The 55,034-nt window shown below is 58.4% G+C and carries 60 protein-coding genes and 1 tRNA gene (2 of these 61 running past the window's edge); 31 read left to right on the top strand and 30 right to left on the bottom strand.

Annotation, left to right across the window (positions count from 1 at the left end):
- On the bottom strand, window positions 1-85 hold the 5' end (the start) of the coding sequence (locus GF108_RS09145; protein ID WP_153667714.1) for a DMT family transporter. 839 nt of this gene lie to the left of the window's left edge; only the first 85 of its 924 coding nucleotides appear in the window; it begins with the start codon at window positions 83-85; its stop codon lies off the left edge, out of view.
- An 87-nt stretch (window positions 86-172) separates the two neighbouring features.
- Entirely contained in the window at window positions 173-1,333 is a 1,161-nt protein-coding gene (gene rnd / locus GF108_RS09140; RefSeq protein ID WP_027232374.1) for a ribonuclease D, read from the bottom strand.
- A 150-nt stretch (window positions 1,334-1,483) separates the two neighbouring features.
- On the opposite strand from rnd, the gene aspS reads away from it, so the two are divergent.
- Window positions 1,484-3,274 (top strand): aspartate--tRNA ligase, encoded by a 1,791-nt coding sequence (gene aspS / locus GF108_RS09135; protein ID WP_153667713.1) that lies wholly within the window; start codon window positions 1,484-1,486, stop codon window positions 3,272-3,274.
- 162 nt (window positions 3,275-3,436) lie between these two features.
- On the opposite strand, the gene GF108_RS09130 is transcribed toward aspS, so the two are convergent.
- On the bottom strand, window positions 3,437-4,633 hold the full coding sequence (locus GF108_RS09130) for a hypothetical protein (protein ID WP_153667712.1): 1,197 nt from the start codon (window positions 4,631-4,633) through the stop codon (window positions 3,437-3,439).
- 202 nt (window positions 4,634-4,835) lie between these two features.
- On the opposite strand from GF108_RS09130, the gene parC reads away from it, so the two are divergent.
- The 6 genes from parC to GF108_RS09100 all read left to right on the top strand — a co-directional run bounded on the left by parC (window position 4,836) and on the right by GF108_RS09100 (window position 12,959).
- Window positions 4,836-7,124 carry a DNA topoisomerase IV subunit A gene (gene parC, locus GF108_RS09125; protein ID WP_153667711.1) on the top strand — a complete coding sequence of 763 codons (2,289 nt, stop codon included), beginning with the start codon at window positions 4,836-4,838 and terminating at the stop codon, window positions 7,122-7,124.
- A 73-nt stretch (window positions 7,125-7,197) separates the two neighbouring features.
- On the top strand, window positions 7,198-7,476 hold the full coding sequence (locus GF108_RS09120; RefSeq protein ID WP_153667710.1) for a type II toxin-antitoxin system RelE/ParE family toxin: 279 nt from the start codon (window positions 7,198-7,200) through the stop codon (window positions 7,474-7,476).
- Window positions 7,477-7,485: 9 nt separating this feature from the next.
- Window positions 7,486-7,779 (top strand): HigA family addiction module antitoxin, encoded by a 294-nt coding sequence (locus GF108_RS09115; protein ID WP_153667709.1) that lies wholly within the window; start codon window positions 7,486-7,488, stop codon window positions 7,777-7,779.
- Between the two features lie 91 nt (window positions 7,780-7,870).
- Window positions 7,871-8,584: a TetR/AcrR family transcriptional regulator gene (locus GF108_RS09110; protein WP_153667708.1), complete on the top strand. Its 714-nt coding sequence runs from the start codon at window positions 7,871-7,873 to the stop codon at window positions 8,582-8,584.
- Between the two features lie 26 nt (window positions 8,585-8,610).
- Window positions 8,611-9,819 (top strand): efflux RND transporter periplasmic adaptor subunit, encoded by a 1,209-nt coding sequence (locus GF108_RS09105; protein WP_153667707.1) that lies wholly within the window; start codon window positions 8,611-8,613, stop codon window positions 9,817-9,819.
- Window positions 9,816-12,959: an efflux RND transporter permease subunit gene (locus tag GF108_RS09100; RefSeq protein WP_153667706.1), complete on the top strand. Its 3,144-nt coding sequence runs from the start codon at window positions 9,816-9,818 to the stop codon at window positions 12,957-12,959. Before GF108_RS09105 ends, GF108_RS09100 begins: the two co-directional genes overlap by 4 nt.
- A gap of 75 nt (window positions 12,960-13,034) precedes the next feature.
- Here GF108_RS09100 and GF108_RS09095 read toward each other — a convergent pair whose 3' ends face one another.
- The 7 genes from GF108_RS09095 to GF108_RS09065 all read right to left on the bottom strand — a co-directional run bounded on the left by GF108_RS09095 (window position 13,035) and on the right by GF108_RS09065 (window position 17,615).
- Window positions 13,035-13,934 carry a DMT family transporter gene (locus tag GF108_RS09095; RefSeq protein WP_153667705.1) on the bottom strand — a complete coding sequence of 300 codons (900 nt, stop codon included), beginning with the start codon at window positions 13,932-13,934 and terminating at the stop codon, window positions 13,035-13,037.
- A gap of 63 nt (window positions 13,935-13,997) precedes the next feature.
- Window positions 13,998-14,744, bottom strand: a complete 747-nt coding sequence (locus GF108_RS09090) for an arginyltransferase (RefSeq protein WP_091918948.1) — start codon at window positions 14,742-14,744, stop codon at window positions 13,998-14,000.
- A gap of 111 nt (window positions 14,745-14,855) precedes the next feature.
- Window positions 14,856-15,269: a hypothetical protein gene (locus GF108_RS09085; protein WP_153667704.1), complete on the bottom strand. Its 414-nt coding sequence runs from the start codon at window positions 15,267-15,269 to the stop codon at window positions 14,856-14,858.
- A gap of 71 nt (window positions 15,270-15,340) precedes the next feature.
- Window positions 15,341-15,811 (bottom strand): RDD family protein, encoded by a 471-nt coding sequence (locus tag GF108_RS09080; RefSeq protein ID WP_091949106.1) that lies wholly within the window; start codon window positions 15,809-15,811, stop codon window positions 15,341-15,343.
- Between the two features lie 79 nt (window positions 15,812-15,890).
- Entirely contained in the window at window positions 15,891-16,928 is a 1,038-nt protein-coding gene (hemB, locus tag GF108_RS09075) for a porphobilinogen synthase (protein ID WP_153667703.1), read from the bottom strand.
- 93 nt (window positions 16,929-17,021) lie between these two features.
- Window positions 17,022-17,423, bottom strand: a complete 402-nt coding sequence (locus GF108_RS09070) for a type II toxin-antitoxin system HicB family antitoxin (RefSeq protein ID WP_153667702.1) — start codon at window positions 17,421-17,423, stop codon at window positions 17,022-17,024.
- Between the two features lie 3 nt (window positions 17,424-17,426).
- Entirely contained in the window at window positions 17,427-17,615 is a 189-nt protein-coding gene (locus tag GF108_RS09065) for a type II toxin-antitoxin system HicA family toxin (RefSeq protein WP_153667701.1), read from the bottom strand.
- A 107-nt stretch (window positions 17,616-17,722) separates the two neighbouring features.
- Here GF108_RS09065 and GF108_RS09060 point away from each other — a divergent pair, with 107 nt between their 5' ends.
- From GF108_RS09060 to GF108_RS09010, 11 genes are all read left to right on the top strand, one after another.
- Complete coding sequence (locus GF108_RS09060; protein ID WP_153667700.1) at window positions 17,723-18,778, top strand: enoyl-CoA hydratase/isomerase family protein; 1,056 nt, start codon at window positions 17,723-17,725, stop codon at window positions 18,776-18,778.
- Window positions 18,775-19,203 carry a DUF6163 family protein gene (locus tag GF108_RS09055; RefSeq protein ID WP_027232385.1) on the top strand — a complete coding sequence of 143 codons (429 nt, stop codon included), beginning with the start codon at window positions 18,775-18,777 and terminating at the stop codon, window positions 19,201-19,203. The genes GF108_RS09060 and GF108_RS09055 overlap by 4 nt, the downstream gene beginning before the upstream one ends.
- Before the next feature lie 162 nt (window positions 19,204-19,365).
- Window positions 19,366-19,881, top strand: a complete 516-nt coding sequence (gene ldtR / locus GF108_RS09050) for a transcriptional regulator LdtR (protein ID WP_027232386.1) — start codon at window positions 19,366-19,368, stop codon at window positions 19,879-19,881.
- Between the two features lie 329 nt (window positions 19,882-20,210).
- Window positions 20,211-21,488, top strand: a complete 1,278-nt coding sequence (locus GF108_RS09045; protein WP_027232387.1) for a murein L,D-transpeptidase — start codon at window positions 20,211-20,213, stop codon at window positions 21,486-21,488.
- 281 nt (window positions 21,489-21,769) lie between these two features.
- Window positions 21,770-23,062, top strand: coding sequence for a serine hydroxymethyltransferase (glyA, locus tag GF108_RS09040; RefSeq protein ID WP_153667699.1), 1,293 nt, complete (start codon window positions 21,770-21,772; stop codon window positions 23,060-23,062).
- Window positions 23,063-23,219: 157 nt separating this feature from the next.
- Complete coding sequence (gene nrdR, locus GF108_RS09035; RefSeq protein ID WP_027232389.1) at window positions 23,220-23,702, top strand: transcriptional regulator NrdR; 483 nt, start codon at window positions 23,220-23,222, stop codon at window positions 23,700-23,702.
- Window positions 23,703-23,706: 4 nt separating this feature from the next.
- Window positions 23,707-24,804: a bifunctional diaminohydroxyphosphoribosylaminopyrimidine deaminase/5-amino-6-(5-phosphoribosylamino)uracil reductase RibD gene (gene ribD, locus GF108_RS09030; protein WP_153667698.1), complete on the top strand. Its 1,098-nt coding sequence runs from the start codon at window positions 23,707-23,709 to the stop codon at window positions 24,802-24,804.
- Window positions 24,805-24,814: 10 nt separating this feature from the next.
- Window positions 24,815-25,429, top strand: a complete 615-nt coding sequence (locus GF108_RS09025; protein WP_153667697.1) for a riboflavin synthase — start codon at window positions 24,815-24,817, stop codon at window positions 25,427-25,429.
- 33 nt (window positions 25,430-25,462) lie between these two features.
- On the top strand, window positions 25,463-25,924 hold the full coding sequence (gene ribH, locus GF108_RS09020) for a 6,7-dimethyl-8-ribityllumazine synthase (protein WP_027232392.1): 462 nt from the start codon (window positions 25,463-25,465) through the stop codon (window positions 25,922-25,924).
- A 2-nt stretch (window positions 25,925-25,926) separates the two neighbouring features.
- On the top strand, window positions 25,927-26,433 hold the full coding sequence (nusB, locus tag GF108_RS09015; RefSeq protein WP_153667696.1) for a transcription antitermination factor NusB: 507 nt from the start codon (window positions 25,927-25,929) through the stop codon (window positions 26,431-26,433).
- A 579-nt stretch (window positions 26,434-27,012) separates the two neighbouring features.
- Window positions 27,013-29,166, top strand: a complete 2,154-nt coding sequence (locus tag GF108_RS09010; RefSeq protein WP_153667695.1) for a sodium-translocating pyrophosphatase — start codon at window positions 27,013-27,015, stop codon at window positions 29,164-29,166.
- Between the two features lie 81 nt (window positions 29,167-29,247).
- Here GF108_RS09010 and GF108_RS09005 read toward each other — a convergent pair whose 3' ends face one another.
- Window positions 29,248-29,775, bottom strand: a complete 528-nt coding sequence (locus GF108_RS09005; RefSeq protein ID WP_153667694.1) for an outer membrane protein assembly factor BamE — start codon at window positions 29,773-29,775, stop codon at window positions 29,248-29,250.
- Window positions 29,776-29,900: 125 nt separating this feature from the next.
- On the opposite strand from GF108_RS09005, the gene GF108_RS09000 reads away from it, so the two are divergent.
- The 6 genes from GF108_RS09000 (at window position 29,901) to GF108_RS08975 (ending at window position 34,432) form a co-directional block, all read left to right on the top strand.
- Window positions 29,901-30,455 carry a ubiquinol-cytochrome C chaperone family protein gene (locus tag GF108_RS09000; RefSeq protein ID WP_153667693.1) on the top strand — a complete coding sequence of 185 codons (555 nt, stop codon included), beginning with the start codon at window positions 29,901-29,903 and terminating at the stop codon, window positions 30,453-30,455.
- Window positions 30,456-30,469: 14 nt separating this feature from the next.
- Complete coding sequence (locus GF108_RS08995; protein WP_153667692.1) at window positions 30,470-31,039, top strand: DUF177 domain-containing protein; 570 nt, start codon at window positions 30,470-30,472, stop codon at window positions 31,037-31,039.
- A 200-nt stretch (window positions 31,040-31,239) separates the two neighbouring features.
- A complete protein-coding gene (plsX, locus tag GF108_RS08990) occupies window positions 31,240-32,325 on the top strand; it encodes a phosphate acyltransferase PlsX (protein WP_370462113.1) in 1,086 nt (361 codons plus the stop codon).
- Window positions 32,322-33,293 carry a beta-ketoacyl-ACP synthase III gene (locus tag GF108_RS08985; RefSeq protein WP_153667691.1) on the top strand — a complete coding sequence of 324 codons (972 nt, stop codon included), beginning with the start codon at window positions 32,322-32,324 and terminating at the stop codon, window positions 33,291-33,293. Before plsX ends, GF108_RS08985 begins: the two co-directional genes overlap by 4 nt.
- 123 nt (window positions 33,294-33,416) lie before the next feature.
- Window positions 33,417-33,737, top strand: coding sequence for an integration host factor subunit alpha (locus GF108_RS08980; RefSeq protein ID WP_008128366.1), 321 nt, complete (start codon window positions 33,417-33,419; stop codon window positions 33,735-33,737).
- 137 nt (window positions 33,738-33,874) lie between these two features.
- Window positions 33,875-34,432, top strand: coding sequence for a MerR family transcriptional regulator (locus GF108_RS08975; protein ID WP_153667690.1), 558 nt, complete (start codon window positions 33,875-33,877; stop codon window positions 34,430-34,432).
- A gap of 142 nt (window positions 34,433-34,574) precedes the next feature.
- On the opposite strand, the gene GF108_RS08970 is transcribed toward GF108_RS08975, so the two are convergent.
- The 4 genes from GF108_RS08970 to GF108_RS08955 all read right to left on the bottom strand — a co-directional run bounded on the left by GF108_RS08970 (window position 34,575) and on the right by GF108_RS08955 (window position 38,178).
- Window positions 34,575-34,889, bottom strand: a complete 315-nt coding sequence (locus GF108_RS08970; RefSeq protein WP_153667689.1) for a hypothetical protein — start codon at window positions 34,887-34,889, stop codon at window positions 34,575-34,577.
- 15 nt (window positions 34,890-34,904) lie between these two features.
- Window positions 34,905-35,150: a hypothetical protein gene (locus tag GF108_RS08965; RefSeq protein WP_153667688.1), complete on the bottom strand. Its 246-nt coding sequence runs from the start codon at window positions 35,148-35,150 to the stop codon at window positions 34,905-34,907.
- Window positions 35,151-35,284: 134 nt separating this feature from the next.
- Complete coding sequence (locus GF108_RS08960) at window positions 35,285-37,357, bottom strand: ATP-dependent helicase (RefSeq protein WP_153667687.1); 2,073 nt, start codon at window positions 37,355-37,357, stop codon at window positions 35,285-35,287.
- 155 nt (window positions 37,358-37,512) lie between these two features.
- Window positions 37,513-38,178 carry a nitroreductase gene (locus GF108_RS08955; protein ID WP_153667686.1) on the bottom strand — a complete coding sequence of 222 codons (666 nt, stop codon included), beginning with the start codon at window positions 38,176-38,178 and terminating at the stop codon, window positions 37,513-37,515.
- Between the two features lie 658 nt (window positions 38,179-38,836).
- Here GF108_RS08955 and GF108_RS08950 point away from each other — a divergent pair.
- Window positions 38,837-38,913, top strand: a tRNA-Pro gene (locus GF108_RS08950).
- 267 nt (window positions 38,914-39,180) lie between these two features.
- Here the strand turns inward: GF108_RS08950 and GF108_RS08945 are convergent.
- On the bottom strand, window positions 39,181-39,396 hold the full coding sequence (locus GF108_RS08945) for a hypothetical protein (RefSeq protein WP_153667685.1): 216 nt from the start codon (window positions 39,394-39,396) through the stop codon (window positions 39,181-39,183).
- Window positions 39,397-39,940: 544 nt separating this feature from the next.
- Window positions 39,941-40,720: a hypothetical protein gene (locus GF108_RS08940; RefSeq protein WP_153667684.1), complete on the bottom strand. Its 780-nt coding sequence runs from the start codon at window positions 40,718-40,720 to the stop codon at window positions 39,941-39,943.
- A gap of 319 nt (window positions 40,721-41,039) precedes the next feature.
- Between GF108_RS08940 and GF108_RS08935 the strand changes: the two genes are divergently transcribed.
- Together GF108_RS08935 and GF108_RS08930 are read left to right on the top strand one after the other, a co-directional pair.
- Window positions 41,040-42,374 carry a hypothetical protein gene (locus tag GF108_RS08935; RefSeq protein WP_153667683.1) on the top strand — a complete coding sequence of 445 codons (1,335 nt, stop codon included), beginning with the start codon at window positions 41,040-41,042 and terminating at the stop codon, window positions 42,372-42,374.
- 2 nt (window positions 42,375-42,376) lie between these two features.
- The gene (locus GF108_RS08930) at window positions 42,377-42,952 is read left to right on the top strand and encodes a hypothetical protein (RefSeq protein WP_153667682.1); all 576 of its coding nucleotides are present in this window, start codon (window positions 42,377-42,379) and stop codon (window positions 42,950-42,952) included.
- A gap of 28 nt (window positions 42,953-42,980) precedes the next feature.
- Here GF108_RS08930 and GF108_RS08925 read toward each other — a convergent pair whose 3' ends face one another.
- The 3 genes from GF108_RS08925 to GF108_RS08915 all read right to left on the bottom strand — a co-directional run bounded on the left by GF108_RS08925 (window position 42,981) and on the right by GF108_RS08915 (window position 44,774).
- Window positions 42,981-43,340, bottom strand: coding sequence for a hypothetical protein (locus GF108_RS08925; protein WP_153667681.1), 360 nt, complete (start codon window positions 43,338-43,340; stop codon window positions 42,981-42,983).
- A complete protein-coding gene (locus GF108_RS08920; RefSeq protein WP_153667680.1) occupies window positions 43,337-43,495 on the bottom strand; it encodes a hypothetical protein in 159 nt (52 codons plus the stop codon). The genes GF108_RS08925 and GF108_RS08920 overlap by 4 nt, the downstream gene beginning before the upstream one ends.
- A gap of 139 nt (window positions 43,496-43,634) precedes the next feature.
- On the bottom strand, window positions 43,635-44,774 hold the full coding sequence (locus GF108_RS08915; RefSeq protein WP_172982601.1) for a phage major capsid protein: 1,140 nt from the start codon (window positions 44,772-44,774) through the stop codon (window positions 43,635-43,637).
- A gap of 30 nt (window positions 44,775-44,804) precedes the next feature.
- On the opposite strand from GF108_RS08915, the gene GF108_RS22190 reads away from it, so the two are divergent.
- The 3 genes from GF108_RS22190 to GF108_RS08905 are packed head-to-tail and all read left to right on the top strand — an operon-like array spanning window position 44,805 to window position 45,792.
- Window positions 44,805-45,101 carry a helix-turn-helix domain-containing protein gene (locus GF108_RS22190; RefSeq protein ID WP_172982600.1) on the top strand — a complete coding sequence of 99 codons (297 nt, stop codon included), beginning with the start codon at window positions 44,805-44,807 and terminating at the stop codon, window positions 45,099-45,101.
- A complete protein-coding gene (locus tag GF108_RS08910; protein WP_153667678.1) occupies window positions 45,098-45,301 on the top strand; it encodes a helix-turn-helix transcriptional regulator in 204 nt (67 codons plus the stop codon). Before GF108_RS22190 ends, GF108_RS08910 begins: the two co-directional genes overlap by 4 nt.
- Window positions 45,301-45,792 (top strand): phage terminase small subunit P27 family, encoded by a 492-nt coding sequence (locus GF108_RS08905; RefSeq protein ID WP_153667677.1) that lies wholly within the window; start codon window positions 45,301-45,303, stop codon window positions 45,790-45,792. The genes GF108_RS08910 and GF108_RS08905 overlap by 1 nt, the downstream gene beginning before the upstream one ends.
- A 330-nt stretch (window positions 45,793-46,122) precedes the next feature.
- Here the strand turns inward: GF108_RS08905 and GF108_RS08900 are convergent, their stop codons facing one another.
- The 8 genes from GF108_RS08900 to GF108_RS08865 form a co-directional block, all read right to left on the bottom strand.
- Entirely contained in the window at window positions 46,123-46,497 is a 375-nt protein-coding gene (locus GF108_RS08900; RefSeq protein ID WP_153667676.1) for a hypothetical protein, read from the bottom strand.
- 175 nt (window positions 46,498-46,672) lie between these two features.
- Entirely contained in the window at window positions 46,673-47,875 is a 1,203-nt protein-coding gene (locus GF108_RS08895; RefSeq protein WP_153667675.1) for an AAA family ATPase, read from the bottom strand.
- Complete coding sequence (locus tag GF108_RS08890) at window positions 47,872-48,096, bottom strand: hypothetical protein (protein ID WP_153667674.1); 225 nt, start codon at window positions 48,094-48,096, stop codon at window positions 47,872-47,874. Before GF108_RS08890 ends, GF108_RS08895 begins: the two co-directional genes overlap by 4 nt.
- A 123-nt stretch (window positions 48,097-48,219) precedes the next feature.
- On the bottom strand, window positions 48,220-48,495 hold the full coding sequence (locus GF108_RS08885) for an AlpA family transcriptional regulator (RefSeq protein WP_153667673.1): 276 nt from the start codon (window positions 48,493-48,495) through the stop codon (window positions 48,220-48,222).
- Between the two features lie 97 nt (window positions 48,496-48,592).
- Window positions 48,593-48,979, bottom strand: coding sequence for a hypothetical protein (locus GF108_RS08880; protein ID WP_153667672.1), 387 nt, complete (start codon window positions 48,977-48,979; stop codon window positions 48,593-48,595).
- Window positions 48,980-48,987: 8 nt separating this feature from the next.
- On the bottom strand, window positions 48,988-50,310 hold the full coding sequence (locus GF108_RS08875) for a tyrosine-type recombinase/integrase (RefSeq protein ID WP_153667671.1): 1,323 nt from the start codon (window positions 50,308-50,310) through the stop codon (window positions 48,988-48,990).
- Window positions 50,311-50,645: 335 nt separating this feature from the next.
- Window positions 50,646-51,323 (bottom strand): DUF1194 domain-containing protein, encoded by a 678-nt coding sequence (locus tag GF108_RS08870; protein ID WP_153667670.1) that lies wholly within the window; start codon window positions 51,321-51,323, stop codon window positions 50,646-50,648.
- A 351-nt stretch (window positions 51,324-51,674) separates the two neighbouring features.
- Window positions 51,675-51,956: a hypothetical protein gene (locus GF108_RS08865; protein WP_153667669.1), complete on the bottom strand. Its 282-nt coding sequence runs from the start codon at window positions 51,954-51,956 to the stop codon at window positions 51,675-51,677.
- Between the two features lie 348 nt (window positions 51,957-52,304).
- On the opposite strand from GF108_RS08865, the gene GF108_RS08860 reads away from it, so the two are divergent.
- On the top strand, window positions 52,305-54,461 hold the full coding sequence (locus tag GF108_RS08860; RefSeq protein ID WP_153667668.1) for a mechanosensitive ion channel family protein: 2,157 nt from the start codon (window positions 52,305-52,307) through the stop codon (window positions 54,459-54,461).
- A gap of 13 nt (window positions 54,462-54,474) precedes the next feature.
- Here GF108_RS08860 and GF108_RS08855 read toward each other — a convergent pair whose 3' ends face one another.
- Complete coding sequence (locus tag GF108_RS08855; protein ID WP_153667667.1) at window positions 54,475-54,726, bottom strand: hypothetical protein; 252 nt, start codon at window positions 54,724-54,726, stop codon at window positions 54,475-54,477.
- 89 nt (window positions 54,727-54,815) lie between these two features.
- Window positions 54,816-55,034, bottom strand: the 3' end of a protein-coding gene (locus GF108_RS08850; RefSeq protein ID WP_153667666.1) for an O-antigen ligase. The gene runs 1,035 nt beyond the window's last position; 219 of the gene's 1,254 nt are visible here — the last part of the coding sequence; its start codon lies beyond the right edge, outside the window; it ends in the stop codon at window positions 54,816-54,818.

Here is a 55,034-nt window from a genome sequence, read left to right as displayed (position 1 = left end):
AAGCCCCCCACAGCGTGGCGAGCACCGCGAGAAGGGCAATCTCTCTGGCAAGCGGCGGGGTGGTCGAAACGGCGGGACTGGACATGCGTGGTTGCCTAATGTGTGACGTGATCATGCCGGGACGTTAGCTGCACCGTCAAAGCGATGCTACGATCCCGGCCGAACTATCGGCTTACTCTTCTGGCCAGGGAACGGCCCGAATCTTCCTGTTTTCGAATTTGAGGCAAAGCGATCCGTTTATCAGTTGCAGCGCCTTTTCGCCGAAGACCTCGCGCCGCCAGCCCTGCAGCGCCGGAATGTCGTCGACATCGCCCTCGGCGGCGATCCGGTCGATCTCGTCGGTTGTCGCAACGACCTTCGCGGCGACACCATGCTCCTCGGTGACAAGGCGCAAAAGCACCTTGAGGAGTTCAGCGGCAGCACCGGCGCCTTCCGGCGACTGCACGGATTTCGGCAGGCGGGGCATGTCTTCCTTCGGCAGGTCGAGCGCGAGATTGACAGCATTGAGGAGGCCGGTCGCCATGCTTGAGCGTTCCCAGCCCTTCGGGATCGTTCTGAGGCGTGACATCGCCTCCGCATCGCGTGGCTGCTGCTGCGCGATCTCGTAAATCGCATCGTCCTTGAGCACGCGCCCGCGCGGCACGTTGCGCTCGCGCGCCTCGCGTTCGCGCCAGGCCGCGACACTGCGCAGAACCGCGAGTTCCTGCGGCTTGCGCAGGCGCATCTTCAGCCGCTTCCACGCATCGTCCGGATGCATGTCGTAGGTTTCGCGCGCCGTCAGGATTTTCATCTCGTCAAGCACCCAGTCGGTGCGGCCCTCTTCCTGAAGGCTCTGCTTCAGGTGAAGATAGATGTCGCGCAGATGCGTGACGTCGGCGAGTGCATAGTCGAGCTGTTTTTCGGAGAGCGGGCGGCGACGCCAGTCGGTAAAGCGTGACGATTTGTCGATTTGCGCACCGACGATGCGCTGAACCAGCTGATCATAGGCAATCGCATCGCCAAAACCGCATACCATCGCCGCAACCTGCGTGTCGAAAACTGGATGCGGGATGAGATTTCCGAGGTGGAAGATGATTTCGATGTCCTGGCGCGCGGCATGGAAAACCTTGACGATCTTCTCATCGGCCATCAGCCGAAAAAAAGCAGCAAGATCAAGCCCCGGCGCCAGCGCATCGACGATCGCAGTATGATCGGGCGAGGCAAGCTGAATGACACAGAGTTCCGGCCAGAAGGTGGTCTCCCGTATGAATTCCGTATCGACGGTCACGAAATCGGATTGCGAAAGGGCCGCGACAGCCTGTTCAAGTTGGTCTGTGGTTGTAATCATGCTCATAAATTTTCTATAGCGAATGAGAATGCGTTTGTCTCCGCCCCGATCTTGACAAATCACCCTCAAAATGCGCTTGTCCGCCCAAATTCTTGGCTCATGCCGGGGCATTTCCCACGCTTTTCGGCAACCAGCATAAATTCAGAGGCACATACCATGCACCGTTACCGCAGCCACACCTGCGCAGCCTTGCGTAAATCGGACGTTGGTTCGACTGTTCGTCTATCCGGCTGGGTTCATCGCGTCCGCGACCACGGCGGCATTCTCTTCATCGACCTGCGCGACCACTATGGTCTGACGCAAATCGTTGCGAGCCCGGATTCGCCGGCATTCAAATTGGCGGAAACCGTGCGCGGCGAATGGGTGATCCGTGTCGACGGCGAGGTCAAGGCCCGTACCGACGATACGATCAACCCGAACATGCCGACCGGAGAGATCGAAATCTTCGCCCGCGAGATCGAAGTGCTGTCGGCTGCCAAGGAATTGCCGCTGCCGGTCTTCGGCGAGCTCGACTACCCCGAAGACATCCGTCTGAAGTATCGCTTCCTCGACCTGCGTCGCGACACGCTGCACAAGAACATCATGGCGCGCACGAAGATCATCTCGGCGATGCGCCGCCGCATGTCCGAAATCGGCTTCACGGAGTTCTCGACGCCGATTCTGACGGCCTCTTCGCCAGAGGGTGCGCGCGATTTCCTCGTGCCGAGCCGCATCCATCCCGGTAACTTCTACGCCCTGCCGCAGGCGCCACAGCAATACAAGCAGCTCATCATGATGTCGGGCTTCGATCGCTATTTCCAGATCGCGCCGTGCTTCCGCGATGAAGACCCGCGCGCCGACCGCCTGCCGGGCGAATTCTACCAGCTCGATATCGAGATGAGCTTCGTCGAGCAGAACGACGTGCTTTCGACGATGGAACCGGTGCTGCGCGGCATCTTCGAGGAGTTTGCCAACGGCAAGCCGGTAACGCAGGAATTCCAGAGGATTTCTTACGACGTCGCCATGCGCAAATACGGCTCCGACAAGCCGGATCTGCGCAACCCGATCGAGATGGAAGCTGTCACCGAGCACTTTGCCGGCTCCGGCTTCAAAGTTTTCGCCAACATGATCGCCAATGATCCGAAGGTCGAGGTCTGGGCCATACCAGCCAAAACCGGCGGATCGCGCGCATTCTGCGATCGCATGAACTCCTGGGCGCAAGGTGAAGGCCAGCCCGGCCTCGGCTATATTTTCTGGCGCAAGGAAGGCGAGGCGCTGGAAGGCGCCGGACCGCTTGCCAAGAATATCGGCCCGGAACGTACCGAAGCCATCCGTACGCAGCTTGGCCTCGGCGAGGGCGACGCCGTTTTCTTCGTGGCGGGCGATCCGAAAAAGTTCGTCTCCTTTGCCGGCGCGGCGCGCACCCGCGCGGGCGAGGAACTCAACCTCGTCGATCGCGACCAGTTCAAGCTCTGCTGGATCGTTGATTTCCCCTTCTTCGAATGGCTCGAGGAAGAAAAGAAGATCGATTTTGCCCACAACCCGTTTTCCATGCCGCAGGGCGGCATCGACGCGCTGGAACACCAGGATCCACTGACGATCAAGGCGTTCCAGTACGACATGGTCTGCAACGGCTTCGAAATTGCCTCGGGCGGCATCCGCAACCACCTGCCGGAGACGATGGTCAAGGCGTTCGAGGCCGTTGGTCACTCGCGCGAGACGGTGGAAAAGCGTTTCGGTGCGCTTTACCGGGCATTCCAGTATGGCGCTCCGCCGCATGGCGGCATGGCGGCCGGCATCGACCGTATCGTCATGCTGCTCGTTGGCGCCAGGAACCTGCGCGAGATCACCATGTTCCCGATGAACCAGCAGGCCTACGATCTTCTGATGAATGCACCTTCGGAAGTGTCGCAGGCGCAGCTTCGGGACTTGCACATTCGCCTCAATCCGGTGAAGAAAGAGGTTTAAAAACCTCGCCTAGATGATTTTGAATACAGAAAGCCCGGCAGCGATGCCGGGCTTTTTGCTCAGATTCTATCTTGGGGCTCGTCCGGAGAACAACGGAGTTGCACCGACTCTCTCCGCCGTCATCCTCGGGCCCTCGTCCCGAGGATCCACGTCGCGCAAATGCTACTCCGTCGCGGTGACGGTCACCCCCAGCGTCTTGATCAGCGATTTCGGATCGGCCATGCCGCCGGCCGCGATAATGGCGAAGGGCACAGGCTTTGCCGGCATCGCCTTGATTTCGATCGTTTTCGGGTTGTCGAGATAGGTACTGGTCGCCTGGGCGAGCGCTTGCGCGAAATCGGCATTCTTCAACTGCGTGGCGGCCATCGGAATGATCATCTTCGCCTGATTGATCAGGTCAGAACGCTTGGCGCCCTGCTGCTTGGCGACATAATCAAGTGCCTTATAGGTCAGCGACGCGTCGTCGAAGCGGATCGCAGCGCTGTTGAAGCTCAGTTGCTGCATGAGGCCGAGCATGGCCATGCCCTGCGCATCATCGGGCTTGCCTTCCATGTTCTTGGTGGCTTCCTGCAAGCCCTTGATGAAATCGAGCGTATAGCCGGAAATGTCGAGTTTGATGCCGAGCGTACCGGCATTGTCGGCGATATAGTCCATCTTTTCGATGTTGAGCCGGCCATCGGCCATGTTCCAACTGCCGCTCATGTCGATCTTGCCGGTGAGCTTCTCATAGCCGAGTGCCTTGAGGGCGTCTTTCGTCTTCGGGTCTTCCACGGTCGACAGATCCGCCTTGAAGCGTTCGACATTGGAGGTGAAAGTGACGGGGCTAGACGCGGTTATCGGCGACACGGTGACCGTCAGATTGTCGGCGTTGAAGACGTCCTTGCCCTTTGCGTTGACGTCGAAATGCTTGATCTCGGCCTTTTCATATTGAAGGATTTTGGCGAGCGGATCGGTTGAGCCTTCAGGAGGCAAGGTGATTCCAGCAAGGCTGATGCCGCTGACATTGACCTTGCTGCCGGGTTCGCCTTCAGGGGTGAAGTTGATGTCCGGGATCGTCAGCGAGCCAATTTTGAAACCGCCTCCGGGCGCATCGGCGACGTCGGTCAACGTCACGTCACCGGCGCTGAAACTTTCCTTGACGCCCGCAGTCGATACTTTTGTATCCTTCAGGACGACAGTCGAGCCGTTCGTTTCCACGCTGCCATAGTCGAAGGTGCCGCCCTGTTCGGCATAGACGGCCTTGAGGCGCCCTGCCACAGCATTTCCATCGACCGCATAGGCCGATCCGGCAAAGATGATCATGAGAGCAGAGGTGGCGCCGAGGACGCGCAGGCTGGAATTCAGATGCATTGAAGCCATGAGTTGATCCCTTCTGTTCCCGTATTCGAAGCGTGCAGCAGCGGCAAAACTATGGCCATCACCGAGGAGCTTTGCTGTTAAAGGCCGAGAAGGTCAGATTTGCAGATCGAAAGCAAGAGCCGTGCGCCCGGCAAGGCCAACTGGCTGTGATCTTGGCGAATCATTGCTTGCCGCCGAATCGGCGAGTTGATAACCCATTGACATGGGAAAAAGCGTGATTCCGCCAGACAATGGCGACGACAATGACAATAATATTGAGCCGGTCGATCTGAAGGCGGCGCTGGAGGAGCGCTATCTCGCCTATGCCCTTTCGACGATCATGCATCGCGCGCTGCCGGACGTACGCGACGGGCTGAAGCCAGTGCATCGCCGCATCATGCATGCCATGCGGCTTCTGCGCCTTTCGCCGGACCAGTCCTATGCCAAGTGCGCACGTATCGTCGGCGAAGTCATGGGCAAGTTCCACCCGCATGGCGACCAGTCGATCTATGATGCGCTGGTGCGCCTGTCGCAGGATTTCGCCGTGCGCTATCCGGTGGTCGACGGCCAGGGCAATTTCGGCAATATCGACGGTGATAACCCTGCGGCCATGCGCTACACCGAAGCGCGGATGACCGATGTCGCCATGCTGCTTCTCGAGGGCATTACCGAGGATGCGGTCGATTTCCGGCCGACCTATAATGAAGAGGACGAGGAACCGATCGTCCTTCCGGGCGCATTCCCGAATCTTCTCGCCAACGGCTCGTCCGGCATCGCCGTCGGCATGGCGACATCGATCCCGCCGCATAATGTTTCCGAGCTTTGCGCAGCCGCGCTGCATCTGATCAAGCATCCGGACGCGAGCGTCGAAGACCTGATGTCGACCGCGGAGGAGGAAGACCCGCTCAAGACCAAGGTGCGCGGTCCCGATTTCCCGACCGGCGGTATTCTCGTCGAAACACCGGACGCCATTCTCGACGCCTACAAGACCGGTCGCGGCGGTTTCCGCCTTCGTGCCCGCTGGGAGGTTGAGGATCAGGGCAGGGGCACCTGGAATATCGTCATCACCGAGATCCCGTATCAGGTGCAGAAGTCACGGCTGATCGAGAAGATCGCCGAACTCCTGATCGCCAAGAAATTGCCGCTGCTCGACGATGTGCGCGACGAATCCACCGAGGACGTGCGCCTTGTCCTCGAACCGAAGAGCCGGAGTGTCAATCAGGACATCCTGATGGAATCGCTGTTCAAGCTGACGGAACTTGAAACCCGTTTCCCCTTGAACATGAACGTGCTGTCGAACGGCAAGGTGCCGAATGTCCTGTCGTTGCGCGACGTTTTGAAGGAGTGGCTCGAACACCGCAAGGATGTGCTTATCCGGCGCTCGCGCCACCGGCTCGGCGAGATCGAACGCCGTCTCGAAATCCTTGGCGGCATGCTTATCGCCTATCTCAATATCGATGAGGTCATCCGCATCATTCGCGAGGAGGATGAGCCGAAACAGGAGATGATCAGGCGATTCGAACTCACCGACGTTCAGGCCGAAGCCATCCTCAACATGCGGCTTCGCTCGCTGCGCAAGCTTGAGGAGTTCGAGATTCGCAAGGAATTTGACGGTCTAACCTCCGAAAAGCGTGAGATCGAACAACTCCTCGGTTCCGAGCCCAAGCAATGGCAGACCATTTCCTGGCAGATCTCGGAAATGCAGAAGAAATATGCGCCGGATACGCTGCTCGGCAAGCGTCGCACCACATTCGCGGAGGCGCCGCAGCACGACCTGACCGATATCCATCATGCGATGATCGAGAAGGAGCCGGTCACCGTCGTCGTCTCCGAAAAGGGCTGGCTGCGCGCCATGAAGGGGCACCTTGCAGATTTCTCGGCGCTGACCTTCAAGGAAGGCGACAAACTCAAGCTTGCCTTCCATGCCGAAACAACGGACCGCATCCTTGTCCTCACCACTGGCGGCAAGTTCTACACCATCGGGGCCAACAGCCTGCCGGGCGGACGCGGCCACGGCGAGCCGATCCGCATCATTGTCGACATGGAGAACGACCAGGACATTGTCACGGCCTTCGTGCATAGCCCCGATCGCAAACTGCTGCTGTCCTCGCATGTCGGCAATGGTTTCGTCGTTCCCGAGGCCGAGGTGATCGCCAATACCCGCAAGGGCAAGCAGGTGATGAACGTCAAGGCGCCCGACGAGGCGCGCCATTGCATTCCGGTTACCGGCGATACGGTCGCCATCGTCGGCGAAAACCGAAAGATGCTGGTGTTCCCGCTGTCGGAGGTGCCCGAACTCGGACGGGGCAAGGGCGTGCGGCTGCAGCGCTACAAGGATGGCGGCGTGTCCGATATCCGCATCTTCGCCATGGCGCAGGGCCTGACCTGGCAGGACGCGGCCGAGCGCACCTTCAGCAGAAGCGAGACCGAACTCCTTGAGTGGATCGGCCCGCGCGCAACTGCCGGTCGGATGGTGCCGAAGGGTTTCCCGCGCTCCGGCAAGTTCGGTTGATACCGCTTGCTACTTATGTCGTCTGTTCTGAACGATTGTAGTTGTCTATTGTCGCGCGACATGAGACAACCATATGATCAAATCGTTTAGAAGCCGCGCGCTAAAGCGCCTCTACGAACATGATGATCCTAGCCGCCTGCCTCCGGATATGGTGGCTAGGGTCGCATCGATATTGGCCGCTCTCGATTCGGCCGAAGCGCTTCAGGACATGGATCGACCTTCGCTGAAGCTGCATCCGCTGAAGGGAGATCTAAGCGGACGATGGACAGTCACGGTTCGGGCGAACTGGCGCATTACATTTTCAATGTCGGATCGAAATGTTTCCGACGTCGACTTTGAAGACTATCATTAGGAGATTGTCATGCCGATGAAGAATCCGCCGCATCCGGGTGCACTCCTCAAGGATGATATTGAGGCGCTCAAACTGCCGGTGACCGTCGTCGCGCAGGCACTCGGCGTGACAAGATCTCAGGTGTATCGAGTTTTATCAGGCCAAAGCGCAATCACCGCGGAGATGGCGCTGCGATTGGAATATGTAATTGGCGGTACTGCCGACCACTGGTTGAAGATGCAATTAGCCTATGACGTGGCGCAGGTTCGCAAGAAGGCGGATGACATTACGCGAGGACTTCATCGCTTGGCATCTCCCGCATAGACATATAAACGAGAGTGATCTCTCGCATATTGACGGCCATCCCGCGTTCATGTAAGTGAGAGAGAACGTTCTCTCTCATTTCGGTGGATCGATGGTTGATCAAGTCCTGCCCAAGCAGGCAAGGAGCGCTTCTGGCGACGATGCGGAAGGCTCTCATTGCTTCGTGGCGAAACTCTTCGGCAAGCGCGCGCGCAATCGCGAAGCGCAGGAGGAGCGTATTCTCAACGCCGCAATGAGCTGTTTCATCCGTTCTGGCTTCCGTGGCGCGTCGATGAACGATATTTGCTCCGAGGCAGGCATGAGCCCGGGTGCGCTTTACCGCTATTTTCCTTCCAAGGAAGCGATTATCGAGACGATCGCGGCGATGCATCGCCAGCAGAGCAATGAGATCCTCGATCGCATGCTGCAGTCCAACAATATTATCGATGCGATTACCCAGGTCGGCACCGATCATGTGCGCAAGATGTCGCTCAACGATAGCGGTCCGGGCCCGGCCGATTCCAGCGCGCGCCTTTTTGTCGAGGTGCGGGCCGAGGCGATGCGCAACGAAACCGTCGCGGCAACCTGCGAACTGCACGAAGGGATGATGCGCGAAAAGCTGCATGCAGCCCTCGAAGCCGCCAAGGCGCGGGGCGAAATCGATCCGATCGCCGACATGGATCTGGTGGTCGCATCGCTGGCCGCCATGGGCGAGGGGATCATCATGCGCAACTTTCCAGCCCAGGGCCTTCCCGTCGAAGCGCTGGAGCCCGTGTTCCGTGCGCTCGCCGTAGCGATGCTGCGCCCGACACGTTCCAAGATTTGAAGATCGCTCCAACTCGAGTTTTCCCGATGAGCCGTTACAGCAAAAAAGTTCTTGTTTCCCTGGCTCTCGCGTCGAGCCTCTCCCTGTCCGCCATGGCGGGCGCACTGGCTGAAGAAAAAGCCGCTGCCGCCGTCCCGGAGACCAAAGCGCCGGTCATCAATGTCATCCCCGCGGGCAAGAGTGAGATGGTCTCGACCATCACCGTCAACGGCACCATCGTGCCGCGGCAGGAGGTTGCGGTCGGGACCGATGTTGCCGGCCTGCTCGTCCTTGAACTCAACGCCGATCAGGGCGACGTTGTGAAAGAGGGCGACATTCTTGCCCGCCTCGACAAGTCGGCGCTGCAGATACAGCTCGCACAGATCGATGCCCAGCGGGCGCAGGCCGACGCTTCGATCTCGCAGTCGGAAGCCCAGATCGTCGATGCCGAGATTGCCGTACGCCAGGCCATGGAAGCGCTGGAGCGGGCACGTGCTCTCTCCAGCAAGGGCATCAACTCCAAGATGGAGCTCGACAACGCCACCAACGCCCACGACAGCGCCAATGCCCGTCTCAATACCGCCCGCCAGGCGCTGGTCGCCACCCAGTCGCAGTTGCAGCTTGTCGCCGCGCAGAAGCGCGATGTTCTCCTGCGCCTGGAAAAGGCCGACGTGAAGGCGCCGACCGCAGGCGTCGTGCTCAGCCGGAATGCGCTGCTTGGCGGCATCGTTTCGTTCAATGCTGGACCCTTGTTCCGCATTGCGCGCGACGCGCAATTCGAAGTCGCAGCCAATATTCCGGAAGTGGATCTGCCTCGCCTCAAGGAGGGTATGCCGGTTTCGGTCCGCGTCTCGGGCATGGAAGAACCTGTCTCCGGTCGCGTGCGCCTCATTTCGCCGGAAATCAACGCAAGTTCGCGCCTTGGCTCGGTGAAGATCACGCTTGAGAAGAACCCGGCGATCAGGCCCGGTAATTTCGCCCGCGCTGTGGTCGAACTCACACGTCGCGACGGCATCAATGTGCCGCTCTCCGCCGTGGTCTACCATGGCCGCACCGCGCTTGTGCAGGTCGTCAAGGACGGCGTCATCGAAAGCCGCACGGTGGAACTGGGCATTCGCAACGACCGCGCCGTCGAAGTCCTCAAGGGACTGGCGGAAGGCGAGGAAGTCGTGGCCCGCGCTGGAACCTTCGTCGCCAATGGCGACCGCGTAACGCCGGTTCGCGTTACCGACGAGGCCACGGGGGCCATCAAATGAACTGGAACATTTCTGCCTGGTCGATCCGAAACCCGGTTCCCTCGATCCTCCTCTTTGTGGTGCTTGTCGTCCTCGGCCTGATGGCTTTCGCCAAACTGCCGATCACGCGCTTCCCCAATATTGACGTGCCGCTGATTTCGGTCTCCGTCACCGATCCCGGCGTCGCGCCGACCGAACTTGAAACGCAGATCGCGAAGCGGGTCGAGGATTCGGTTGCGAATATAACGGGCGTGAAAAACGTCACCACCAATTTGACGGAAGGCAATTCGACCACGCTTGTCGAGTTCCGGCTCGAAGTCGACCCGCAAAAGGCACTTGATGACGTCAAGGATGCCGTCTCGCGTATTCGCGACGACCTGCCGGCGACGATCAAGGAACCGATCATCAATTCGGTCGATGTCGAAGGATCGTCTATCCTGACCTATGCTGTCTCGGCGCCGACCATGACATCGGAAGAGCTGTCCTGGTTCGTCGATGACAAGATCATCCGCGATATTCAGGGCCTGAAGGGTGTCGGCCGCGTTGAGCGCTATGGTGGCGTTACCCGGGAAATTCGCGTCTCGCTCGATCCTGACCGGCTGACGGCGCTTGGTGTTACCGCCTGGGACGTGAACCGCGCGCTGAAATCGATGAATGCCGACCTGACCGGTGGTCGCGGCGATCTCGGGACTATGCAGCAGACAATCCGCACGCTCGGTGCATCGCGTACGCTCGACAACCTTCGGGCCGTGGAAATTCCGCTCGCCGGCGGCCGCTCGGTGCGCCTAGATGCCCTCGGCACCGTCAGTGACTCCTTCGAAGAGCCGAAATCCTTTGCCCGCGTCAACAACCAGACCGTTGTGTCGCTCGGCATTTTCCGTGCCAAGGGCGCCAGCGATACTGATGTCTACGCGCTCGTGCAGGCGCGGATGGATCAATTGAAGGAGAAATATCCCGACGCGCGCTTCAGCATCATCGACAATTCGGTGAACTACACCTACGGCAACTATGAATCGGCGATGAGTTCGCTGGTCGAAGGTGCGCTGCTGTCGATCATCGTCGTGTTCCTGTTCCTGCGGAATATTCGGGCGACGCTGATTGCCGCGATCGCCTTGCCCCTGTCGGCCATCCCGACCTTCTGGGCGATCGACATGCTGGGATTCTCGCTCAATCTTATCAGCCTGCTCGGCATCACCCTCGTCACCGGTATCCTCGTTGACGACGCCATCGTCGAGATCGAGAACATCGTCCGCCATATGCGCTCGGGCAAGTCGCCCTACAGGGCATCGCTCGAAGCCGCCGACGAAATCGGCCTCGCCGTGATCGCGATTTCGGTGACGATCATTGCCGTCTTCGCGCCTGTCAGCTTCATGAGCGGCATTGCCGGGCAGTATTTCAAGCAGTTCGGCCTGACTGTCGCAGTCGCCGTGTTCTTCTCGTTGCTTGTCGCCCGCCTGCTGACGCCGATGATGACGGCCTATCTGCTGCGCGACGGCAAGAGCCTGCACCATGGCGACAAGGAAGCCGGCTGGATACGCGGCTATACGCGGTTCCTCGGCGTAACCTTGCGCTATCGCTGGCTTACGCTGGTAAGCGGCATTGGACTTTTCGCGCTCGCCATCTGGGCAATGGGCTTCCTGCCCTCCGGTTTCGTTCCGCCACAGGACGAGGCGCGGGTCGCCGTCAGTCTCGAGCTGCCACCGGGCGCGCCTATCGACGAGACGCTGCGCGTGACCGATGCGGCTTCGCTCAAGGTGCGCGAGATTCCCGAAGTCCAGCAGACCTATGTGACCGGTGGCACATCGCCGACGGGTTCGCTCGACACGCGCCGTGCAACGATGATCGTCAAGCTCAGCCACAAGAGCGAACGGCACCGGACCCAGAAGCAGATCGAGGTTGATATCTTCAATAAATTGTCGGAAGTGCCTGATCTCAGGGCAAATTTCGTCAATGATCGCGGTGAGCGAGAGTTTGCTGTCGGCGTTATCGGCAGCGATGGCGATAAGGTCAGCGAGCAGGCCCGCCTCCTGCAGAGCGGGATGACCGCGACAGGCAGTTTCCAGGCAGTATCGTCGACTGCCGCGCTCGACCGGCCGGAAATCATCGTTACGCCGCGCATGGACAAGCTCGCCGAACTCGGCATTTCGACCTCGCAGGTGTCGGATGCATTGCGTGTCGCGACGCTGGGCGATCTTGATGCGAACCTTGCCAAATACACGATCGGTGACCGGCAGATCCCGATCCGCGTGCAATTGACGGAGGAAGCTCGACGCGATCTTTCGATCCTCAGTACGCAGACAGTAACGACCCCGGCGGGTGTGGTGGTGCCGCTCGAATCCATCGCCGATATCAGCTTTGGCCAGGGACCGTCCTCCATCGAGCGTTTCAACCGCGAACGCCGCGTCGTTGTCGGCGCCAATATGGCGGGCGGCAGGGAGATCGGCGAGGGGCTCGATATCGTCAAGAACCTTCCGGCTGCGAAGTCCATGCCCCAGGGCGTGCGCATCCAGGAGACGGGCGATGCGGAAGTCATGGGCGAGGTATTTGCCGGGTTCCGCGATGCGATGATCATGGGCCTCATGCTGGTCTTCGTCGTGCTGATCTTGCTTTTCGGCAGTATCTTCCACGCCTTCACCATTCTGATGTCGTTGCCTCTGTCGATCGCCGGTGTGGCGGTGGCGTTGCTGCTCACCAACAATTCCGTGTCGATGGCGGTGGTTATCGGTATCCTGATGCTGATGGGTATCGTGACCAAGAACGCGATCATGCTCGTCGACTTCGCGGTCGAGGAGGTCAAGCATGGCGTTGCCCGCAACGAGGCGATCATCGATGCCGGACGCAAGCGCATCCGCCCGATTGTGATGACGACGATTGCCATGTCTGCCGGCATGCTACCCGCCGCCATGGCTTTCGGCGACGGCGGTGAGTTCCGCGCGCCGATGGCGATTGCCGTTATCGGAGGCCTTCTGGTTTCAACGGTTCTGTCGCTGGTCTTCGTTCCATCGTTCTACACGATCATGGACGATGCCAGCCATTGGATGGGCCGTGCTTTCCACTGGTCGTTCCGCCCCAACAAGCCCGATGAACCGGAGACTGTTGCACATGGCGAGTTGGTTCACGTGCAAGGGCCGCGGCCGATTATCGTTGAGGCCGCGGAGTAACGATGCAGCAGCAGTTCGATATCTGCGGAAATCATCGACGGGAGAATTCTCGAGATCAGGGCATATTCGCTTAGATCACACCGGATGCCGCAGGGCTCCCAATCGCGCTATTCGGCGGCTGTGGTACATCTGCCAGAGCGAGTGGCAGACGAGGGCGGTGATGATGATTAGCCCCCCGACAAGGGTCGGATCGCTCGGCCGCTCGGCAAAGATCATCCACACCCAGATCGGCGTCAGTACGGTTTCAAGCAGATAGAACATCGCGACTTCGGGTCCGGAGATGAACTTCGGGCCGGTGGCAAGGCAAAGGAAAGCCAGCGTCGTCACGACCGCGCCGTTGAATATGATCCAGCCCGGGACTGCAACCGAATAGCCGTTCTGGGCAACCATGAACGCCGCCACCGCCATGGGCAGCGCAGTGCCGATGATCGCGGCAAATCCCATGTCCTTGCCCGAGGCACGGCTGACCGTGATTGCCGATGACAGGATGAAGGTCGAGAGCAGTGCGACCAGGTCGCCGAAGAGATGGCCGGAGGAAAGCCCTTCGCGCACAATGATGCTGACGCCGACCAGCATGAAGAACATGGCTGCAAAAGTTGCCGGTTTCGGCCGCTCCTTCAGGAAAATCCAGGACAGGAGCGCCGAAAACACCGTGTTGAGCGCAAGAATGAACACGAGGTTTGCTGTCTTGGTATTGTAGACGGCAATCATGAAGGTGATCGAGGTCAGGCCGTAGAGGCCGGCGACAACATAGCCGACGGCGCCCGGAATAAGCGGCCGCCACTTGCCTGTCGCAAGGCTCCAGACTAGCCAGATGAGGAAGGCGCTGACGAAGGTCGTTGCGCTGCGCAGCAACAATGTCGACCAGGTTTCCCCCTCGCCAAGCCGCAACAGCGGAATGTCTGCCGTCAGGATAAGGCCGCCAAGGCCGGTTATGAGCAAACCCTTGCGATGGTCGAGGTGAAGCTGGGACATGCGGCGTTTCCGAATTGTTTTATTTGCCGCATGCCAGGGCAGTGTTAGGGCAGGCTGGATAGATCAGTCTTGGCGTTCCCACCCCTTGGGGCCGAGGTGCTCCTGGGGCTTGTAGCGAATCTTGTATTGCATCTTGCGCGAGCCCGCCACCCAGTAGCCAAGATAGACGTGGGGAAGTCCGGCGGCGGCGGCGCGCTGGATATGATCGAGGATCATGAACGTGCCAAGCGAGCGGGTGGCATGTTCGGGATTGAAGAACGAATAGACCATCGACAGGCCATCGCCCATGACATCGGTGAGCGCGACCGCAATAAGTTCGCCTTCGCCCTTCTTAGTAATGAAGGAGTCCGGACCGCGGCGTCGGTATTCGATGATCTGCGTCGGCACATGCGTGTCCTCGATCATCATCGCATAGTCGAGAACCGACATCTCCGACATGCCGCCTTTGTTATGGCGGGCATCGAGATATTGCCGGAACAGAGCATATTGCTCAGTGGAGGGCTCCGCGTGGTGAATATTGCCGATCAGGTCGCGGTTGCGATTCCAGACGCGGCGCATCGACTTGTCCTGCTTGAACTCACCGGCAAGGATGCGCACGGAGACGCAGGCGCGGCAGTTTTCGCAGGCAGGACGGTAGGCGATGTTCTGCGAGCGGCGGAAACCGCCTTGCGTCAGCAGATCATTGAGCTCGCTGGCGCGCCCGCCGACAAGATGCGTGAAGACCTTGCGCTCCAGCTGCCCCTCCAGATAGGGACAGGGCGAGGGTGCTGTCAGGAAAAACTGTGGTGACTGCTGTGGTTGGTGCGTCATTCCATGCCCTGGGACGGTCTTCAATAGCTAATAGAATCGTATCACCGTCCGAAACGTCAATTGAATAATATTGTATTCAGCAATGAAAGTCTTCGTCCCTGTAGTATTGCTTCAGTTCGCACCGCAGGCAGCGCCAGTCCAGCTGTGGCTGACAGCATCGAATCTGCCGTCCTTCGATGCGCCCCAACGTCCGTTGAATTGCTTGTAGTCATCAGAAAAATGAAGGTAGAGCCGGCCGGTTCCATATTTGTCGGTCCAGATCAGCGACCGCGAGGTTCCGGTGCCATCGTCCTTTTCAGCAAGCTTACCGACAAGCCGCCCCGCGGAATCGCCGGCTTCATAGGTGCCGTTGATGTGGCCCGACTTGTCGACGTTCAATATCGTCTCGACATCGCGATAGTCGCCGTCCGAAATCATTTCGCCGCAATAGCGGCCGGCCGGCGAAGCGGCCATGCCCGGAATCGTGCCGAGCCCATAGATTGCGAGCGCCGCAAAAGCGAGCGCGGATAAACGCATTTTCATCATTTGTACTACCTTGAAAGTGGCCCTCGAAACGCGAAGGCCCTGGAATTATTGCTACTAAATGAGCCTCGAAATTAGCTGTACGCGCGGACGACGACCGTCCCAAGAAGAAGGTCGTGCACAGTTCGCTTACGGTCGAGGAAGAATGTTGCGAGCAGGATGAGCGGCGTCAACACCACGTTCAGGCCCCAGAACAGCACCGTATGGACGACTGCGAGCAGGCCGTCGACCTTCTGGCCGTCGAGCCGTTCGAGCTTGATGCCCATCATCTGCATGCCCTTTGTCGCCTGACGTCGCCCGCCAAGGGTCGTTGCCACATAGGCGAGGGCGACAGCGGGGAACATGATGCCGTAAAGCGTCCAGCCGAGCCCGAGCGTCGCGACGCCGAGGATTGCAATGAGGATCGCCACCGGAATGCACAGGAAGAACACGATCACATAGTCGATGAGGAAGGCGAAGGCGCGGCTCGTCCGCACGCCCTGATAGAGCCGCCAGTCATCAAGGCGGCTGGTTACGATTTCGCCATCAAGCGTTTCGGTGTTCATTTCGTTTTCCGTTTCAAACCGGCGACAGAATGCCGTTGCGCTGAAATTGGGAACTCGGGAATGAAAAATCAAGGAGCAGTCAGGCGCCGGCCTTTAGCCGCTCGGCAACGATCGGCGCGAAATAGGTGAGAATTCCGTCGCAGCCCGCCCGCTTGAACGCAAGTAGCGTCTCCATCATGACCCGCTCCTCGTCGATCCAGCCATTGGCGCCCGCGGCCTTTATCATCGTGTATTCGCCAGACACCTGGTAGGCGAAGGTCGGCATCGCGAAGGCTTCCTTCAGCCGCCGGATAATATCGAGATAGGGAAGGCCGGGCTTGACCATCAGTGAATCCGCGCCCTCAGCCAGGTCCTGTTCCGCTTCGCGCACCGCCTCGTCCGTATTGGCGGGATCGATATAATAGGTCTTCTTGTCGCCCTTGAGCCGGCCGGACGTTCCGATTGCTTCGCGGTAAGGACCGTAAAAGGCCGATGCGAACTTGGTGGCGTAGGCCATGATCGCGACATCCTGGAAGCCGTTGTGGTCGAGCGCCTCGCGTATGGCGCCGATACGGCCGTCCATCATGTCCGACGGCGCAATGATATCGGCCCCGGCTGCCGCCTGAAGCACGGCCCCCTTGGTGATCTGTTCAACGGTCTCATCATTGACGATGATGCCGTCGCGCAGGATGCCGTCATGCCCATGGCTGGTGAAGGGATCGAGGGCGACGTCGGTGATCATGCCGATCTCCGGCACCGCATCCTTGATGGCGCGAGTCGCGCGATTGATAAGATTGTCAGGGTCGAGAATGCCCGAGCCCGTCTCGTCGCGCAGCGCCGGATCGATATTCGCAAAGGTGGCGATCGCCGGTATGCCCAGTTTTGCCGCGCGCTCCGCTTCCCGAACCGCCATGTCAACCGAAAAGCGCTGCACGCCCGGCATCGCGCCAATGTCTTCGCGCCGATTCTCGCCTTCGCACAAAAAGATTGGCCAGATGAGGTCGTTGACTGTCAGCTGGTTTTCCTGAACGAGCCGCCGCGACCAATCGGCCTTGCGCATCCGGCGCAGGCGGCGGCCTTGGGTAATTTCATCAACGGTCCGGCCCTGGGGGCTCGCGAAAGCTGGGTATTTGTTCATTGTTGCCTTGACCCGCCATAGCGGGCATTTCCTCTGTTTGTAATGGTTCTAACAGGGAAGCAGCCGTCTACCAAGGCATCAGAGCGTCGCACGTTAGGCTGCATCGCGCTCCATGGCCTTTTTCGCCGCCTGTGCGAGGAAGCCCGATCGCGTAAATCCATGTGCTTCCGCATAGGTGTCGATCTGCTGCAGAATGTCTTCGGGCAAGGTTACGTTTACCCGTACGGCGCGTTTCGCATGGGTCTTGACGGCGACCAGAATGGCGACGCTGCTCCGATTCTCGCGGTCAGCCATAATGTCTTCGAGGCGCGACGGTTCCGGAATGGCTTCCCCATCCTCGATCAGGCCCTCGATATGGAAAGAGAGCGCTTCATCTGCCATGGTGTGCGCATCATCCAGGGACGTTCCCGCCGTAACCACGCCGGGAAAATCGGGAAACGAAACGCCATAGTCGCTGTCTGCATCCTTGTGGATCAATCCGATATAGTGCTGCATGATCTACCTCAAACTCAATCCAGATTGCCGCTCGATGCTGCGGAGCGTGCCAATGGGAATATCGCGTTTCGGATGGGGAACCGTCACCCGGCCCGGCTTCTCGGGATGCTTGAACTGTACGTGACTTTCCTTTCGAGCGACCTCGCGCCACCCGTCTTTTTCAAGCAGTGCAATGACATCGCCACTTTTCATTGGATGACAATACACATTCGTGTGTATCATTTCAATGGTGCGTGCACGGTTATTGACGCGGCACGCTTGAGTTTCCTAACCTCGCAGGCTCAAGCTTGGAGGGGCGAATGGAAATCGACTTTGGTGGCGCCGGCGAGGTCCTGTTCGAAAGACGCGGTAAGGCAGGGCTCGTCCGGCTGACACGGCCGAAAGCCCTCAATGCACTGACCCGGACCATGGTCAATGCGATGCACCGCGCCCTTGTCGCCTGGTCGACCGATCCCGATGTCCATTGCGTGATCGTCGAGGGCGAGGGCAGGGCTTTTTGCGCCGGCGGCGATATTCTGGCCGTTTATCACGCCGGCAAGGCGGGAGCGCCGCTCTATGAGTTCTTCGCCGACGAGTATCGCCTCAATGCCTATATCCGGCATTTCCCCAAGCCATATGTTTCCCTCATCGACGGCATCGTCATGGGTGGCGGCGTCGGAATATCGGTGCACGGTTCACACCGGGTCGTCACCGAGAATGTCCTCTTTGCCATGCCCGAAGTCGGCATCGGTTTTTTCCCCGACGTCGGTGGCAGCGCCTTCCTCCCGCATCTGCCCGAACATTTCGGCACATATCTCGCCCTGACGGGCAATCGAATCCGGCAGGGCGATTGCCTGCAGAGTGGGATCGCTACCCACGCGATCAAGGCCGAAGACAAGGAGAGGGTCAGGCGCAGCCTGATCAGGACCGGCAAGCCCGAAGTGGCTTTACGGGGAAAAACCATCAACCCGGACTATGAAACACCTGAGAAAACGCGCGATATGATCGGCGTGCTCTTCGATTCGGAGACCTTGGGCGGCTGCCTCATCCGGCTTGCCGCCTCAGGGGTCAACGGAAACGAGTGGGCGCAGCAGATCCTTGATCTTATCAAGACCCGTTCTCCGACCAGCCTGCACGTGACGTTCAGGCAGATCGCCGAGGGCGGGCATCTTGAAATGGATCAATGTATGCAGATGGAGTACCGGATATTGTCGCGCATGCTCGAAAACCATGATTTTTACGAAGGGGTCCGCTCGCTTCTGGTCGATAAGGACAATGCGCCCGTGTGGCAGCCGGCTTCGATTGACGAGGTGACGCCGGAGATGGTGGACGCCTATTTCGCCCTCCTCGGTGAGCGTGAACTGAAGCTGGCATGAACGAGAGGCCGACGCATCTGCCATTCGACCCGACGCTGACGCAACTGGGCTTTGTCTGGTTCCTGCGGCTTGTCGCCATCTATTGTATCGTGGCGGGCATAGGGTATTGGGCGCAGATCAGCGGTTATTACGAGGGCATGCTGTGGCGCTTCGACCTTATGCCGTGGCAATGGAAAGTCGCCTCGGTATCGCTCGCGGTGCTCTATCCGGTGGCAGCGACAGGGCTCTGGATGATGGTCTCCTGGGGCCCGGTCATCTGGTTCGTCGCCGCGCTCGGCGAAACATTGATGTTCACGACTTTCTCCCGATATTTCTTTTACAAGCCCCAGATTGCCATCATTCACGGCGGCGTGGCGCTACTCTATATCGCCTTCAGGATCCTGCTGTTCGTGCAGAAAAGACGCCAGGCCAAGCCCAGGCGATAGAACGGTTTTTAAGCCGAGGCGTAAGTCTTCATTAAGCCTGAAATTGATTGAGCCGAGGTAAGGTACTGTTAAGTCTGTGTTTTAAGTCGAATTTTATGCGTATTCGATAGTGTTGCCTCAACGGTGAGAAAAATACACCGAAACAACAGTGAGGCAGGTATTATGAACAACACACAGAGAAAGTCTGGTGAGAACCAGCGTTCGACACCCAGTGATACTGCGTTGCGGACACTTTATCTTGAAGCACTTCAGTTAGTAGAACGTTTGCATCGGCGTTTGCTTGACGTCGTCAAGGATGAATTCGACCGTAACGGCCGCAGCGACATCAACGCGATCCAGGCATTGCTGCTTTTCAACATCGGCAATGCTGAACTAACGGCCGGCGAACTGCGCAGCCGCGGCTACTATCTCGGCTCGAATGTTTCGTACAATCTGAAGAAATTGGTCGAGCTCGGCTTCATCTCGCATGAACGGTCCCGCACCGACCGTCGCTCCGTTCGGGTGAGCCTGACGGACAAGGGGACGGAAGTCGCGGAACTGGTGGCGGGTCTCTACGAGCGCCATATCGCGTCGATCGAACATGTCGGTGGCATCAAGGCGGAAGAATTCCAGTCGATGAACAAGGCCCTCCAGCGTCTCGATCGCTTCTGGAACGACAGCATCGCCTACCGCATGTAAGCTCTAACAGTGTCTCCACTGCAAAAGCCCGGCTTCGCTTCATGCGAGGGCGGGCTTTGACCATTGTTCTGTGGGGTTCGTCCAGTCAGTACGTTTCTCACGGCTTAGGGTCATTAATCCGCCATAATGGCGTGGAAATCGACGAAGTCATTGCATGCTCAGCGAAATACGGCGGACAGCTGGAGAGGCGTGGTCGGCATCACGATTGCGCGATCAGTGTTAAAATTGCTGTTTGTTAAAGTAGTTGCTGGTAATTCTGGATAATCGTAACCGCTCATCTTGCGTTGCAGGTGGCATTGGCCGCAGTACTTCCAAGGGTTGGACACAATATGAAGAAATTCGGATCATCGGCAATTGATCGCCGCGCATTCCTGCGAGGCGTGGCAACTGCTGGTTTCGCCGCGGCAACAACGTCGGCATTCGCCCAGCAAAGCGATATCGGCGAGATTCTGGCGGCGCCGCGCCGCGGCAACTGGGATGATCAGTTCGACGCGCGCTCGACATCAAAGGGCAAGGTCGCAAGCTTCCAGCCAATCGCAAGCCCGGAGACGGCTTCCTTCATCCAAAACGCCATCAACACCTATAACCAGATCGTCAGCAATGGCGGTTGGCCGCGTGTCGATACCACGGTCAAGCTGCAGCTTGGCGTCGTCGACCCTTCGGTCGCCGTCATGCGCAAGCGCCTGATGATCGCAGGCGATCTTTCGGAAAGCGCAGGCATCTCCAATTCATTCGACACCTATGTCGATGCCGCTGTTAAGCGCTTCCAGGCCCGGCACGGTCTGCCGGCCGATGGCGTCATGGGGCAGTATTCGCTGGCAGCGATGAATGTCCCCGCCGATATTCGCCTCGGACAGTTGCAGACCAACCTCGAACGTGTTCGCACCTTGGCCGCCGCCGACCAGGGTCCGCGTTACGTCATGGTCAACATTCCCGCTGCGCAGCTCGAGGCAGTGGAGGGCGGCCGCGTCGTCCAGCGCCATACCGCAATCGTCGGCAAGATCGACCGCCAGACGCCGATCCTCGATTCCAAGATCCACGAGGTCATTCTCAATCCTTACTGGACCGCGCCGAAGTCGATCATCGAAAAAGACATCATTCCGCTGATGCGCAAGGACCCGACTTATCTGACGCGCAACAAGATTCGCCTCTTCGACCAGCAGGGTCAGGAAGTTCCGCCGGAACAGGTCGACTGGAATACCGATGATGCCGTAAAACTGATGTTCCGCCAGGATCCGGGCAAGATCAACGCCATGTCTTCGACGAAGATCAATTTCCCGAACCCATATGCTGTCTATATGCACGACACGCCGCAGCAGGGCGTATTCAACAAGTTGATGCGCTTCGAATCGTCCGGCTGTGTCCGCGTCCAGAACGTGCGCGATCTGAATGTATGGTTGCTGCGCGATACGGCGGGCTGGGATCGCCAGACGATGGAAGCGACCATCAAGACCGGCGTTAACACGCCGATCAACGTCAGTAACCCGGTGCCGCTACACTTCGTCTACGTGACAGCGTGGTCGACCGGCGACGGGGTCGTTCACCTGCGCGACGATATTTACGAGCGCGACGGTCAGGCCGCGCTTTCTATCGGCACGAATACCTGAGCGATTGACCTCTGGATTAGTGGAAAGACCGCCCTCGGGCGGTCTTTTTTTTCTGACCAAGGCAATGTGAATTCTCCTGCCCAACACTCCGTCATCCTTCGGGCTTGTCCCGAGGATCGACCTTGGCGAAGCCCGGATTGAGCGGGCCCACCTCATTTCCACACCCATGGCGGTTTCCGGCTATTGCTTTTCGTCTCCCGGCCATTGGCCTTGCCGGTTTAAGTATGATAATGCGCCGCAATCACGTAACTGTTCCCACCGGCAAATGAGGTTGAGACACCATGTCGAACGCAGATACCTTTTTCAACGCACCGCTCGAAGAGATCGATCCGGAGATCTTCGGCGCAATCCGCAAGGAACTTGGTCGTCAGCGGCATGAAATCGAGCTGATCGCCTCGGAAAACATCGTCTCCCGCGCCGTGCTCGAAGCCCAGGGCTCGATCATGACCAACAAATATGCCGAGGGGTATCCGGGCAAGCGCTATTATGGCGGCTGCCAGTTTGTCGATATTGCCGAAGAACTTGCCATCGAGCGCGCCAAGCAGCTGTTCGGCTGCGAATTCGCGAACGTTCAGCCGAACTCCGGCAGCCAGATGAACCAGGCCGTGTTCCTGGCGCTGCTGCAGCCTGGCGACACGTTCATGGGCCTCGACCTCAATTCTGGCGGCCACCTTACCCACGGCTCGCCGGTTAACATGTCTGGCAAGTGGTTCAACGTCGTTTCCTACGGCGTGCGTGAGGACGATCACCTCCTCGACATGGACGCCATCGAGAAGAAGGCGCATGAGACCAAGCCCAAGCTTATCCTTGCGGGCGGCACGGCCTATTCACGGGTCTGGGACTGGCAGCGTTTCCGCCAGATCGCCGATTCCATCGGCGCTTACCTCATGGTCGACATGGCGCATATCGCGGGTCTCGTTGCTGCCGGCGTGCATCCTTCCCCGCTTCCGCACGCGCATGTCGTGACCACCACCACGCACAAGTCGCTGCGCGGTCCCCGCGGCGGCATGATCCTTTGCAACGATCCCGAGATCGCCAAGAAGATGAATTCCGCCGTGTTCCCCGGCTTGCAGGGCGGGCCGCTGATGCACGTCATCGCCGCCAAGGCAGTCGCCTTCGGCGAAGCGCTGAAGCCGGACTTCAAGACCTATGGCAAGAACGTCGTCACCAACGCGCAGACGCTTGCCGAGACGTTGAAGAAGAACGGGCTCGACATCGTTTCCGGCGGTACCGACAACCATCTGATGCTCGTCGATCTTCGTCCCAAGAATGCGACCGGCAAGCGTGCCGAGGCCGCGCTTGGCCGCGCCAACATCACCTGCAACAAGAACGGTATTCCGTTTGACCCGGAAAAGCCGTTCGTGACTTCGGGCATTCGTCTCGGCACGCCTGCCGGCACGACACGCGGATTCGGTCCGGCCGAATTCACCGAAATCGGCAATCTCATTTCCGAAGTGCTCGACGGTCTCAAGGTCGCGAATTCCGATGAGGGCAATGCCGCCGTGGAAAAAGCCGTACAGCAGAAGGTCATCTCGTTGACCGACCGTTTCTCGCTTTACCCCTATCTCGGCTAAGGCGCGCGCCGGATTGATATGGACGGGCGGGGGGAATGTGGCGGATCGAACGGTCCGTTCACAGTCCTCTCCGCCCGACCGCTTTTAACTTCGCAAGAAAATCATTATCTTCGAGCCCTGTCTCTTGCGAACATGAAGTTGTTCAGAAAGCTCGTCGATGCGTTGTCCCTATTGCCAATCCGAAGACACCCAGGTGAAAGATTCCCGTCCGGCAGAAGACGGAGCGGTGATCCGGAGAAGACGTGTCTGCTCGGTCTGCGGCGGGCGCTTCACCACCTTTGAGCGCGTGCAGTTGCGCGATCTGACGGTCATCAAGAAGAGTGGCCGCAAGGTTGCCTTCGACCGGGACAAGCTCATGCGTTCGGTGGAAGTTGCACTGCGCAAGCGTCAGGTCGATCCTGATCGCGTCGAGCGTGCCGTCTCCGGTATCGTACGCCAGCTCGAAAGTTCCGGCGAACCGGAGGTCGCGTCCGACGAGATCGGGCGGCTGGTCATGGATGCGCTGAAAGGCATCGATGACATCGCCTATATCCGCTTTGCTTCGGTCTACCGCAATTTTCGCGAAGCCAGGGACTTCCATGATGTGATCGATGAGATCACCTCTGGCGACACCGTGGCCGAACGGGTCGAGGAAGACTGAACAAATGGCGGTATCCAAGCTTGACCGCCGCTACATGGAAGCGGCGATACGCCTTTCGCGCACACATCAGGGCCTCACGGGAACCAACCCGTCGGTAGCAACCCTCATCGTCAAGAACGGCGTGATCGTCGGGCGTGGGGTGACCGCCATTGGTGGACGCCCGCATGCGGAGACGCAAGCCTTAGCCGAAGCTGGCGATGAAGCCCGCGGCTCAACCGCCTATGTGACCCTCGAACCTTGTGCCCATCATGGTAAGACGCCGCCCTGCGCCAACGCGCTGGTAACGGCCGGTGTGACCCGCGTCGTGGCAGCGGCCACGGACCCTGACGACCGGGTATCGGGAAAGGGCTATGTCATCCTGCGCGCGGGCGGTATCGAAGTGGAGGAAAACGTTCTTGCGGCGCAGGCGGCGGACTACCTCGCCGGCTACCTCATTCGCTCAGCGAAGAAACGCCCGGAAGTGACTCTCAAACTTGCCCTTTCCAGCGACGGCTACATCGGTCGGGCGGGCGAGGGACAGGTGTCGATCACCGGCAGCGTTTCACGTGCGCAGGTGCATCTGATGCGGGCCGAATCCGACGCTATTCTCGTCGGCATCGGCACGGTGCTCACTGACGATCCGCAATTGACCTGCCGTCTCCCCGGCCTTGAAGCGCGCTCGCCGATCCGCATCGTGCTCGACAGCCATCTGCGTCTGCCGATCGACAGCGAACTTGTGCGAACGGCCGCGAACGTTCCTGTCTGGGTTGCGGCGCGGGCGGATGCTGACACTGCCAAGCGCCGGGCGCTCGCTGCCGCAGGATGCAGGATATTGGCGACTGAGACCGATTGCGGCGCAACCGCCCTGCCGGAACTCCTGGAGGACCTTGCTGCTCAGGGGCTTTCGACCGTGATGGTCGAGGGTGGAGCGGCGGTCGCGACGTCGCTCCTCGATGAGAACCTCGTTGACAGGATTGCGCTCTTTGAGGCCGCGGTTGTGATTGGTAGTGAGGCGGGGGTTGCAGGTCCTGATCTCAACCCCCATATCGCGCGTGATTTCAAGCTGCTGAACGAGTTTCGCTTTGGGGAAGACCGCTATCGCGAATATGTCAGATCGACCTAGGAAAACATGAATGTTCACAGGTATTGTAACGGATATCGGCCGGATCGGTCAGGTAAAGCCGCTCAACGAGGGCGTGCTGCTGCGTGTCGAAACCAATTATGATCCCCAGACGATCGAAATCGGCGCGTCGATCGCCTGTTCCGGCGTCTGCCTGACTGTAACCACCTTGCCGGAAAAGGGTTCGAATGCCCGCTGGTTCGAGGTCGAGGCGTGGGAAGAGGCGCTGCGCCTTACCAGCATTGCCGGCTGGAAAACCGGCTCGCGTATAAATCTGGAACGATCCTTGAAGCTTGGCGATGAAATGGGAGGACATCTCGTCTCCGGGCATGTCGATGCCATGGCGGAACTCATCAAGCGCGAAGACGAGGGCGATGCCGTCCGGTTCACGCTTCGAGTTCCCGGGCATCTCGCGCGTTTCATCGCACAGAAGGGCTCGGTTGCCCTGGACGGCACGTCATTGACCGTCAACGGCGTCAACGGCGACGAGTTCGACGTGCTCCTTATCCGCCATTCGCTGGAAGTTACGACCTGGGGTGAGCGCAAGGTTGGCGACAAGGTCAATATCGAGATTGATCAGATGGCGAGATACGCCGCACGACTTGCGGAATACCCGAAATCGGCCTAGGACCAACGCCACCTCATTTCCGTTGGAGCAATCATGTCCAAAAGTCAGGCGCATGCGCCACATCTGTTGATCGTGGAAGCACGATTCTATGACGATCTCGCTGACGCGCTGCTGGCTGGCGCCAAGGGCGCCCTCGACGAGGCGAACGCGACCTATGAGGTAATTACCGTGCCGGGTGCACTGGAGATTCCGGCCGTCATTTCATTTGCTCTCGATGCTGCCGTCGAAGGCGGCAGGGAATACGATGGCTTCGTCGCCCTCGGGACGGTTATTCGCGGTGAAACGTACCATTTCGATATTGTTGCCAATGAATCGTCGCGCGGCTTGATGGATCTTTCCGTTAATGAAAGCATTGCCATCGGCAATGGCATTCTCACGGTCGAGAACGACGAACAGGCGTGGGCGCGTGCAAAGCGCGGCGAAGGCGACAAGGGGGGCTTCGCGGCGCGCGCTGCATTGACCATGATCGCCATCAAGGAAAAGCTTGGAGCCTGACGATGCCTTCCGCCAAAGACGGGCATAGCCCTGCCGCAAAGACCGCCAACAAACGTGGCGTTGCCCGCCTTGCCGCCGTGCAGGCACTTTACCAGATGGACGTTGCCGGTACGGGTGTTCTCGAGGTCGTTGCCGAATATGAGGCGCACCGCCTCGGCAAGGAAGTGGACGGCAACCAATATCTCGATGCAGATCCGCAGTGGTTTCGCGGTATCGTCTCAGGTGTCGTCGCCGAGCAGAAATTGCTCGATCCGCTCATTCATCAGGCACTGCTTGAGGATTGGCCCCTGTCACGGCTCGATTCGACCCTCCGCGCCATCTTGCGCGCCGGGATATGGGAATTGAAGGACCGGGTCGATGTGCCGACGGCCGTCATCGTCTCCGAATATGTCGACATCGCCAAGGCGTTCTACAATGAGGATGAGCCGAAGCTCGTCAACGCCGTTCTCGACCGGCTGGCATTTGAAATTCGCGGTGCAAGCAAGGGCGTAAAGGGCCCGCAGCGATAGAGGTGCGGCCCTCAGCGGTCGCGCGGTTTGCGCCGTTGGTTGCGGTCGACAACGTAGAACGCAAGCAGGGCGAAGAGCAGGGCGCTGACCGGCGCTATGAAGAACGAAAGCATCTGCAGCGTCGTCATGGTCTCATCCTCGTGAGGAAAGTGCTCGCCAAGTAATGTAGGGTGAATGCGATCACAACACAAATTGCGCTGACGAATGCGAGAAATCTTGTCGGTCCGATTGTGCCGTTCAGGCTCGAAACGAGTGGAGCGAATCCACCTACCGCGAAAATCGCTACACCGAGGCCATTTAAAAAGGTCGCAAATAACTTCACGCGTTCATTATAGATCACGTTCAAGGGCCAACTCATTCAAATAAATTCTTTTGTTAAGATTGATCACTCCCCCTACTGATCGCAATCCCTACTTTCGTCGCGCATTCCGCTAAGTTGCGAAAGACCTTGACGGTTTCGCATTTGCTTCGTTACTCCTTACACATACGGTCGCGTCTCTGCCGGCCTGGCAGATTTCGAGTGCCGTACCGAACCTGACCCGGGGAGGGGTTTTTCCGGTCAAAATCTGAGGGAGTGGCATGACAATACTATTTCTGGTCATTGCCTGCGGTCTGCTGTCTATCGTTTACGCTATATGGGCCACCAAATCGGTGCTCGCGGCGGACCAGGGCAATGCGCGCATGCAAGAAATCGCCGGTGCGATCCGCGAAGGTGCACAGGCCTATCTCACGCGTCAGTACACCACGATCGCCATTGTCGGCATCGTCGTCTTTGTCGCCGTCTGGTATCTCCTGAGCGCGACGGCCGCAATCGGCTTCCTGATTGGCGCGGTGCTTTCCGGCCTTGCCGGCTTCATCGGCATGCACGTCTCCGTCCGCGCCAATGTGCGCACGGCGCAAGCTGCATCCCGCAGTCTGGCTGCTGGTCTCGAGATCGCCTTCAAATCGGGCGCAATCACCGGCATGCTCGTTGCCGGGCTCGCGCTTCTCGGCGTCTCCGTCTATTTCTGGATCCTGACCGGTCCGCTCGGCCTTCCTGCAGCTGATCGCGCGGTGATAGACGCCCTCGTTTCGCTTGGTTTCGGCGCTTCCCTTATTTCGATCTTCGCCCGCCTTGGCGGCGGCATCTTCACCAAGGGTGCAGACGTTGGCGGCGACCTCGTCGGCAAGGTTGAAGCTGGAATTCCCGAAGATGATCCGCGCAACCCCGCAACGATTGCCGACAATGTTGGTGACAATGTCGGCGACTGCGCCGGCATGGCTGCCGATCTCTTCGAGACCTATGCCGTGACGATCGTTGCAACCATGGTGCTTGCCGCGATTTTCTTCGGCGCGACGCCTGTTCTCGGGCAGGTCATGCTCTATCCGCTGGCCATCTGCGGCGCCTGCATCATCACCTCGATTGCCGGCACGTTCTTCGTCAAGCTCGGCGCCAACAACTCCATCATGGGTGCCCTCTACAAGGGCCTGATCGTGACGGGGCTCCTGTCGATCGTCGGCCTCGCCGTCGCAACGTCGATGACCGTCGGCTGGGGCGAGTTCGGCACCGTGGCCGGGCAAGCCATCACCGGCACGAACCTCTTCTTCTGCGGTATTATCGGTCTTGTCGTAACCGGGTTGATCGTCGTCATCACCGAATATTATACCGGCACCAACAAGCGTCCGGTGAATTCGATCGCCCAGGCTTCGATTACGGGTCACGGCACCAACGTGATCCAGGGCTTGGCTGTTTCGCTTGAGTCGACCGCTTTGCCTGCGCTCGTCATTGTCGGCGGCATCATCTCCACCTATCAGCTCGCCGGCCTCTTCGGAACCGGTATTGCCGTGACGGCGATGCTCGGCATTGCCGGCATGATCGTTGCGCTCGATGCATTCGGCCCGGTAACGGATAATGCTGGCGGCATCGCCGAAATGTCCGGCCTTGATCCGGACGTGCGCAAATCCACCGATGCTCTCGACGCCGTTGGCAATACGACGAAGGCCGTCACCAAGGGTTACGCCATCGGCTCTGCCGGCCTTGGCGCGCTGGTGTTGTTTGCCGCCTATAGCAATGACCTTCAATACTTCATCAGCGAAGCCAACAAGGAAGGCGCGACTGCATTCAGCTACTTCAAGGGTATCGGGGCGGTCTCCTTCGACCTTTCCAATCCCTATGTCGTTGCAGGCCTCATCTTCGGCGGTCTCATTCCCTACCTTTTCGGCGGCATTGCAATGACAGCAGTCGGCCGTGCGGCGGGATCGGTGGTGGAAGAGGTGCGTCGCCAGTTCCGGGAAAAGCCCGGCATCATGCTCGGCACCGAACGGCCCGACTATGCGCGTGCGGTCGATATTCTGACCAAGGCGGCGATCCGGGAAATGGTTGTTCCCTCGCTGCTGCCGGTGCTTGCGCCGCTCGTGGTTTACTTCGGCGTGCTGCTGATATCGGGTTCGAAGGCCTCCGCCTTTGCCGCGCTCGGTGCTTCGCTGCTAGGCGTCATCATCAACGGCATCTTCGTTGCGATATCGATGACCTCGGGCGGCGGTGCCTGGGATAACGCCAAGAAGTCGTTCGAAGACGGCTTTGTCGGCAAGGACGGCACCCGCCACATGAAGGGCTCGGAGGCACACAAGGCGTCTGTCACCGGCGACACCGTTGGCGATCCATACAAGGATACGGCGGGGCCCGCCGTCAATCCTGCGATCAAGATCACCAACATCGTGGCCTTGCTGCTCTTGGCCGTGCTGGCTCACTGACACCTGCCAGCGAAAACGAAAAACCCGCGAAGCTGCTTCGCGGGTTTTTTCTTTGTGCCTTGTAAGATCGCGGTCGCCGGATTAGTCCGGGGCGCCGCCGGTTGGCGTGCGGCCGGAGCTCGGCAGCGCGCTTGGAGTCTTGCTGACACCCTGCAGCATCTGCCCGAGGAAGGAGAGGTCCTTGCCGCCAGTCGGGGTCGTGCGCGAGATGAAGTCGAAAACCTTGCCGTCCTGCAGACCATAGTTGGAGATGCTGGAAACCTTGCCATCCTTGTCGAAATAGACCGCAAGGATCCGCCGGTCGGTCACGCGCGGCATCATGAAGGCAACCGAACGCTGACGCTTCTGCGAAATATAGTAGAAAACTTCATTGTCGAAGGTTGCGGTGGTCGAGGGGCTGCCAAGTGACAGGATGACCTGTTCGCGGCTTGAGCCAACCGGCACGAATTCGAGCGCCTTCTCGTCGAGAACATAGCCCTGCGTCAAGGTCTCTGTCGGTGCGAGCTTGAGGGCAGCAGTGTTGCAGCCGGACACCCCGGCAGCCAAAATAAGTGTTCCAACGAGAACGCACTCACGCGTACGCTCGGTCTTGAAAATCCGCTGCAGCAACGACATCTCCATTTGAATCTGGGCGCAAGTCTTTCGCTGCCCGCAGAAACTCGGTAAACCACCTTGAACTCCGATGCAACACGGCAAAAGTGCTGCGAGGAAGACTCAAGTCAAGGCACAACTCTATGATTCTCAGTCTATTTAGCCGCAAGGCCAAAGCAAATGAGGCGATTACAATTGCCCTCTACGATGCGATCGTGGCAGCGGCGCGGCAGCCCTATTTTTATTCTGACCTTGAAGTGCCGGATACTCCGCTCGGACGCTACGAAATGTTGTCGCTGCATGTTTTCCTGTTCATGCGCCGCATCAAGGACAGGGGCCCCGCGCTGAAGCCCGTTGGCCAGGAGGTTACCGACGAATTCTTCCGTGATGTCGACCATTCGCTGCGCGAACTGGGCATCGGTGATTCTGGCGTGCCCAAGCGCATGAAGAAACTTGCGCGCATGTTCTATGGGCGCATCGAGTCGTATGATCGCGCATTGGAAACGAATGACCATCCGGCGCTCGTAGCGGCGCTCGCCCGCAATGTGCGTCCGGACAGTGACGGTTGGACAGGCGCGCCCGCGCTAGCCGCCTATGTCGAACGCACGGTACGCCACCTCGATGGGCAATCGGATGATGATATCGTGGCCGGAAGGGTTACGTTTCCTGATGCCAGCACCGACGATACGCTGCTTTGATAGGAGGAAATACGATGTCGAGAAACTCGGATGGAACCCTAAGTTATCAAGTCTCAGTGCAGCGGCTTCCGCAGAAAGGCCTCAACGTCAAAATCGAGGCGGATAAAAAAGAGCGCGACGCCATGCGCGATTTTCACGAGTTGGAAGATGTTAAATTCTTCAAGGCTGAACTTCAGGTGGTGCCGTGGAAGAAGGACGGTATCCGCGTTCGCGGGAAGGTCCAGGCGGAAATCGTCCAGGCTTGCGTCGTGACCCTGGAGCCGATCGAAACCAGGATCGATACGGACATCGACACGCTCTTCGTACCTGAGAATTCGCGATTGGCCCGTCTCCCGCTCGATGAGAATGGCGAACTGATCATCAGTGCGGATGGCCCCGACATACCTGAGACATTTTCCGGCGATAAGCTCGACGTTGGGGCAATCGCAGAAGAATTCTTCGAATTGGCTGTCGATCCTTATCCGCGCAAGGAGGGCGTGGAGGCTGCGCCGCCCCTCGTTGTTGACGTCGGATCGGACAATGAGGAAGACGTAAAGCCAGCCAACCCGTTTGCGGCTCTCAAGGATTGGAAACAGAAGACTTGATCGCTATCTCATCCTGCGGGTAGATGGTGTCAGGGAGTTGAGACAAGACCAAGGATTGGGACAAGTATTCAAGCTTATTGGGTCGAGCGCGCCTGTGATTGGGCAGAAATCAGTTGTGCGCCTACGCAAAATGTCTATTTTCCCCGAGTCTTTTCAAAGAACGCCATGCACAGGCACTGAACCAGACAGGACAATCGAGAGTGATCAGAATTTCCATTGACGCCATGGGCGGTGATTTCGGTCCAGAGGTCGTCATCCCCGGCATGGCTACGGCGCTGGAGCGCCATCCTGACATCAGGTTCGTGGTCTTTGGGCGTGAGGCGGAGGTGGCTCCGATCCTTGCCCGCCACCAGGCATTGGCGAATGCATCGACCTTGCATCATTGCGACATTGCGGTACGCATGGATGAAAAGCCAAGCCAGGCTTTGCGCAACGGGCGTTGGAAATCGTCCATGTGGCGGTCGATCGAGGCGGTGAAGACCGGCGAGGCGGATGTCTGCGTTTCGGCCGGCAATACCGGCGCCCTGATGGCCATGTCAAAATTCTGCCTGCGTACAATGGCGAATGTCGAGCGTCCGGCGATTGCCGGTATTTGGCCTACCCTGAAGGGCGAGAGCATTGTTCTCGACATTGGTGCAACGATTGGCGCCGACGCCCAGCAACTCGTCGATTATGCGGTCATGGGCGCGGCGATGGCTCGTTCGCTCTTTGAAATCAAGCGTCCGACAATTGGCCTCCTCAACGTTGGTGTTGAAGAGATCAAGGGACAGGACGACGTCAAGGATGCTGCGCGCATCCTGCGCGAGATACCTTTGCCCACGCTCGAATATTACGGTTTTGTCGAAGGCAACGATATCGGCAAGGGTACGGTCGATGTCGTCGTGACCGAAGGGTTCGCCGGTAACATAGCCCTGAAAGCGGCCGAAGGTACGGCCAAGCAGTACACACAGTATTTGCGCGATGCGATGAACCGCACGCTGATGGCGAAGATCGGCTACCTCTTTGCCAAAAGCGCTTTTGATCGCATGCGGGAGAAGATGGACCCGCGCAAGACCAATGGCGGCGTCTTCCTTGGCTTGAACGGCGTTGTCATCAAGAGCCATGGCGGTACCGATGCTCTCGGCTTTGCTTCGGCGATCGACGTCGGCTATGACATGGCCCACAACAAGCTTCTGGACAAGATCGCGGCGGATCTTACCCATTTCCATAAGAGCCCGGTCGGTGTGGCTTTCAAGGATGAAACCGAAAGCGACGCCGAGGTTGAAATAGAACAGGGAAGTAAATGATCCGTTCCGTTGTTAAAGGTATAGGGGCGGCCACGCCGGCGCGCCTGGTAAAGAATTCTGATCTCGAAGGCATTGTCGAAACTTCGGACGAATGGATCGTCCAGCGCACCGGCATCAGGCAGCGCTACATTGCGGGTGAGGGTGAAACTACCGCATCGCTCGGCGAAGCGGCAGCGCGCGCCGCTCTCGACAATGCGGGCATGACGCCGGCAGACATCGACCTCATTATTCTTGCAACTTCGACTCCCGACAACACGTTTCCGGCTACGGCGGTCAATATCCAGGCCCGGCTGGGCATGACGCACGGTTTTGCATTCGACATGCAGGCGGTCTGCTCCGGATTCGTCTACGCGGTTGCAACAGCCGACCTTTATATTCGCGGCGGCATGGCAAAGCGCGCTTTGGTGATCGGCTCCGAGACATTCTCGCGCATCCTCGACTGGAATGACCGCACGACCTGTGTGCTGTTCGGTGACGGCGCCGGTGCCATCATCCTCGAGGCCAATGAAGGCCGTGGGCTTACCTCCGATCGCGGCGTGCTGACCGCCAATTTGCGCTCCGACGGCTCGCACAAGGACAAGCTTTATGTCGATGGCGGACCGTCGACGACACAGACTGTCGGCCACCTGCGGATGGAGGGCAGGGAGGTCTTCAAGCATGCGGTCGGCATGATCACGGACGTGATCGAAGCCTCGTTTTCCGAGGCCGGAATTACTGCCGAGGACATTGACTGGTTCGTGCCGCACCAGGCCAACAAGCGCATCATCGACGCCTCCGCAAAGAAGCTGCATCTGGCCGAAGAAAAGGTTGTCATCACCGTTGACCGGCACGGAAATACATCAGCCGCTTCAGTACCCTTAGCACTCGCGACGGCTGTTGCGGACGGGCGTATCAAGCAAGGCGATCTCGTGCTGCTCGAGGCCATGGGCGGGGGCTTTACGTGGGGTGCAGTTCTGCTACGCTGGTAGCAGGACGACCGGGTCCGTGGATTGGCCGACGAACTCTTCCAAGCTGCTTGCCCGATCGGTTTTCATCCTATAACTTCCGCTATCACCGGGTAGATTTGCAACAAACGAGAGCTTTGAGATCGTATGGGGGGTAAGACCATTACGCGTGCTGATCTGGCCGAGGCAGTCTACCGCAAGGTAGGGCTTTCGCGAACGGAGTCAGCTTCACTCGTCGAAACAATCCTCGATGAGGTATGTGACGCAATTGTTCGTGGCGAGACAGTTAAATTGTCGTCGTTCGCCACGTTCCAGGTAAGGGACAAGAATGAACGCATCGGGCGCAATCCGAAGACCGGGGAAGAAGTCCCGATCCTGCCGCGCAGGGTAATGACGTTCAAGGCATCCAACGTGCTCAAGCAGCGGATTCTCCGCTCCCACCAGACACGCAAAAAGAAATCAGCCTGAATTCGGGCGATTCCGCAACTTTAAGCGTCCTTTTGCGCGAGATTGCTGTGAGGTAGTCTCGCGTTCCGCTTGAATTATGCATTGCAAATCGCTGAAAATGGAGGTCGAATCAGATTTTCTCCTGAAAGGGTGAAAACATGGACAAAAGCCCCGACGCATTCAGAACCATCAGCGAAGTCGCGGAAGACCTCGATCTGCCCCAGCATGTCCTGCGCTTCTGGGAAACGCGGTTCACGCACATAAAGCCGATGAAACGCGGTGGGGGCAGGCGCTATTACCGTCCGCTCGATGTGGACCTCCTCAAGGGCATCCGCCATCTCCTTTACGATCAGGGCTATACGATCAAGGGCGTGCAGCGTCTTCTGCGTGAAAACGGGACGCAGTTCATCATTGCGCTTGGCAGCGGTGATACGGCGGCAGCGGAAGCAATCAGCCAGCAAAAGCAGGCCAATGCCCGCCAGGAGGAAGCGCTTGCAGCCGAACAGGATCGGGTCGATGCTGCCGAGGAAGCCGCGGTCATGGGAACGCCGAAACCCGCCGCCCACGGGCGCCGGCTCTTCGGCCTGATCAAGGGCGAGGATGAAGGACCTGTCGCGGCCGATGGCAAGCGCCTCTCCAAGGACAACCGCACGCTTCTGCAGGAGACCTTGTTCGACCTCTTGGAATGCAAACGTCTGCTCGATCAGGTTCGATAAGCCCACAAAAAAAGCCCAGCTTTCATCGGAATGAAAGCTGGGACTTGGGGGTTGGGCCGTGGGGTGCGGCCTTGCTGGTTGGGAACCAGTACCTATAAAATGCCTATCTGGCGGATTGGTTCCAAAGAACCCGCATAATTTTTTAACGCGCCAGCATGCCGATGATGACGCCAAGTCCGGCGATGATCATCAGCGTTGAAACCGAGTTCTGGGTTGGCGTATCGGCGATCTGCCGCGCCTTGTGCCCGAGGCCGATGGCAGCACGGCGGCCGCGCTCCCGCAGATCGTCGAGCGTCGATGTCTCGTCGTGATCATCATCGTCGTTAAAATCGTCGAGCAGCTGCACGCCCTTGTCAGCCAACGTCTTGGTGATGGCGGCAAGATCGCGCTTCAACTCGGCAATTTCGGCCTTGAGGCGAACCTTGTCCGCCTCATTCTCAATGGTTGTTTCATCCATGACGCTTCGGTCCTTCTATCGCCGAGCGAGCAGGCCGACCAGCACCGCTGCGCCAGCCAGGATGGCGATGGTAGCCACGGGATTTTCGCGCGCTGTGGCGGCTGCATGTTTCGCCTGCTTCGTCGCAATGCGCTTTACTTCATCAAATCGTTCACTGCTCAAATCGGGAAGACTTGCGGAGATCTTGGAAATTTCTTTGCGCAGGGCAGCGATCTGCGCCTCGACATCACCTTGAATATCATCCGCATTCTTTGAAAACATTGCCATTTTTGGGAGCTCCTATTACTGACAGAGCTATAACGACCGCGCCTCGCGAATGTTCCGCGCGTGACCGTCGTTTTGCTCTTTCATCCCTGGGTTTTACCGCGCCTCAACCCAGGGTCGATGACGGAAACTTACCGCCACATTGCCCGCATTTTTGCGGCGACATCGACGCGTTGGCTGCGAACATCCTTGGCGCGCGCCTCCTGATCCCGGTTGTGCACCGGCCACGGTCGATTCTCGAAATACTGCAGCAACGTTGCCGGGATGAAGCGCGTGCGCGACGCGTAGACGTGACGATCGCCGAGTGAATTCTGGCCGTGTGTGAAGAAACGCTGCGGCAGGATGAGGTGGAGGCTATCCTTGGCACGCGTCATCGCCACATAGAGCAGGCGGCGCTCTTCCTCGAGTTCGGCCGTCGTTCCGGCGCCAAGGTCGGACGGGATGCAGCCATCGACAGCATTGAGGATAAACACGGATTTCCATTCCTGTCCCTTCGCGGAATGGATCGTCGACAGGATAAGGTAGTCCTCGTCAAGCAGCGGAACGCCCGATTGGTCGCTCGTCGCATCCGGTGGATCGAGGGTGAGTTCGGTGAGGAAACGCTCGCGAGACGCATAGCCTGCGGCGATCTGTTCGAGTTGCAGCAAATCCGTCTTGCGTATTTCGGCATCCTCGTGAATGCGGTCGAGATGCGGTTCGTACCAGGCGCGCGCTCGCTCGAGCTCGGCAGGCCAGCCTGTCGTTCCGCGCTTCAAGTCGTTCAGCGCATCGACGAAAGCTGACCAGTCATTGCCCGCACGGGGAGGCGCGGCAATCTGCGCGAGCGCGCCGAGCGGATCGGGCTGCTCGGCCATTTCATCGAGAACGCGGCGCGCCGAGGTCGGGCCGACGCCCGCTATGATCTGCATAAGCCGGAAGCCCGCAACGCGGTCGCGTGGGTTTTGGGCAAAACGCAGCAAGGCAAGCATATCCTTGACATGGGCGCTGTCGAGGAACTTGAGGCCGCCGAACTTGACGAAAGGAATGTTGCGCCGCGTCAGTTCGACTTCCAATGGGCCGCTGTGGTGCGACGTCCTGAAAAGCACGGCCTGCTGCTTCAGCAAGGTTCCCGTTTCGCGATTTTCCAGTACCTGTTCGACGATGTAGCGGGCCTGGTCTGCCTCGTCCTTGACGCTCACCATGCGGGGCCGCTCCGCCGATTCGCGCTCGCTCCAGAGGTTCTTGGTAAAGCGTTCTCGCGCCAGATCGATCACGCCGTTAGCTGCGGCAAGGATCGGCCGGGTCGAGCGATAGTTACGGTCAAGGGTGACGATACTCGCCTGCGGTGTGAAGGTGGCAGGAAAATCAAGGATGTTGCGTACGGTCGCTGCGCGAAATGAATAGATCGATTGCGCATCATCGCCAACGACCGTCAAACCGACGCCGGCCGGCCGCAAGGCCAGAAGAATCGAGGCCTGCAGCCGGTTGGTGTCCTGGTATTCATCGACGAGAACGTGATCCCAGCGGCAGCCCATATCGTCGGCGAGCATCGGATCGCCGACGGTTTGCGCCCAATAGAGAAGCAGGTCGTCATAATCGAGTACGTTCTGCAGCTGCTTGGCTTCGACATAGGCGGCAAAGAGCTCGCGCAGCTGTTTCTCCCAGCCGGCCACCCAGGGAAAGAATGCCTGCAGCACCTCAGCGAGCGGCGCTTCCGAGTTGACGACGCGGGAATAGATGGCAAGGCATGTTCCCTTGGTCGGAAAGCGGCTTTCCGTCTTGGAGAAACCGAGTTCGTGGCGAACAAGGTTCATGAGATCGGCGCTGTCTTCACGGTCGTGGATCGTAAAGTCGGGATTGAGGCCGATCTGTTCGGCATAATCGCGCAGCAGGCGCGCGCCAATGCCATGAAACGTGCCCGCCCATGCGAGCGCGTCGGTCATGATTGCGGCATTAGCGCCCAACACCTGCCCACAAATACGCTCCACCCGCCGCGCCATTTCCGAGGCAGCCCGGCGTGAGAAGGTCATCAGAAGAATGCGACGTGGATCGGTGCCCTTGACGATGAGATGCGCCACGCGGTGGGCAAGCGTGTTGGTTTTGCCGGATCCGGCGCCGGCAATGACAAGCAACGGCCCGCCAATGGTCGATGGAAGCAACTCTGTTCCATATTCGACGGCAAGCCGCTGTTCGGGGTTAAGTTTCTCCAGATAGGCAGCGCCCATAGTCCCTCATTGCGGCAAGCCGGTCGGCTGCGTAGCGGCAGCGGTGAGTCGTCGCGCAAGACTACTCCAGCTTGGCCTGCGAACAAATGAAGAACTTTCGCGTTTGGCGTGTAGTCGCGAAAATCGACCGGCAAAAGGTGAATTGAGCCGAGTGGCTAGTCGCCGACGAACGTGACCGTCTCGGCGAGTGGCGCGCGACCTGTACGCGGGTAATTCACCGTGGGGTCTTCGTAACCGATCGACATGCCGCAGAAGAGGATGAGACCGTCCGGAGGTGACAGGGCGTCCGCGACCGACTCGCGAACCTGCGACCACGCCATCTGCGTGCAACTGTGCAGGCCTTCAGCGCGGAGCAGCAGCATCACGGTCTGCAGATACATGCCGACATCAGCCCATTGCGGCAGGCCCAGATCGCGGTCGATATAGCAGAACAGCGCGGCTGGCGCACCGAAGCAGTTCCAGTTGGCAATGGCTGCCCGCTGGCGCGCCTCCCAGTCCTCGCGCGCAATACCGAGCGCGCTGTAGCGCTCCTTGCCGAAAGCGGACCGGCGCTCGGCGTAGGGCGACTTCAACACGGGCGGGTACATCTCGTACTGCCGCTCGTCCCAAGGGTCGCCGTGGGCCACGCGCTCGACGGCGTCGGTCTTGAGTTCAGCCAACGGCGCGCCGGTCATCACATAGGTATTCCACGGCTGGATATTCGATCCGGACGGAGCCCAGGCCGCGGCGGACAGCACGCGCTCGAGCAATTCCCTCGACACAGGCTCGTCTTTGAATCCGCGCACCGCCCGTCGGCTTGCAACTGCCTCATATACATCCATGATCGCCTCCATACCGCGATGCGTTTTTTACTTTTTTTGCAATGGAGGTTGTAATCACACCGTGGTCTGGGAGGCCTAAATCAAACGTTTAGCGACCTCATGCGTGTGAGGGCATCGCCACAGGCCCTTGGTCCTATCGAGCATCGCCAACATCAGGAGCTTCTATGTTCCTACGCGCCGGCGCTATCAGCCTGGCCCAGCTCAAGTTGCCGAATTATTTTCATCACTGCGGTTGAAGACCAATTGTCCGCGGATGGAGGATGAAAGGGCGAAATATCCAGGAGGGATGCTATGTCCCGTGAAGTCAGCTTCGGATTGGCTGATTTAAGGCTGGAAACAAAATCGGAGATCCTGGTCGCTTGATCGCGCTTGTCCGGTTTTGGGCGATACCGCTTTCGAGGTGGCTGCATGGCTGTTGGAGTCTTGGGGCAAAGTGATTCGGAGATTGGATTTTGTCGGCTCACGACGATCCACACAACCTGATGCCGAGGAATTCTTGGTGGAGGAGGGTACCGATCATGCACGGCGTCCCATTGGAGCGTCGTGGGACCTTGGGTGCCGGTCTATTCCACGGCGTTCATTAGTGTGCAGTTTGTTCTTTTTCTTACGTTTGGGGTATTGCTAAAAAAAGTCCAGTAATCTAGGGCTTTCAGCGGTTCGGAGTGTAGCGCAGCCCGGTAGCGCACTTGACTGGGGGTCAAGGGGTCGTCGGTTCGAATCCGGCCACTCCGACCAAAATTCCCCAAAGAAATCATCATCTTAAGAAATAGGTCCGCAAGGGCCCTTTTCTATTTTAGAGAAATTGGGTCCATTCTGGGTCCAGTAAGGGCGAACGACGCCTTCCGGTAAGCGAGAAAGGGTCGGACCCAGAATCGCGCTCAGCGGCCCGCTGTGTGGCAAGGAAGTGGCATTGAGGGCGGTTATCGCAAAATTACGAAAGCTTATTTGTGAAACAAAATGGGGATACCCCTACTTTGATATCGCAAGGCTGGTGACTTATGGCTACGGCCTGCAGGCCCGTTCCAGTGCATCGAGGAAACTCTGGTCGCCGTCCGGCTCGATCTCGGCAAGCGCCTGACGCAGCCCGTCGAGATGGTAGCGCAGCCGCCTGCGCGGATCGTCGGTACTGGCAACGGCAGCGCCAGCCGCAGCCGTCGCGGCACCAGCCAGCACCACGCGGCGGCTCATCGGCTTATCGGCAAGGCGAACGATAGGCATGATATGCAACCATACCATCCATTGACCAGCGTGGCGGCGGAAATGTTGCCAAAGTGTTCCGGTTGCATCGTCGGCACTTCATGCAAGAAGTAAGCAGCGCGTGCCGACAACGTGAACAGACAAGGAACGGTTTTGCAACTGCGGTTGCGCAAGGCGTTAACTTCTTTAGTGACTAAAGAAGTTCGCTTGCCTTCGCACGGCAGGAAAATCTAAAGTGGCGTTAACCAGCTTAACATCACTTTTGGCAATTTTGTCTGTGCGGCAGACAAAGTTATGTCAAGCGGCTGGACAAAACTCGTTCACCCGGTTGACGAGTTTCAAGCAACGATCTCACTTCCCAAGACTCTTTGGAAGTTTGGCAACCACCTCCGGAGGTGCCTCGCGCTTCAGCGCCGACGCTTCGGTAACTGACCTAGTGCTGACGCCCATCATTTCAGCAGCCTGTGATTGGTTAACAAGAAGCAAATTTGCGTCTTGATCCAGTGATCGACGGTTACCGCCATGTTTGACAGACGTGATATCGCTAGCAACCATGGCTCGCTGGCTATTGCGCCTGCGGCCACTGCAGGTCCGGCGGCAGCGTCGCGGCAATGGCGCGCAAGTCTTCAACCGCAGGATCGGTCCAGACGATGTCGCTGTCCGGCGCGAAGGTGTTGTCCATGAGCCAGACGGCAATTTCGCTGACGATGGCCTGAACGTCCGGCTGGGAAAATACCGGCACCAGCAGGGCGGCGAGCGCGTCGAAGTCGGCAGCGCTGGCAAAGCCTGTGCGATCATATTTCGACGTCAACTGGGCGATGACCGGATCGAACCCGAAAGCCAGTTGCGCTGCCGTGCCCGACGCGGCCAGCAGGGCTGCGTTGAACGGATCGCTGCGGCTCGTCGGCACCACCGCGATGACGTGGCCGTTCGGGTGCGTGCCGAGCGAGGCGACGCCGCCGCACAGCGCCAGCGCGGTGACGATATGGCCCGCCTCATGGACGCCGGTTACCCAATACTTCTCAACGGGTTTCGGAACGAAGATGGCAAGTTCCTTGGTCGTCGGGTTCCACCACAGATCGCCGCCCTGCGCTTCGGCTGGCGCTGTGTCGGCGATGGTGACGGGAGGCAGTTCGTCGCGCCACAGCGTCGCGTAGTCGGCGTCGCTCGTCTTCGCCAGCACCTGCTTGGCAAGGCCGCCAGCCGGAACGCCTTGGCCTGCCGGTCCGCGTTCGCCGGGTGCGGCCTTGCGGGCCAGGCGGACCTTGTGGTCCTTGTTCGCCGCCGCCACCGCCTGATGACGCCGCTGGCTCGATCGGTGACCAACTGCGCTTGCGCCTGCCATAAAGTTTGCCGTCGTCCGGCGCTTCGGTGATGACCGCCTTGCCGCGCAGTTTGAGTTTGCCGGTAACGTCATCGAAGACGAGATCGTCGCTGCCGCCGATCCTGTCCTTGCCGGTGAACACGGCGACCTGATCGGCTTCGCCGGTTCCGCTGACGTCCTTTCGCTCAGGCTTCACTTGTCTGGCCATCAACTCCCTTTCCGCCTACAGCTTCTTGGCACACCGTGATGTGCCAATAAATACTGCTCCGTTAGAAAGTATTCGTTCAAGAAGATGTAGCACAATGGAACGCTCCAAAGAGCACATTTTCTGAGGGATCAAATGGCGTTCCGAAAAATAGCACTCAACTTACTATTAGTGAACCGAGCAAACGACCGACACGGTGAATTGGAGAATGAAACGGCCGCCATAGCGTGGCTTTTTAATGAGCGCGAAGCCCACATGCGCAATTTGGCCAAGGATATCGTCGTGGAAGGCGAAATCTATGAAACGCCGCTCGTTGCCCCAGTAGATTCTAAATATGTCGTTTTTGATGGAAACCGCCGCATAACATGTCTGAAACTCCTCGATGATCCACGACGCGCCCCTACATCGGAACTTCAAGCTTTCTTTCGTGAACAGCGAGCCAATTGGAAAGGCGTTTTTCCTATTCAAATATTGTGCCAAGTAGAGAGCGATCGAGATAGAATAGACGAAATTTTGTATCGACGTCATACGGGCACGCAGAACGGAATTGGTCAAAGCAACTGGGACGATCGTATGAAAACGACTTTCGTCTCTCGCACCGGCAAAGGCGGGGGCGTCAATGTTGCGGATGAGATTGAGAAGCTGTTGGCTCATGCAAAGCTATTGCCGGCACATCGCAAAATCCCTAGATCAACGATGAACCGATTACTATCTGCCGAACCGTTCCGAAACCGTGTAGGTTTCAGTGTTAACAAAGGCCGGTTCGAATTTACACACGACCAGACGGCTTCGCTTGCCGCGATGGCTCGAATCGCAAGAGACCTTGCTGAGCGCAAGGTCGTGCTGAGCGATATTTGGGATGTGGATGGAAAGAGCGCCTACCTCGACGGCTTAGCTGGAGAGGGTGTCCTTCCTCCACCCTTATCTTCAATATCAGTATCCAAGCAAAAGAAGGGATCGATACCTTCAACGAAGCAGAAGTCAGCCAGTCCAACGACCACGACTCCCACCACTAAGACGGCCAAGCCCGTACAACGAAAGAATCTTATTCCCCATAAGGACTACGGATTGGTATGGCCGGGCCGGTTGCAAAGGCATCACCAAATATGGGAGGAACTACAGTACCATCTAGAATTGGCGCGACATCCCAACGCAATTGCCGTTTTACTGCGGGTTCTTATTGAGTTGTCTGCAGAAAACTACATCCAGCAGCAAAATTTAGCCGTCGTTCACACGAATGATAAGCTTGCGGTACGCGTACAAAAAATTGGTAGTCACATGCAGGGACGCGGCAAACTTGACAAGAAGCAAGTGACTATGCTGGCCAAATTCCAACACACCGAAGAACTAGTCTCCGCCGATACGCTCAACCGCTATGTCCACTCGCCAAATTTCGCACCCTCATCAGATCACCTAACGGCGATCTGGGACAGTCTTTCAGAGTTTATCGTTCTCTGTTTGGAGGCGTAACGATGACTGTTGGTTGTGAAAGGGAGTTTGCCACCGTAAACGCACTTCTCGCTACAAAGTTCGATACAAGGGGGGTAGACGCATTCTGCTTGGCTTGGATCAAGTATGAACGACAGTTGCGGAAAGTTGCCGCTTTTCTGGTTTATCAATCCTCTGAACTTGGACGTTCTGAAAAGCCGGCGTTGCGAGAAGTTATACGGAGCAAGAAAACGATTTCGCACATCTCTTTGAGAGGCAGTATCTCGCTTCTTTGTGGAGCAAAATTTTCACAACTAATCGGCGATGATTACGCAAGTTTGTCTCACTCATTATCTTCATCTTACAATGCTAGGCAGAAAATTGTTCATGGCCAGCAAACAGGGCTTCGTCTATCAAGAGAAAATTTAGAAGAGAAAGTGCACCACATTCAACGATGGTGCATGCTATTTTCGGATTCCTCTTATGATCGATTTGGATATGATGGGTTCGGGGGTAAAACTTCTTTATTCAAATCCAACAACGCCACCCTGTCGAAAGCGATTGACGAACAATTGGCTATTGCCAATGGATGGGCGGAGTTTGTTCGAACACGTTTCTAGACAAACTTGCTGCTTCGTCTAGCCTCAACTATTGCGTTGATGAGTCGAATCCTCGACGTTCATTGTCTACCCCCCGTCGCCAGGCGGTCAGTTCCTCACTCAGGTCCAACTGAAACTCGCGAATGGAGAGGCGCAGCCGGTTTTGCTGGTCCTCGTAGTGCGTCAGCCGTTCTTCGATTGCCGCAAAGCGCTCGTCAATGTCTTTGCCGATCGTGTCGATGCGCTGGCCGATCTCGGCATTGTTGCGCCCGACTTCCTTTCCAAGCACATCGACGATGGCTTCGGCGGATATTTCCTTCCAGATGTTCGGATGCTTGGCGATGATCTCTTCGGACCTTTGCTGCAGTTCTTCCGCAGTCATCTCCTGATGCTTGATGATCTTGCTCATGTGCGCTCCTGCTGTTCGAGCCTCGCGATCTTGCGCAGCAACGTCGCGCGCTCGATCTCGAAAGCCTGCGCTTCCAGTTCGCGAAGTCGGCGGTACACGTCGAACAGGTCCCAGACGATCGAGCGGGTGCTTTCAGGCTGCTGCATCACGTTCATGGCGTGGGTCCTTCATGCTAAGAGTGGTGGCCGGTGCCGCGCGCGACTGCAACACCGGCCAGGCGCGCGCAAATGAAGCAAAACTCTTCCTGCACTCTCGAAGAGATGACAAATGCCCCAGTCGCCCGCGCTGTTTGGTTCACCATTGCACACCGTCCATAAAGCTGACGCGGCCATGACGCGTGGTCCATCCGATGGATTCGAGAAGGCGGATACCGGTCAACGCCATTTGCCACAAACTCGTCGTCGGCGTTGCCATTGTGCCGCCGCTCGACACCGCAGTCGGATCGTCGCGGGCAACGATGGTCGCATCCTCGACGATGCTGATCTCGGCACCGCCGCCCGTGCCGATGACAAGATCGTCGAGATCGATGGCGACGACGCGGCCAACCGGCAGCACGGACGACTCCATGATCATCAGCGTTGCCGCAGTTGTCAGCTGCAGGCGGACGTTCAACGCCTGCATCGGGTTCATCACATAGGCGATGCGGCTCGCCGCGGGATCGAAGGCCGACGCCAAAGTCATGAGATCAGCAGTTATGGCCTCGGCAGGTGACGTCGCCGACGATGCCGTCAACGGCGTCAGCCCATGCAACAGGCCTTCCGGCTGGCTGCTGCTGACATCGCCGTCGCCGAGCAAAATGGCGTCGATGCCCGTGGCCAGGTCTTCGGCCAGAGCCTGCCGCAACACGCTTTCGACGCTCGGCACCGAACGCCGCAATATCTCGCGGGTATAGTGGCTGATGACGCCGCATTTCCAGATGTACAGGACTGCCGAACCGAGATCGACCGCGCGCACCGGAACCGGCGCACCTTCGCCGACGAACGGATTGTCGGTTGCGGGCGGCAAGGCCCGCGTCGGCAGGCGGATCGAGCCGAAGGAAGACATGTCCAGCGACAGCGAAACGGCGGAAAGCTGGGAAAACACGGAGCGCGGCGACAGCGCCTGAATGACCCCGTAGACGCCGCTTCCAACGAGATCACCAGCCCAATTTGGAACGTCGGTGCGCGCCGGATCGGTTTGCGCCCGCTCGATGAGGAAGCCACGCGGGTTGCGCAATGCATCGATGATCTTCGTCTTCTGGCGCGGGTAGTGCTGGCCAGCGGCATCGACGGCACTGCCGCCATTCGTATGGGCAAGGGCAAGGCAGACGATGCCTTTGACGATGGCGTCGGTGGCGGTATCGCGGCGAGAGGCTTTGACGGCCTTGCTGACACCGATGAGCTTGTCATCGATGTTGGCAATCCGGCGTTCGATGGAGATGTCTGCGTATCCCATGAAAATGCCCTCCTGCGCGGTGGAGGGCGGATGGTTTCCGATGCTGGCCGCCAGCGATCCACGGCGGTATCTAAATACCACATCTCGCAAGTATGCGATATAGTCGCGCCCATGGCGCCGACGATTCGCGACGGTAAAATTGCTGACATGCTCGAACGCAAACTCGAAGAGTTGGCTGCAACTGGCATGACCTATCGTGCGATCGCTCGCGAACTGGGTACGAGCGCGGGCCATCTCTGGCGCTACCGCAATGGCGAAATTCGATCCCCTTCCTACGCACTCGGCACGAAGATCGTGAAACTGCATGAGAAGGTGCTGTCGAAATGAACGATCCGCGCACCGTCTTTGCCAACATTCGCCGCTTGCAAAAATTCGACATGACGCTGGCCGAGATCGCTAGAGCCTGCCGCACCCATCGTTCGACGCTTGACCGCGTTCTGCGGGGCCAGCGGTTTTCCGATCCACCGCAGGACGTGATTCAGCGGTTGGCCGATTTGGTAGCCGAGAAGACGAGGGCTTCGCACTGATGCGCGGCAAACCAGTCTCAGCGGAAGTGAAGAAACTTGAGGGAAACCGGGCAAAAAAGCGCCGTAGCGCGATCAGGCCGCCGCTGCGCACCAAGGGCGCACCGGTAATGCCGGACGGTATGACTGTGGCCGAGAAACGGCTCTGGCTGTTCGTTGTGTCGGCGATGCCATCGGACTTTCTGCGGAAAGCGGACAGTTCGATCCTGCAACGCTTCGTTCACGCCTGGCGGGCCTATGGCCTGATCAACGAAGAGATCGAGAAACGCGGCCTGCTCATCGAAAACGAAGACGCCACGAAACTGCCGACGCCAAACCCGCTGATCAAGATTTCGCTGGTGTATGCCAAGGAGATGGACGTCACCGGCCAGCAGCTTGGTCTGTCACCAGCTTCACGGGCGCGGCTCGTCGGCTCGAACGATGTCGAAGACGACGACATCATGGATGCGTTGATCGGCAGCGGCGCGGAAGACCGCGACTGGTATCGGCAATAAAGGCTGGCCAGAAAGCTTTTAGAGTCTAAAAGGTTTCCAGATCGTCCCAGTTGCGTCGCGGACAGACTCCGGATAAACGAAGATATAGAAGCCCAAAAATGCCGGTTTTCGGCGGGTTTTCAGCCCTTTAGGCATTTTCTGAACGAGCGGAATGTAGAAAGAAAGCCCGGACGCGCTCACCCGGCGGGCACCCGTGTCCCCCTCTTGCCACCCCCCTGACGTCCCCGCAGACCGCCTATTGCCACATGTGGCAATACTTCCTTCCGACTCTATCGGCACATGTGCCGATACTTCCGTCAGAGTCCTACACCGCTATCCACAGATACTGGATCACTCTCCTGCGTGCTTCTCGGCCAGCGCTTCCTTGATCCGTGTTTGTAAGCTGCTGACGTACTCTGGGTTGTCACGCAACCACATGGCACGCTGATCGCCTTGCTTGACCTTGATGGCGATTGCCTCATCGAACGTAAGTGTCTCAGGCAAACCGTCGAAGATGGCAAGAAGCTGAAGCATAGCCTCACCCTCGGCGATATTGACCATCCCTCGTTCCTTTAGTCGATCACGAGCATCGAGTGACGCTCTGCCCAAGTCGCCGAACGTGAGGCGTGGAAATTGTGCAGCAGTGGCTTCCATCAATGCGTTTCCCTCAAGTTCGCTCGCCATGAGAAAGTCCACGACGGCATTGTGTTCTTGTGCAGTCAGCATTTTTCCGTCTCCCTGTTTTTGCCGATGTCGTGCGGCCTCGGCGTGCCGGTTCTCCACCTCTCGCGGGACACCCCACCCCACCCCCTCACCCCTAAAGGGGTGCAGGGGGGGTAAGGGTTGTCTTGGGGTATGCAAACGGGGCATTTTCTCCACCTTTTCTCCACCTTGAGCGGCGTCACTCCGCGTCATCCACAACACCGAAAAACTTGCGCGGCCTGCTCTTCGCGTCGAGACGTTCGACAATGCAAAGCTGCTTGTTTTCCACCCATCGGTTGAGCACGATCCTGACGTTGCTCCTTGCCCGGTTTTGCTCCGATGTGCGCTCGCTGACGGCAAGGCCGCGGCCGACATCGAGTTCGGCGATATTGGCGACGACGTAGCCACCCCAGTCCTCGGACTGGTCGCTGGTGCGGTATGAAGTCTCGCGGAAGGCAGTCCGCACCATTTCCAGATGTTCGAGTTTGATAGCATCGAAGGGTTTGGGCGGGTCCTTGCGGACGAAGCGGCCATCCTTCCATTGCAGGCCGATGGGCAAGCCCTTGGCCGAGTAATTGGACTTCATCACTTCGAGCAGCCGAACGGTTTCGTCCACCTCGACGCCGTTGCCGTCCTTGACGGTGTGCAGATAGAGCCGCGCACGAACCGAGTTGTTCCAAGCCGTCGAGCCGCTGGTGCCGCTGCCTGACGCCAAGCCGGAAAGCGAGGGGTGGCCGAGAATCAGCACGACGCAATTGAATTCGATGGCGAGGTGCCGCAGCATGCCGATGAATTGCTTGGCCAGCGGTCTTGAATTTTCGTTTCCGCTGAAAATGTCGGCCAGATTGTCCAGTATCAGCAGCGTGGGCAGTTCGTGTTCAAGTTGCTGCACCAGTGCCTGGTAAAGCTTCGTCGCCTGCATCCGTCCAGCCTTGGCGTCCTCGACGGCCAAGACAGCGTCACGGCCAGCAAGCAGGCTGAGTTTGAGTTCTGTCAGGCTGGCGAGATCAATGCCTTCGGCCTCGCAGATATCGAACAGCCGCGCGTGGGTTTCCTGGAAATCGTCTTCGGCGGACACATAGAGCGTGCCGCCTTGCCGGACGGCGATATCGAGCCACGGCGTTCCTGCGACGATTGCAACGGCAAGTTGCATGGCGATCCACGATTTGCCGACGCCGCCATCGCCTGACAGCATGATGGTGTTGCGCATCGGCAAGATGCGCTGCTCGTCGAGAAATTCGCGTTCCGGACGCGGCAGGCCTGCGAGGTTGGCGGCGGTGATGATCGGCAGCGGATTGTCCGGCTTCGCCTTCGTCGCATTGGGCCTGAATGGCGTTGACTGGTGCTTGACCGACTCCTCTTCCCACAGGGGATTGACCTCGGATGGCGAGCGAAAGGTCATGCCGCGCTCCCCGTGCCGCCATTGTCGTTGCCATGCGGTGGACAGAAATGGATTAGCGGCTCGATGCGCTTGTCAGGCGGCAAGGTGCAATTCAGGAATGCGAGCAGCGCGTCTTTGAGCTTGCGGGCATTGGCGAAACTGAAATTTTCCATCAGCGCGAAATGCGCCTCGCGCATTGCGAGAAAGGCGACAAGTTCGGCATCATCATCGGTTTTGTTCATCGGTTCCTCCTGATCGAGGAAGCCGCTGTCTTGCGCAGGAAGGGGAAGGGGCGTTATGATCGCTGTGTTACTGGATAACCATCTCGCCTTCTGATCCGCCGCGCACTGACCAGCGCGGCGGTTTCAGTTTGAGAGTCGCGTCAAAGCTTTCGGACGACCACGGGAACGCGGTTTGGCATCGAGACCAACCTTGGCGCGTGCCTCGGCTTCTGCCTGACGTTCGCGCATGAGGCGACGAATCTGTCCCAACGTGTTTCCACGGCGACCAGGCGACAGGTCGAGGTAGGGTGGAAACCATCCTTCCTTTCTTCCGCGCCACTGCGAGGTTTCCGAGAGGCTGGTCAGCGCCGTTATTTCGGCGGGAGTCAAAATCCTGTCGTCGTCATCATGGAAGTCCATGGCCGTTCTCCGCAAAACATCAATGTCATCTGAATTACGAAGAACGTTGCGCCTTGGTGAAACGGACTGCAAATGTAATTAAAGACCCGCCATTTAATTACTGTTCCGGCGTGGGTAATCCCCAAGCCGGTTTTGTTTTTCTAGGCTTTTTGGCCTTGATGCCGTTCTTGCGCATTTCTTCGTAGATCATCGTTCGAAGACTGCGGGCATCCTTGTCGCTAAGCGACAGAAAGTCGCGCGCCACTGCGACGATGTCTTTGACCTTCATGCCAGCCGCCACGGCCTTGGTTGCAGACGTGGCAACTTCCTTGAGTCCTTCGGAACGGCGACCACGCGCGACGGCTGGTGCGTCCAATTCATCCAGTACGGCGGCGAATTTATCGAGCAATCCCATCGTGGCCTCGCTCGGCAGCATCTCGCGAATACCCGTCGGATCGTCGGCGAGACTGGCACGCGCACCCAAGGCTTCGAGCCGCTTGCGCAACTCATCTTTCATGAGCGTGCCCGCAGCGGAATGACAGCGCCGGTTTGCTTTTCACCGGAAAGCAGGGCTTGGACATGGCGCGCCCAAGTATCGAGCGCCATCTTCTTTTCATCGAACAGATCGTGCGCGTCGTAATGCTGCGCCATGGTGTCGTCATCGACATGGGCGACGACCGCCTTGCGATAATCTTTGGGTATCCGCAAGCGGGCCATTCCAGTGACCATCGTTCGGCGAAATGCATGCGGCGTCGGCGGGTCAGCCTTCAACCGCTTGACGATCTCGCCGTCCTCGCCGGTTTCGTCGAGTGCCGGAATGATGCGGCGCAAGGCTTGCGATAGAGAATGGCGGGCAACGCGCTCGCGGCTGAGGAACCGGCTGGCGAAGATGTATTCCCCCATCGGACGATCATCTGCCTCGGCCTCTTCCTGCTGGCGGGCAATTTCTCGCTTGATGATGGCAGCAACCGGCTTCGATATCGGCCAGACATGGCGTCGCCTCGCCTTCATTCTATGTGCTGGAATATCGGCATAGGCCTCATCGGTATCGAGATAATGCAGTTCCTTGAGTTCCAATCCGCTGATTTCTGCTGGCCGCTGACCAGTCAATGCCAAAACATGCAGTGCCGCCTTAACGCCCGCCGCCAGATTGGCCTTGTCAATGGCGCGCCAGAGCACGACGAGTTCAGCGTCGCTCAACGTCCGGTCAACTTCCTGCTTGCGTTCCTTGGCTTTTGGAATCCCAATCATCGGCGAGGCTTGCAACAGGCCCTGATCGACGCACCACTGGAAAAACGTCAGCATGGCGGCCCGCAATCGGTTGGCGCTGACCGGTGCATCTTTCCTGACTTCTTGGATGCGAGCGGCAAGCTGCGGCTTGGTGACGTCGGCGAGGGCGGTCGATCCGAACTGCTTTTGCAAGTTGCGCTTGAGGTGACCTAGGTCTTGGTCCCAAGTATCTTTCCGTTCCTTGAGGGCAGGGGTGTATAATTCGACTACCTTGTCGATGGTCAGAACTTCCTCGGTTTCCTTACGCTTGCGTTCCGTCTTGATCGTCTCACGCTCGGCAGCAGGATCAGCGCCGCCGCGCACACGTCCCCGCTCGATCTCGGCATTGGCGCGCATCTTGGCCATGGTGATATGCGGATGCTCGTCGAGCGGTGCGCGTTTCTTCTTGGCGCTGCCGAGCGCCTTATAGCGGTAGGTGCCGACAATGCGGTCCGAATAGACGCGGACAACGAAGCCGCTGATCTTGTCGTCGGTATATTCGACATGGCCTCTTTCGGGCCGTTGGACTGTCTTTGCGAAGGTGTCGTCGAGGTGGATTACGGGCATTGTCTGGGTCCAGTTTCGGGGTCGCTCAAGGGGTCAAAGAGACAAGGGGTCTAGGGTCTTTCAAATTCTGGGTCCATTCTGGGTCCACTTTATTGAAAACGCTTGGACCCAAATGAAAACCACTGAACTATCATTATCCCATAAGCTATTAATTTACAATGGTTTTGAAAACGCGTGCACTTGACTGAAAACGCCTGTGGCACTTCTGGGGGTCAAGGGGTCGTGGGTTCGAATCCCGCCACTCCGACCATTATCTCCACAATAGGTGTTGAGCAGCTCGTCCCCCCAGGTCGATTTTTGCCGCATGAATCTTGTCGGCAGTTGCGGGCGGAAAGTCAGGATAATTCCCTGATGAGTTTCAATCTGATCGCCAGCGCAAAATCCTCGAACTTTCGTATGTTCATTACAAACCGTTCGGAACCGAGGATGACCCGGTCGTTGTAATAATCCGCGAGATCGGTCTCTTCATCGGAGATTGCCAAGGCATTGATGGTAACGCCCATCTCTTGCGCACGTTGGCGTGCCTGAAGCAGGGAAACCGAGCGCCTCCGTCTTGGTCTTGTCGTTTCCATGCCGTCGCCGGAAATATCGACGATCCGCCGTCTCGCGCACGCATGCGATCCCGACAGGAGCTCCAGCGCGACCCAAAGACCGTCACCTATATCGGTGTTGCCGAAGACCACCCGCTCGCTTTTCTCGATCTCGTCGGCAAACTTTTGCGAAGGCTCGATGCCGTCCATGACGGTCCAGTCGATGATCTGCGCTGGAAACTCGCCATCTCCCCAAAAGACCGCTGCAACCGCGACGGTTCCGGATGCCCTTATGGCAGACAGGACCTGCCTGTCACGGAACGCCGCGACGATCGCCGATTTCTGGAATTCGTATTCCTCGTCGCTAATGCTGCCCGAGCCATCGACCGCCAGCACCAGTGCGGTATCGACGCATGCGTGCGAACGCGAAGAAGTGACGATGGCAGCCAAGGTCGCCACCGCAAAGAGCAACGCCTTATGCATGGACCACCCCCGTGGTGCGCTCTGACGGAGCCGTCATCCTAACATGCACGATGGACGAACACTCTCCCCCCAAATGGGTTAAAGGGGCGGGCGACGCATTTGGGCAAGCCGGTAAAAAAAATTATGAGTGGTTCAAATTGTATTGGTGCGATTTAGCAATTTAAAAACCTCGGCATTGTACAAGCGCTCTCATGGAACACTCACCAAACTACTACGTCATCGGTCTCACCAGCATGCTGGTCCTGTGGGTATCGGTCCTGATGCTGTTGCGCACCGCGGGCATGTAGCCCCGGGGGAACGTCGCCGGCTTGATTCGCCTGCATTGGCGTCGGCCGTCGCTTCGACGTGGCGTTACTTCCAGACTTCGATCTTCGCGATCTTGTTGTCCTTGGTCATCGTCAACTTATATTGCTCGAACCGGGTCTTGTCGTCGCAGGTGACGCGCACGACCGTCGGGCCCATGGAAGACAATACCTTGTCGACATAGGCGTTCGACACCTGATCGCACCAGTATCCTACGTTGCGGATCGCGCGCGCGGTCCGGCGCTCCAACATGTTTTTTTCCATCGTTTGCGCTTCAGCCAGGCTGGCGCAGCAGAAGAAAGCAACGAGAGCCGCAAGGATGAATTTCATGCTCTAACCCCAAGCAAAAGTGGATCTATTCAGGTGGAGATCCGACCGAACAGGCTATCGCCGTCGCCCAAGAAGATGCTCGGCACTATACCCAATTGCAACGATGTTACTGTAACAACTTTGACGCGGCACTTTATTTGACCGAACATCGGACGGGCAACCAGGGTGCCTCCCTCCGATTGCCCCACCCGAGCGGGCCCGGCAATTGATGGCTGATCTCCCTTGCCAGCATGACCGCTTCGGCGGGCGATTCCGGGTTCGCTCGGGTGCATTGATACAGCAATTTATTCGTAACGCAGTTCGGCATATTGTGGGGCATAGTGAAAGAAATTTGTTGGGGGCGGGTTGATGGGTAGTGTCGTGTTTCGGGTATGGGCGGCGAGAGCGGCCGCGCTCCTTGCACTGGGCCTGATCGCCTTCATGGGCTGTGCCGCAACTGCCCGCGCGCAGACGGCGCCTGCGCCGCCTCCCGCGAAAGTCGAACAGATTTTGAAGCTCCTCGACGATCCCGAGGTCAAGGCGTGGCTCGAGAAAAAGAATGCCGCGCCGGCAACGGAAGAGTCGATGGGCGCCTCGGCGAATGATTTCATGAAGTGGTCCAACGCGATCCGTGCGCATTTACGCGGGATCGGCGAGGCTATTCCGGAAGTGCCGGGCGAGTTCGAGGAAGCCAGCGACACGATCATGACCGAAGTGCATGGTCGCGGACCGGGGGCCATCCTCGTTCTGTTCGCGGGCTTTGCCGCGCTTGGATTCGGCGCCGAGTTTATTTTCCGACGCCTGGTTGGCCGTGCCCATGAACGCAGCCTTGCCAACGTCACCGAGGCCCGTACCACCGCGCGCCATCACGTGATCGGCAAGGCGATATTCATCGCCATTGCGCCGCTCGTTGTCTTTGCTATCGCCAGCGTCGGTGCATTTCTTGCTTTCACCTGGCCGCCGCTGCTTTCTCAATTGGTGCTGCCATTGCTGATTGCGCTCATTGCCTGGCGCGCGATCATGCAGATAACAGCGGTTCTCCTCGGCACGCACCGCGCCTATGCAAGCGACGGCGTACACCCGCAACTGCGCTTGATCCCCATGGACGACGTCAAAGCGAAATTCTGGTACCCGCGCGTCGGTGCATTTGCCTTCATTTTTTTCGCCGGTTGGGCTTTGGCCGGCCTGATGGACGTTCTGAATTTCACGCCGAACGTCCGGAGTCTTCTGGTCTACATTCTCGGCCTTGGTCTGCTCGCAATTGGGATCGAAGCAGTATGGCGCCGCCCGGAAGCGCCAACGGAATCAAAGGTCTATCGTTTGAAGGAATGGTTGCTCACCTTCTACTTGTGCGTCCTTTGGCTGCTTTGGATCGCGGGCCTCGGCATCTTGCTCTGGGTCGGTATCTACGCGCTCGTGCTTCCCCCGATCTTGCGGGCGACGAGCGCGATCGTTCGCTCCTTCTTCGGGAGCGATGAAGAGGCGGCCAAGTCGCGCAGTGCGATTTTCGAAGTGCTCATGGAGCGCGGCGCGCGCGCCGTCGTCATCATTATCGCGGTTGCCTGGCTCGCATCGGTTGCAAGGTTCCGCGCAAGCGGCCTGATGGGCGACGAAAGCGCTACGCGCCTCATTCGTGGGGTCTTGAGCGGCGTCGTCATTCTGCTTGCCGCCGATCTTCTCTGGCAATTGGCGAAGGGCCTGATCAATCGGCGTATCGAACGTGCACGCATCGAAGGGGGCGATGAGGCCGAGCTTGCCCGCAGCGGCCGTCTGCTGACACTCCTGCCGATCTTGCGCAATTTCCTCGCCGTGCTGATCGTGACTATCGCGGTCATGATGGTGCTTTCCGGCCTCGGCGTCGAGATCGGGCCGTTGATCGCCGGTGCCGGCATCTTTGGCGTTGCCATCGGCTTCGGCTCGCAATCGCTGGTGAAGGACGTCATCAGCGGCGTCTTCTATATGACCGACGATGCGTTTCGCGTCGGCGAATATATCCAGAGCGGCAGCTACAAGGGCACTGTCGAGTCGTTCAGCATCCGTTCGGTAAAGCTGCGACACCACAGGGGTCCGATCTTCACGGTTCCTTTCGGCACGCTTGGCGCGGTGCAGAACATGAGCCGCGACTGGGTGATCGACAAGTTCCTGATATCCGTCAACTACGACACGGACATTGCCAAGGTCAAAAAGGTGGTGAAGGGGGTAGGGGCTGCCTTGCTGGACGATCCGGAAATGGGTCCACAGATCATAGAAACCGTAAAGATGAAGGGCGTCGAAGCCTTCGGCGACTACGGCATCAACTTGAGCTTTGCCATGATGACCAAGCCTGGGCACCAATCCACCATTCGCCGCCGCGCTTATGCAATGATCCGCGAAGCCTTTGCCGAAAATGGCATTGGTTTCGCTTCTCCGACCGTCCAGGTTGCCGGAAACGAGGATCACTCCGCGACCGCCGCCGCCGCCGCCCGCGACACGTTGCACCGCAAGAAGGCGGCAGAGGCGGCGAAGGCCGCTGAAGGCGAAGGCTGAAGCTCAGTTCGGTTCAGGGCGCAATAGTGTCCGCGCCGACACGCTTGCGCCGCATGATGACGGCATCGACCGCGAATTCAGCCATTGCCGTTGCATCGCGGTTGCCGATGATGAATGCCGCACGGACGAAACGTGCGAGCGTATTGAGTTCGGGATCATTCTTGTCGGAAAGTCCGAGCCTCTTGGCGGCATTGTCGAGGGCGAACTGCATGAGTTCGCCGTCCACTTTCGAATAGTTAGGATTGTCATCGTCGAAAAAGGTCAACGGCGGTCCACCCTCGATATTGGCGTCTCGTTTTCCCCCCGAACGCCTGGAGAAGATTTATAAATCAAAATGTTTAAATTGCCACAGCCTTATGCCGGAAAACTCGACCTTCGGTTCTGGTAGCGCGTTTCCAGCGCGACGCAGCCCCAGATAATGCCCACCAGTAGCCAGAAATGGCGCCAGTGGTCAGTGTCGATGATATTGCCGATTGCCACATGGGCGACATAGGCGAGGTAGGCGCACAGCAAATAGGGCTGCCAGGGCCGCTCGCGAAAGAGAATTCGAAGGCCAAATCCGAGCGTCAGCAT

The sequence above is a fragment of the Phyllobacterium sp. SYP-B3895 genome (assembly GCF_009647635.1).
Lineage (GTDB): Bacteria > Pseudomonadota > Alphaproteobacteria > Rhizobiales > Rhizobiaceae > Phyllobacterium > Phyllobacterium pellucidum.
This window is presented reverse-complemented; position numbering and strand designations above follow the sequence as displayed.

What these genes read in the sequence shown, in the direction of transcription:
- rnd (WP_027232374.1), bottom strand. Translation starts at nt 1,333, where the DNA reads ATGAGCATGATTACAACCACAGACCAACTTGAACAGGCTGTCGCGGCC.
- aspS (WP_153667713.1), top strand. Translation starts at nt 1,484, where the DNA reads ATGCACCGTTACCGCAGCCACACCTGCGCAGCCTTGCGTAAATCGGAC.
- GF108_RS09130 (WP_153667712.1), bottom strand. Translation starts at nt 4,633, where the DNA reads ATGGCTTCAATGCATCTGAATTCCAGCCTGCGCGTCCTCGGCGCCACC.
- parC (WP_153667711.1), top strand. Translation starts at nt 4,836, where the DNA reads ATGGGAAAAAGCGTGATTCCGCCAGACAATGGCGACGACAATGACAAT.
- GF108_RS09120 (WP_153667710.1), top strand. Translation starts at nt 7,198, where the DNA reads ATGATCAAATCGTTTAGAAGCCGCGCGCTAAAGCGCCTCTACGAACAT.
- GF108_RS09115 (WP_153667709.1), top strand. Translation starts at nt 7,486, where the DNA reads ATGCCGATGAAGAATCCGCCGCATCCGGGTGCACTCCTCAAGGATGAT.
- GF108_RS09110 (WP_153667708.1), top strand. Translation starts at nt 7,871, where the DNA reads ATGGTTGATCAAGTCCTGCCCAAGCAGGCAAGGAGCGCTTCTGGCGAC.
- GF108_RS09105 (WP_153667707.1), top strand. Translation starts at nt 8,611, where the DNA reads ATGAGCCGTTACAGCAAAAAAGTTCTTGTTTCCCTGGCTCTCGCGTCG.
- GF108_RS09100 (WP_153667706.1), top strand. Translation starts at nt 9,816, where the DNA reads ATGAACTGGAACATTTCTGCCTGGTCGATCCGAAACCCGGTTCCCTCG.
- GF108_RS09095 (WP_153667705.1), bottom strand. Translation starts at nt 13,934, where the DNA reads ATGTCCCAGCTTCACCTCGACCATCGCAAGGGTTTGCTCATAACCGGC.
- GF108_RS09090 (WP_091918948.1), bottom strand. Translation starts at nt 14,744, where the DNA reads ATGACGCACCAACCACAGCAGTCACCACAGTTTTTCCTGACAGCACCC.
- GF108_RS09085 (WP_153667704.1), bottom strand. Translation starts at nt 15,269, where the DNA reads ATGATGAAAATGCGTTTATCCGCGCTCGCTTTTGCGGCGCTCGCAATC.
- GF108_RS09080 (WP_091949106.1), bottom strand. Translation starts at nt 15,811, where the DNA reads ATGAACACCGAAACGCTTGATGGCGAAATCGTAACCAGCCGCCTTGAT.
- hemB (WP_153667703.1), bottom strand. Translation starts at nt 16,928, where the DNA reads ATGAACAAATACCCAGCTTTCGCGAGCCCCCAGGGCCGGACCGTTGAT.
- GF108_RS09070 (WP_153667702.1), bottom strand. Translation starts at nt 17,423, where the DNA reads ATGCAGCACTATATCGGATTGATCCACAAGGATGCAGACAGCGACTAT.
- GF108_RS09065 (WP_153667701.1), bottom strand. Translation starts at nt 17,615, where the DNA reads ATGAAAAGTGGCGATGTCATTGCACTGCTTGAAAAAGACGGGTGGCGC.
- GF108_RS09060 (WP_153667700.1), top strand. Translation starts at nt 17,723, where the DNA reads ATGGAAATCGACTTTGGTGGCGCCGGCGAGGTCCTGTTCGAAAGACGC.
- GF108_RS09055 (WP_027232385.1), top strand. Translation starts at nt 18,775, where the DNA reads ATGAACGAGAGGCCGACGCATCTGCCATTCGACCCGACGCTGACGCAA.
- ldtR (WP_027232386.1), top strand. Translation starts at nt 19,366, where the DNA reads ATGAACAACACACAGAGAAAGTCTGGTGAGAACCAGCGTTCGACACCC.
- GF108_RS09045 (WP_027232387.1), top strand. Translation starts at nt 20,211, where the DNA reads ATGAAGAAATTCGGATCATCGGCAATTGATCGCCGCGCATTCCTGCGA.
- glyA (WP_153667699.1), top strand. Translation starts at nt 21,770, where the DNA reads ATGTCGAACGCAGATACCTTTTTCAACGCACCGCTCGAAGAGATCGAT.
- nrdR (WP_027232389.1), top strand. Translation starts at nt 23,220, where the DNA reads ATGCGTTGTCCCTATTGCCAATCCGAAGACACCCAGGTGAAAGATTCC.
- ribD (WP_153667698.1), top strand. Translation starts at nt 23,707, where the DNA reads ATGGCGGTATCCAAGCTTGACCGCCGCTACATGGAAGCGGCGATACGC.
- GF108_RS09025 (WP_153667697.1), top strand. Translation starts at nt 24,815, where the DNA reads ATGTTCACAGGTATTGTAACGGATATCGGCCGGATCGGTCAGGTAAAG.
- ribH (WP_027232392.1), top strand. Translation starts at nt 25,463, where the DNA reads ATGTCCAAAAGTCAGGCGCATGCGCCACATCTGTTGATCGTGGAAGCA.
- nusB (WP_153667696.1), top strand. Translation starts at nt 25,927, where the DNA reads ATGCCTTCCGCCAAAGACGGGCATAGCCCTGCCGCAAAGACCGCCAAC.
- GF108_RS09010 (WP_153667695.1), top strand. Translation starts at nt 27,013, where the DNA reads ATGACAATACTATTTCTGGTCATTGCCTGCGGTCTGCTGTCTATCGTT.
- GF108_RS09000 (WP_153667693.1), top strand. Translation starts at nt 29,901, where the DNA reads ATGATTCTCAGTCTATTTAGCCGCAAGGCCAAAGCAAATGAGGCGATT.
- GF108_RS08995 (WP_153667692.1), top strand. Translation starts at nt 30,470, where the DNA reads ATGTCGAGAAACTCGGATGGAACCCTAAGTTATCAAGTCTCAGTGCAG.
- GF108_RS08985 (WP_153667691.1), top strand. Translation starts at nt 32,322, where the DNA reads ATGATCCGTTCCGTTGTTAAAGGTATAGGGGCGGCCACGCCGGCGCGC.
- GF108_RS08980 (WP_008128366.1), top strand. Translation starts at nt 33,417, where the DNA reads ATGGGGGGTAAGACCATTACGCGTGCTGATCTGGCCGAGGCAGTCTAC.
- GF108_RS08975 (WP_153667690.1), top strand. Translation starts at nt 33,875, where the DNA reads ATGGACAAAAGCCCCGACGCATTCAGAACCATCAGCGAAGTCGCGGAA.
- GF108_RS08970 (WP_153667689.1), bottom strand. Translation starts at nt 34,889, where the DNA reads ATGGATGAAACAACCATTGAGAATGAGGCGGACAAGGTTCGCCTCAAG.
- GF108_RS08965 (WP_153667688.1), bottom strand. Translation starts at nt 35,150, where the DNA reads ATGTTTTCAAAGAATGCGGATGATATTCAAGGTGATGTCGAGGCGCAG.
- GF108_RS08960 (WP_153667687.1), bottom strand. Translation starts at nt 37,357, where the DNA reads ATGGGCGCTGCCTATCTGGAGAAACTTAACCCCGAACAGCGGCTTGCC.
- GF108_RS08955 (WP_153667686.1), bottom strand. Translation starts at nt 38,178, where the DNA reads ATGGATGTATATGAGGCAGTTGCAAGCCGACGGGCGGTGCGCGGATTC.
- GF108_RS08945 (WP_153667685.1), bottom strand. Translation starts at nt 39,396, where the DNA reads ATGCCTATCGTTCGCCTTGCCGATAAGCCGATGAGCCGCCGCGTGGTG.
- GF108_RS08940 (WP_153667684.1), bottom strand. Translation starts at nt 40,720, where the DNA reads ATGGCAGGCGCAAGCGCAGTTGGTCACCGATCGAGCCAGCGGCGTCAT.
- GF108_RS08935 (WP_153667683.1), top strand. Translation starts at nt 41,040, where the DNA reads ATGGCGTTCCGAAAAATAGCACTCAACTTACTATTAGTGAACCGAGCA.
- GF108_RS08930 (WP_153667682.1), top strand. Translation starts at nt 42,377, where the DNA reads ATGACTGTTGGTTGTGAAAGGGAGTTTGCCACCGTAAACGCACTTCTC.
- GF108_RS08925 (WP_153667681.1), bottom strand. Translation starts at nt 43,340, where the DNA reads ATGAGCAAGATCATCAAGCATCAGGAGATGACTGCGGAAGAACTGCAG.
- GF108_RS08920 (WP_153667680.1), bottom strand. Translation starts at nt 43,495, where the DNA reads ATGAACGTGATGCAGCAGCCTGAAAGCACCCGCTCGATCGTCTGGGAC.
- GF108_RS08915 (WP_172982601.1), bottom strand. Translation starts at nt 44,774, where the DNA reads ATGGGATACGCAGACATCTCCATCGAACGCCGGATTGCCAACATCGAT.
- GF108_RS22190 (WP_172982600.1), top strand. Translation starts at nt 44,805, where the DNA reads ATGGTTTCCGATGCTGGCCGCCAGCGATCCACGGCGGTATCTAAATAC.
- GF108_RS08910 (WP_153667678.1), top strand. Translation starts at nt 45,098, where the DNA reads ATGAACGATCCGCGCACCGTCTTTGCCAACATTCGCCGCTTGCAAAAA.
- GF108_RS08905 (WP_153667677.1), top strand. Translation starts at nt 45,301, where the DNA reads ATGCGCGGCAAACCAGTCTCAGCGGAAGTGAAGAAACTTGAGGGAAAC.
- GF108_RS08900 (WP_153667676.1), bottom strand. Translation starts at nt 46,497, where the DNA reads ATGCTGACTGCACAAGAACACAATGCCGTCGTGGACTTTCTCATGGCG.
- GF108_RS08895 (WP_153667675.1), bottom strand. Translation starts at nt 47,875, where the DNA reads ATGACCTTTCGCTCGCCATCCGAGGTCAATCCCCTGTGGGAAGAGGAG.
- GF108_RS08890 (WP_153667674.1), bottom strand. Translation starts at nt 48,096, where the DNA reads ATGAACAAAACCGATGATGATGCCGAACTTGTCGCCTTTCTCGCAATG.
- GF108_RS08885 (WP_153667673.1), bottom strand. Translation starts at nt 48,495, where the DNA reads ATGGACTTCCATGATGACGACGACAGGATTTTGACTCCCGCCGAAATA.
- GF108_RS08875 (WP_153667671.1), bottom strand. Translation starts at nt 50,310, where the DNA reads ATGCCCGTAATCCACCTCGACGACACCTTCGCAAAGACAGTCCAACGG.
- GF108_RS08870 (WP_153667670.1), bottom strand. Translation starts at nt 51,323, where the DNA reads ATGCATAAGGCGTTGCTCTTTGCGGTGGCGACCTTGGCTGCCATCGTC.
- GF108_RS08865 (WP_153667669.1), bottom strand. Translation starts at nt 51,956, where the DNA reads ATGAAATTCATCCTTGCGGCTCTCGTTGCTTTCTTCTGCTGCGCCAGC.
- GF108_RS08860 (WP_153667668.1), top strand. Translation starts at nt 52,305, where the DNA reads ATGGGTAGTGTCGTGTTTCGGGTATGGGCGGCGAGAGCGGCCGCGCTC.